Annotated in this window: 47 protein-coding genes, 5 tRNA genes and 1 pseudogene (1 of these 53 running past the window's edge); 29 read left to right on the top strand and 24 right to left on the bottom strand. The window is 44.1% G+C overall.

The features are described 5' to 3' along the window. The 3 genes in view from HLM86_RS17980 to HLM86_RS17970 are tightly spaced (at most 18 nt apart) and all read right to left on the bottom strand, a layout consistent with a single transcriptional unit that may run on beyond the window. Positions 1 to 1,276 carry the 5' end (the start) of a multidrug efflux RND transporter permease subunit gene (locus HLM86_RS17980; RefSeq protein WP_076590248.1) on the bottom strand. The gene continues 1,847 nt to the left of window position 1, outside the view, so 1,276 of the gene's 3,123 nt are visible here — the first part of the coding sequence; it begins with the start codon at positions 1,274 to 1,276; its stop codon lies off the left edge, out of view. 11 nt (positions 1,277 to 1,287) lie between these two features. Beyond that, entirely contained in the window at positions 1,288 to 2,394 is a 1,107-nt protein-coding gene (locus HLM86_RS17975; protein WP_076590249.1) for an efflux RND transporter periplasmic adaptor subunit, read from the bottom strand. A gap of 18 nt (positions 2,395 to 2,412) precedes the next feature. Beyond that, positions 2,413 to 2,994, bottom strand: coding sequence for a TetR/AcrR family transcriptional regulator (locus HLM86_RS17970; protein WP_076590295.1), 582 nt, complete (start codon positions 2,992 to 2,994; stop codon positions 2,413 to 2,415). A 200-nt stretch (positions 2,995 to 3,194) separates the two neighbouring features. On the opposite strand from HLM86_RS17970, the gene rep reads away from it, so the two are divergent. After that, positions 3,195 to 5,216, top strand: coding sequence for a DNA helicase Rep (rep, locus tag HLM86_RS17965; protein WP_170883478.1), 2,022 nt, complete (start codon positions 3,195 to 3,197; stop codon positions 5,214 to 5,216). A gap of 60 nt (positions 5,217 to 5,276) precedes the next feature. Here rep and HLM86_RS17960 read toward each other — a convergent pair whose 3' ends face one another. Next, the gene (locus tag HLM86_RS17960; RefSeq protein ID WP_076590251.1) at positions 5,277 to 5,690 is read right to left on the bottom strand and encodes a c-type cytochrome; all 414 of its coding nucleotides are present in this window, start codon (positions 5,688 to 5,690) and stop codon (positions 5,277 to 5,279) included. A gap of 288 nt (positions 5,691 to 5,978) precedes the next feature. Here HLM86_RS17960 and HLM86_RS17955 point away from each other — a divergent pair. The 10 genes from HLM86_RS17955 (at position 5,979) to HLM86_RS17910 (ending at position 13,536) form a co-directional block, all read left to right on the top strand. After that, positions 5,979 to 6,055, top strand: a tRNA-Arg gene (locus tag HLM86_RS17955). Between the two features lie 45 nt (positions 6,056 to 6,100). Beyond that, a tRNA-His gene (locus tag HLM86_RS17950) sits at positions 6,101 to 6,176 on the top strand. A 22-nt stretch (positions 6,177 to 6,198) separates the two neighbouring features. Then, a tRNA-Pro gene (locus HLM86_RS17945) sits at positions 6,199 to 6,275 on the top strand. Positions 6,276 to 6,322: 47 nt separating this feature from the next. After that, a tRNA-His gene (locus HLM86_RS17940) sits at positions 6,323 to 6,398 on the top strand. A 22-nt stretch (positions 6,399 to 6,420) separates the two neighbouring features. Beyond that, a tRNA-Pro gene (locus HLM86_RS17935) sits at positions 6,421 to 6,497 on the top strand. Positions 6,498 to 7,036: 539 nt separating this feature from the next. Further along, positions 7,037 to 8,752, top strand: coding sequence for a dipeptide ABC transporter ATP-binding protein (locus HLM86_RS17930; RefSeq protein WP_170883479.1), 1,716 nt, complete (start codon positions 7,037 to 7,039; stop codon positions 8,750 to 8,752). 86 nt (positions 8,753 to 8,838) lie between these two features. Continuing rightward, on the top strand, positions 8,839 to 10,392 hold the full coding sequence (locus HLM86_RS17925; protein WP_076590253.1) for an ABC transporter substrate-binding protein: 1,554 nt from the start codon (positions 8,839 to 8,841) through the stop codon (positions 10,390 to 10,392). A gap of 158 nt (positions 10,393 to 10,550) precedes the next feature. Beyond that, positions 10,551 to 11,528, top strand: coding sequence for an ABC transporter permease (locus HLM86_RS17920; protein WP_076590254.1), 978 nt, complete (start codon positions 10,551 to 10,553; stop codon positions 11,526 to 11,528). Positions 11,529 to 11,530: 2 nt separating this feature from the next. Next, complete coding sequence (locus HLM86_RS17915) at positions 11,531 to 12,469, top strand: ABC transporter permease (RefSeq protein WP_076590255.1); 939 nt, start codon at positions 11,531 to 11,533, stop codon at positions 12,467 to 12,469. Between the two features lie 158 nt (positions 12,470 to 12,627). Continuing rightward, positions 12,628 to 13,536, top strand: a complete 909-nt coding sequence (locus HLM86_RS17910) for an SPOR domain-containing protein (RefSeq protein ID WP_254868840.1) — start codon at positions 12,628 to 12,630, stop codon at positions 13,534 to 13,536. A 7-nt stretch (positions 13,537 to 13,543) separates the two neighbouring features. Here the strand turns inward: HLM86_RS17910 and HLM86_RS17905 are convergent, their stop codons facing one another. Further along, complete coding sequence (locus HLM86_RS17905) at positions 13,544 to 14,314, bottom strand: chromosome partitioning protein ParA (protein WP_076590257.1); 771 nt, start codon at positions 14,312 to 14,314, stop codon at positions 13,544 to 13,546. Positions 14,315 to 14,420: 106 nt separating this feature from the next. Here HLM86_RS17905 and HLM86_RS17900 point away from each other — a divergent pair, with 106 nt between their 5' ends. The 4 genes from HLM86_RS17900 (at position 14,421) to HLM86_RS17885 (ending at position 17,757) form a co-directional block, all read left to right on the top strand. After that, positions 14,421 to 15,317 carry a response regulator gene (locus tag HLM86_RS17900; protein WP_170883480.1) on the top strand — a complete coding sequence of 299 codons (897 nt, stop codon included), beginning with the start codon at positions 14,421 to 14,423 and terminating at the stop codon, positions 15,315 to 15,317. Positions 15,318 to 15,460: 143 nt separating this feature from the next. After that, positions 15,461 to 16,198 carry a hypothetical protein gene (locus HLM86_RS17895; protein WP_170883481.1) on the top strand — a complete coding sequence of 246 codons (738 nt, stop codon included), beginning with the start codon at positions 15,461 to 15,463 and terminating at the stop codon, positions 16,196 to 16,198. After that, entirely contained in the window at positions 16,168 to 16,551 is a 384-nt protein-coding gene (locus tag HLM86_RS17890; protein WP_076590260.1) for a VOC family protein, read from the top strand. Before HLM86_RS17895 ends, HLM86_RS17890 begins: the two co-directional genes overlap by 31 nt. Positions 16,552 to 16,557: 6 nt before the next feature. After that, a complete protein-coding gene (locus HLM86_RS17885; RefSeq protein WP_170883482.1) occupies positions 16,558 to 17,757 on the top strand; it encodes an MFS transporter in 1,200 nt (399 codons plus the stop codon). 412 nt (positions 17,758 to 18,169) lie between these two features. On the opposite strand, the gene HLM86_RS17880 is transcribed toward HLM86_RS17885, so the two are convergent. Together HLM86_RS17880 and HLM86_RS17875 are read right to left on the bottom strand one after the other, a co-directional pair. Continuing rightward, positions 18,170 to 19,687 carry an anti-phage dCTP deaminase gene (locus tag HLM86_RS17880; RefSeq protein ID WP_170883483.1) on the bottom strand — a complete coding sequence of 506 codons (1,518 nt, stop codon included), beginning with the start codon at positions 19,685 to 19,687 and terminating at the stop codon, positions 18,170 to 18,172. A gap of 123 nt (positions 19,688 to 19,810) precedes the next feature. Continuing rightward, on the bottom strand, positions 19,811 to 20,116 hold the full coding sequence (locus HLM86_RS17875) for a helix-turn-helix domain-containing protein (RefSeq protein WP_170883484.1): 306 nt from the start codon (positions 20,114 to 20,116) through the stop codon (positions 19,811 to 19,813). Positions 20,117 to 20,218: 102 nt separating this feature from the next. Here HLM86_RS17875 and HLM86_RS17870 point away from each other — a divergent pair, with 102 nt between their 5' ends. From HLM86_RS17870 to HLM86_RS17855, 4 genes and pseudogenes are all read left to right on the top strand, one after another. Further along, positions 20,219 to 20,743 carry a VspR family transcription factor gene (locus HLM86_RS17870; protein ID WP_170883485.1) on the top strand — a complete coding sequence of 175 codons (525 nt, stop codon included), beginning with the start codon at positions 20,219 to 20,221 and terminating at the stop codon, positions 20,741 to 20,743. Then, positions 20,737 to 21,904: pseudogene (locus tag HLM86_RS17865) on the top strand (DEAD/DEAH box helicase); the annotation flags it as partial. The gene HLM86_RS17870 and the pseudogene HLM86_RS17865, both read left to right, overlap by 7 nt. A 361-nt stretch (positions 21,905 to 22,265) precedes the next feature. Beyond that, positions 22,266 to 23,339 carry an AAA family ATPase gene (locus HLM86_RS17860; protein ID WP_170883486.1) on the top strand — a complete coding sequence of 358 codons (1,074 nt, stop codon included), beginning with the start codon at positions 22,266 to 22,268 and terminating at the stop codon, positions 23,337 to 23,339. A 5-nt stretch (positions 23,340 to 23,344) separates the two neighbouring features. Further along, the gene (locus HLM86_RS17855) at positions 23,345 to 25,534 is read left to right on the top strand and encodes a S8 family peptidase (RefSeq protein ID WP_170883487.1); all 2,190 of its coding nucleotides are present in this window, start codon (positions 23,345 to 23,347) and stop codon (positions 25,532 to 25,534) included. A 30-nt stretch (positions 25,535 to 25,564) separates the two neighbouring features. On the opposite strand, the gene HLM86_RS17850 is transcribed toward HLM86_RS17855, so the two are convergent. The 6 genes from HLM86_RS17850 to HLM86_RS17825 form a co-directional block, all read right to left on the bottom strand. Then, the gene (locus tag HLM86_RS17850) at positions 25,565 to 26,002 is read right to left on the bottom strand and encodes a hypothetical protein (RefSeq protein ID WP_170883488.1); all 438 of its coding nucleotides are present in this window, start codon (positions 26,000 to 26,002) and stop codon (positions 25,565 to 25,567) included. Beyond that, on the bottom strand, positions 25,974 to 28,088 hold the full coding sequence (locus HLM86_RS17845) for an integrase (RefSeq protein WP_170883489.1): 2,115 nt from the start codon (positions 28,086 to 28,088) through the stop codon (positions 25,974 to 25,976). The genes HLM86_RS17850 and HLM86_RS17845 overlap by 29 nt, the downstream gene beginning before the upstream one ends. Before the next feature lie 11 nt (positions 28,089 to 28,099). After that, complete coding sequence (locus HLM86_RS17840) at positions 28,100 to 29,788, bottom strand: hypothetical protein (protein WP_170883490.1); 1,689 nt, start codon at positions 29,786 to 29,788, stop codon at positions 28,100 to 28,102. Beyond that, positions 29,785 to 30,987 (bottom strand): tyrosine-type recombinase/integrase, encoded by a 1,203-nt coding sequence (locus HLM86_RS17835; protein ID WP_170883491.1) that lies wholly within the window; start codon positions 30,985 to 30,987, stop codon positions 29,785 to 29,787. The genes HLM86_RS17840 and HLM86_RS17835 overlap by 4 nt, the downstream gene beginning before the upstream one ends. A gap of 88 nt (positions 30,988 to 31,075) precedes the next feature. Continuing rightward, positions 31,076 to 32,428: a glutathione-disulfide reductase gene (gorA, locus tag HLM86_RS17830; protein WP_170883492.1), complete on the bottom strand. Its 1,353-nt coding sequence runs from the start codon at positions 32,426 to 32,428 to the stop codon at positions 31,076 to 31,078. Between the two features lie 151 nt (positions 32,429 to 32,579). Further along, the gene (locus HLM86_RS17825; RefSeq protein ID WP_170883493.1) at positions 32,580 to 33,419 is read right to left on the bottom strand and encodes a 23S rRNA (adenine(2030)-N(6))-methyltransferase RlmJ; all 840 of its coding nucleotides are present in this window, start codon (positions 33,417 to 33,419) and stop codon (positions 32,580 to 32,582) included. Positions 33,420 to 33,581: 162 nt separating this feature from the next. Here HLM86_RS17825 and prlC point away from each other — a divergent pair, with 162 nt between their 5' ends. Beyond that, positions 33,582 to 35,624 carry an oligopeptidase A gene (prlC, locus tag HLM86_RS17820; RefSeq protein ID WP_076590274.1) on the top strand — a complete coding sequence of 681 codons (2,043 nt, stop codon included), beginning with the start codon at positions 33,582 to 33,584 and terminating at the stop codon, positions 35,622 to 35,624. A gap of 50 nt (positions 35,625 to 35,674) precedes the next feature. On the opposite strand, the gene HLM86_RS17815 is transcribed toward prlC, so the two are convergent. The 4 genes from HLM86_RS17815 to HLM86_RS17800 all read right to left on the bottom strand — a co-directional run bounded on the left by HLM86_RS17815 (position 35,675) and on the right by HLM86_RS17800 (position 38,082). Beyond that, positions 35,675 to 36,130, bottom strand: a complete 456-nt coding sequence (locus HLM86_RS17815; protein WP_170883494.1) for a DoxX family protein — start codon at positions 36,128 to 36,130, stop codon at positions 35,675 to 35,677. Between the two features lie 10 nt (positions 36,131 to 36,140). Next, positions 36,141 to 36,905, bottom strand: a complete 765-nt coding sequence (locus HLM86_RS17810) for an HvfC/BufC N-terminal domain-containing protein (protein WP_170883495.1) — start codon at positions 36,903 to 36,905, stop codon at positions 36,141 to 36,143. After that, on the bottom strand, positions 36,902 to 37,753 hold the full coding sequence (bufB, locus tag HLM86_RS17805; RefSeq protein WP_076590277.1) for an MNIO family bufferin maturase: 852 nt from the start codon (positions 37,751 to 37,753) through the stop codon (positions 36,902 to 36,904). The genes HLM86_RS17810 and bufB overlap by 4 nt, the downstream gene beginning before the upstream one ends. Positions 37,754 to 37,821: 68 nt before the next feature. Continuing rightward, positions 37,822 to 38,082, bottom strand: coding sequence for a BufA1 family periplasmic bufferin-type metallophore (locus tag HLM86_RS17800; protein WP_076590278.1), 261 nt, complete (start codon positions 38,080 to 38,082; stop codon positions 37,822 to 37,824). 272 nt (positions 38,083 to 38,354) lie between these two features. Here HLM86_RS17800 and uvrD point away from each other — a divergent pair, with 272 nt between their 5' ends. Further along, the gene (uvrD, locus tag HLM86_RS17795) at positions 38,355 to 40,526 is read left to right on the top strand and encodes a DNA helicase II (RefSeq protein ID WP_076590279.1); all 2,172 of its coding nucleotides are present in this window, start codon (positions 38,355 to 38,357) and stop codon (positions 40,524 to 40,526) included. A gap of 292 nt (positions 40,527 to 40,818) precedes the next feature. Here the strand turns inward: uvrD and HLM86_RS20375 are convergent, their stop codons facing one another. The 5 genes from HLM86_RS20375 to rarD form a co-directional block, all read right to left on the bottom strand. Then, on the bottom strand, positions 40,819 to 40,953 hold the full coding sequence (locus HLM86_RS20375) for a hypothetical protein (protein WP_290310713.1): 135 nt from the start codon (positions 40,951 to 40,953) through the stop codon (positions 40,819 to 40,821). 195 nt (positions 40,954 to 41,148) lie between these two features. Then, positions 41,149 to 42,897, bottom strand: a complete 1,749-nt coding sequence (ggt, locus tag HLM86_RS17790) for a gamma-glutamyltransferase (RefSeq protein ID WP_170883496.1) — start codon at positions 42,895 to 42,897, stop codon at positions 41,149 to 41,151. 91 nt (positions 42,898 to 42,988) lie between these two features. Then, on the bottom strand, positions 42,989 to 43,654 hold the full coding sequence (locus HLM86_RS17785; protein WP_170883497.1) for a LysE family translocator: 666 nt from the start codon (positions 43,652 to 43,654) through the stop codon (positions 42,989 to 42,991). Between the two features lie 73 nt (positions 43,655 to 43,727). Continuing rightward, positions 43,728 to 44,522 carry an AraC family transcriptional regulator gene (locus HLM86_RS17780; protein WP_170883498.1) on the bottom strand — a complete coding sequence of 265 codons (795 nt, stop codon included), beginning with the start codon at positions 44,520 to 44,522 and terminating at the stop codon, positions 43,728 to 43,730. Between the two features lie 71 nt (positions 44,523 to 44,593). Further along, on the bottom strand, positions 44,594 to 45,511 hold the full coding sequence (gene rarD / locus HLM86_RS17775) for an EamA family transporter RarD (RefSeq protein ID WP_076590283.1): 918 nt from the start codon (positions 45,509 to 45,511) through the stop codon (positions 44,594 to 44,596). A 149-nt stretch (positions 45,512 to 45,660) separates the two neighbouring features. Between rarD and recQ the strand changes: the two genes are divergently transcribed. From recQ to HLM86_RS17760, 3 genes are all read left to right on the top strand, one after another. Further along, positions 45,661 to 47,496, top strand: coding sequence for an ATP-dependent DNA helicase RecQ (gene recQ, locus HLM86_RS17770; protein ID WP_076590284.1), 1,836 nt, complete (start codon positions 45,661 to 45,663; stop codon positions 47,494 to 47,496). Beyond that, positions 47,489 to 47,821 carry a DUF3630 family protein gene (locus HLM86_RS17765; RefSeq protein ID WP_076590285.1) on the top strand — a complete coding sequence of 111 codons (333 nt, stop codon included), beginning with the start codon at positions 47,489 to 47,491 and terminating at the stop codon, positions 47,819 to 47,821. Before recQ ends, HLM86_RS17765 begins: the two co-directional genes overlap by 8 nt. A 233-nt stretch (positions 47,822 to 48,054) precedes the next feature. Then, the gene (locus HLM86_RS17760; RefSeq protein WP_076590286.1) at positions 48,055 to 48,723 is read left to right on the top strand and encodes a 7-cyano-7-deazaguanine/7-aminomethyl-7-deazaguanine transporter; all 669 of its coding nucleotides are present in this window, start codon (positions 48,055 to 48,057) and stop codon (positions 48,721 to 48,723) included. 65 nt (positions 48,724 to 48,788) lie between these two features. Here HLM86_RS17760 and gppA read toward each other — a convergent pair whose 3' ends face one another. Next, on the bottom strand, positions 48,789 to 50,279 hold the full coding sequence (gppA, locus tag HLM86_RS17755; protein WP_076590287.1) for a guanosine-5'-triphosphate,3'-diphosphate diphosphatase: 1,491 nt from the start codon (positions 50,277 to 50,279) through the stop codon (positions 48,789 to 48,791). A gap of 7 nt (positions 50,280 to 50,286) precedes the next feature. Then, positions 50,287 to 51,591: an ATP-dependent RNA helicase RhlB gene (rhlB, locus tag HLM86_RS17750; protein WP_076590288.1), complete on the bottom strand. Its 1,305-nt coding sequence runs from the start codon at positions 51,589 to 51,591 to the stop codon at positions 50,287 to 50,289. Between the two features lie 112 nt (positions 51,592 to 51,703). Between rhlB and trxA the strand changes: the two genes are divergently transcribed. The 5 genes from trxA to fre all read left to right on the top strand — a co-directional run bounded on the left by trxA (position 51,704) and on the right by fre (position 57,512). Beyond that, a complete protein-coding gene (trxA, locus tag HLM86_RS17745) occupies positions 51,704 to 52,030 on the top strand; it encodes a thioredoxin TrxA (RefSeq protein ID WP_076590289.1) in 327 nt (108 codons plus the stop codon). Between the two features lie 203 nt (positions 52,031 to 52,233). Further along, positions 52,234 to 53,493 carry a transcription termination factor Rho gene (rho, locus tag HLM86_RS17740; protein WP_076590290.1) on the top strand — a complete coding sequence of 420 codons (1,260 nt, stop codon included), beginning with the start codon at positions 52,234 to 52,236 and terminating at the stop codon, positions 53,491 to 53,493. 103 nt (positions 53,494 to 53,596) lie between these two features. Beyond that, complete coding sequence (locus tag HLM86_RS17735; RefSeq protein WP_076590291.1) at positions 53,597 to 54,592, top strand: hypothetical protein; 996 nt, start codon at positions 53,597 to 53,599, stop codon at positions 54,590 to 54,592. An 82-nt stretch (positions 54,593 to 54,674) separates the two neighbouring features. Next, the gene (ubiD, locus tag HLM86_RS17730; RefSeq protein ID WP_076590292.1) at positions 54,675 to 56,531 is read left to right on the top strand and encodes a 4-hydroxy-3-polyprenylbenzoate decarboxylase; all 1,857 of its coding nucleotides are present in this window, start codon (positions 54,675 to 54,677) and stop codon (positions 56,529 to 56,531) included. A 267-nt stretch (positions 56,532 to 56,798) separates the two neighbouring features. Next, a complete protein-coding gene (gene fre / locus HLM86_RS17725; RefSeq protein ID WP_170883499.1) occupies positions 56,799 to 57,512 on the top strand; it encodes an NAD(P)H-flavin reductase in 714 nt (237 codons plus the stop codon). Positions 57,513 to 57,671: the final 159 nt, after the last annotated feature.

Here is a 57,671-nt window from a genome sequence, read left to right as displayed (position 1 = left end):
CTATTATCGCAGCGCGAAATGGCGATTCCCCAAGTTTAATATGTCTGTCGACGTTTTCGAGTACGACGATGGCGTCATCGACCACAAGACCAATGGCCAGTACCATGGCGAGCAGGGTCATCAAGTTCCACGAGAAGCCCATCGCCTGCATGACCATAGCGACGCCAATCAGAGACAGAGGAATGGTGACAATTGGGATCAATACTGCTCTGAAAGACCCTAAGAATAGCGTGATCACAATCAGGACGATCAATGCGGCTTCAGCGATCGTCTTTATTACTTCGCTGATGGATTCATTAATCGCAATGGTCGAGTCATACATCACATTCATGTTGATATTACTCGGTAAGTTACGTTCTAGCTGAGGAAGTAACTCGAGCACATCGGCTGCGATATTGATTGGGTTTGCACTTGGCGCGGCATTGATGGCAACGACAACCGCTTCCTTACCATTAGCACTGGCGCGGTAGATATCATGGCTTTTTTCTAATGTGACTTTAGCGATGTCACTTAAGCGAACTAAGTTACCTTCGTCTGAACTCACGACCAGATTTTTCAACTCATCAACATTGGAAACCTGAGTATCGGCGCTGCCGTTGTACAAAACGAATTCACCAACGGCTTGACCTGCTGCCGATTGATAGTTATTTGCACTAAGGACATTCATGACATCGGTTGCTGTTTTGCCCAAGGCGGCCATTTTGGCTGGATCTAGCCAGATCCGCAGGGCGTATTTCACACCACCGTACAAATCAACCTTGGATACCCCGTTGACGGTGAAGAGCTGTGGATTAATCACACGCTCAAGGTAGTCTGTGATCTGACTAGAAGACAGCTCCTCACTGGTAAAACCAATGTAAAGAACCGCGGTTGTCGAGCCCGTTGACATGGTTACCGTTGGGTCTTCCGCTTCTTTGGGAAGCTGGGAGCGGACCGAGTTGGTCTTGGCTAATATGTCAGATAAGGCCGCATTTGGGTCGGTATTCAATTTCATATTGACGGTAATGGTCGATTGACCCAGAACCGACTGGGAGGTCATAAAATCAATATTGTCTGCCTGTGCAACCGCTTGTTCTAAAGGCTGGGTAATAAAGCCCTGAATAAGATCGGCACTGGCGCCGTAGTAACTGGTGGTCACCGTGACTACGGTATTGGTCATTTCGGGGTATTCGCGAACTTGCATTTTGAAGACGGCTTGCAATCCAAGCAAAGCAATCAAAAAACTGATCGATACCGCCAAAACTGGACGTTTGATAAAAACATCAGTAAAGCGCATGAGGCCTCCAATTACAGCATGGGTGTTTCAGCTGGTGGTGTAATCGCATCACTTTCTACAACTCGCACTTTTGCGTCATTGCTTAGGCGAACCTGACCAGATGTGACGACAATATCTCCGGGCTTAACGCCTGAAAGGATGTGTGCGATATCAAGAGTACGCTCACCGACGTTGACCACATGCTGCTTAACACGTTTCTGGCCGTTTTCTTCCGTAACGATATACACATTGTCACCGTAAAGGGTAAAGGTGATAGCGGTTTGCGGTAAAGTGACTTGATTTTCTAGCTTGGGAAGGATGATGTTTGCACGTGCGAACATGCCGCTGCGAAGCTTACCATCACTGTTTGGAATATCAGCCTGAACTTGAATCAAACCACTTTGTAGATTAACCGCAGGTTCAATGGCAGTAATTGAACCCTTGAAGGAATGTTCAGGGTAGGCGTCAACGAAGATATCGATTTCCTGCTTGAGGTGGATCCGAGAGATATCGGTTTGCGGCACCGTAAAACGCAGGCGCATGACGCTGGTGTCTTCGAGACGGACAATGTCGGTGCCAGATTGGAGGTATTGTCCAAGATAGACATTTCGGATACCAACAACACCAGCAAACGGTGCTTTGATTTCACGACGATCTATGGTGGCGTTCAAGCTTTCGATGTCAGCTCTTAGGGAAAAGTAGTTTGCTTCGGCATCGTCAAAGGCTTCTTTGGAGACCGAGCCCTTTTTATACAGGCCTTGATAGCGCTTGTATTTGGCTTGAGCTGCCGGCAATTTTGCTTGAGCGCTCTTTAAATCCGCTTTCTCTACTTCAGAGTCGAGCATGACTAAGGGCTGACCTTCTTTGACTTGAGTGCCCGAGTCGAAGGCGATTTCATCAATCACACCTGCTGTTTCATTGGCGATGGTGACACCTTGATTCGGTTCGATAAAACCAATGGCTTCTATCACTGGTACCCAATCCACCGGTTGTACTTCGGTCACTGTGACTGGGAATTCAGGTTCTGGTCGATTCGCCAAGTATTCGGCTATCTTATTTTGTTTGATTAGATTGAAACCTATTACACTACCAAAAAGCAGTACTGCGATAAGCAACATAAAGAAAGTCCACTTTTTCATTCTAATTAGAACTCCAAATTAGTGTTGAATTATTGCATCCCAACTGGCTTCGATCGCGGCTTCAATCGCGGCGTCATCCAGTTGATAAAATCCCAACGCATGTTTTCGGGCCAGCGCCACGCTAGCTTCAAAACTCAGCCCTGAAAGAATTTCGTTGTCGAGAGGTTTAAAGATCCCTTGTTCTTTTCCTTGATTAAACAACTGGTTTACTTGGGCAAACATTTGTCGCTCAAGTTCCCGAGCTTTTAAATGGTTTGCACAGGGAAGAGATTCGTATTGAACGCGATTGCTCAGAGTAGCGACATTAGAACTCGCCAAGTTCCAAATATTTAGCCACATGGTGCGATAACGTACTTTCAAGGGCATATCATCATGAACACCAGATTGGACCGCGCTTGCAATCCGTTTGGCGACGTTCAAACGCACTTCCTCAAGAAGATGTTCTTTGTCGAGGAAGTAACGATAGATTGTACCGGCAGCGACGCCTGCCTCTTTTGCCAGCTTTTGCATCGAAAGGCCTTGAAAACCTGACTCTGCAATCAGTTTCTCGGCAGCCACAAGTATTTGCTCCTGCTTTGCTAGTGCAGTATCGCTAACCATAATGGCACAACTTGGTGAATGAACGTTCATTCATTATACCCCATTAACTGCACGCTAGTGCAATAAAACATATCATTAATCATATTATTTTATTTCTTCAGAGAATATTTTAGCTTGTTTAAGGCGATTCGATTAAACATAGCAATCGGTCGTTTGCCCCATTATTATAGTCGCCAAAGATTTTTACTTCAGGGGCACCTATGAAGCTGAACCCAAGACAAGAAGAAGCAGTGAAGTATGTATCGGGACCCTGTTTGGTGCTGGCGGGTGCTGGCTCGGGCAAAACTCGGGTGATCACCAATAAAATGGCGTATCTGGTTCAGCAATGCGGTTACAACGCCCGAAACATTGCAGCCGTGACTTTTACCAATAAAGCGGCGCGTGAAATGAAAGAGCGAGTGGGCCAGACTCTAGGTAGAAAAGAAGCGAAAGGCTTAATGGTGTCGACGTTTCACACCTTAGGCCTGAATGTCATCAAGCGCGAGTATAAAGCCCTTGGTCTCAAAGCAGGCTTCTCATTATTCGATGATCAGGATCAATTGGCGCTGCTGAAAGAGCTGACCGAGCAACAGCTTGATGGAGACAAAGATTTGCTCCGCCAGCTGCTGAGTGCGATTTCCAACTGGAAAAACGATATGTTGACTCCTGAGCAGGCAAAGGAGCGTGCTCAAGGAGAGTTGCAGCAGTTGTTTGCGGTGTGCTTTGAACAGTACCAAAAACAAATGAAAGCCTATAACGCATTAGATTTTGATGACTTGATTGCATTGCCCGTGCTGTTACTGCGGACCAATGAAGAAGTCCGTCAGCGTTGGCAGAGCCGAATTCGTTATCTTTTGGTTGACGAGTACCAGGATACCAATACCAGTCAATATGAGTTGGTGAAGCTAATTGTTGGTGAACGTGGTCGATTGACGGTTGTGGGAGATGATGACCAGTCGATTTATTCGTGGCGCGGCGCTAAGCCACAAAATTTGGTCCTGCTTGGTCAAGATTACCCCAACTTACGTCTGATTAAACTCGAACAAAACTATCGCTCTACCAGTAGAATTTTGCGAGCGGCTAACATATTGATTGCCAACAACCCACATATGTATGATAAATCGCTGTTCTCCGAGATCCCAGAAGGAGAAATGCTCAAAGTGTTACTGGCTAAAGATGAGGAACATGAGGCTGAACGTGTCACCGGCGAAGTGATCGCCCATAAGTTTCTAAATCGTACAGACTATCGTGACTATGCGATCTTGTATCGTGGTAACCACCAATCGCGCCTGATTGAAAAATCGTTGATGAATAACCGTGTTCCATACAAATTATCAGGAGGCACATCATTTTTTGCTCGTGCTGAAATCAAAGACATCATGGCGTACCTCCGTGTCTTGGTCAATCCAGATGATGACAATGGCTTTTTGCGTATTGTTAACACACCGCGGCGTGAAATCGGGCCTGTCACGCTGGAAAAATTAGGTAGCTACGCCAACATTCGGGGCAAAAGCTTATTTGAAGCCAGCTTCGAAATGGGGCTTGAGCAGTCTCTCAGTGGTCGTGGCTTAGAAAATTTGCGTCGTTTCACCTCATGGTTAGTAAACATTGGTGATCAGGCTGAACGCGGTAATTCGGTTGAAGCCGTGCGCTCTTTGGTGCGTGATATCCACTATGAAGATTGGTTGTATGAGACGTCTTCGAGCCCGAAAGCAGCCGAGATGAGAATGAAGAACGTGTCAGATCTTTATTCTTGGATAGTGTCGGATCTGGAAGGTGACAACTACGATCAGGAAGAAAAAAGCCTCAAAGAAGTGGTTCAGAGGCTGACGCTTCGAGACATGATGGAACGTGATGAAGAAGATGAGGACTCCGACGCTGTTCAGCTGATGACTCTCCATGCCTCTAAAGGTCTTGAATTCCCTTATGTCTATTTGATAGGGGCTGAAGAGGGCATCTTGCCTCATCAAACCAGCATTGATGAAGAGAATGTTGAGGAAGAGCGCCGTTTAATGTATGTGGGAATCACAAGAGCCCAACGAGAGCTGACCTTCACCCTTTGTAAAGAACGTAGGCAATATGGTGAGTTAATCAAACCGACTCAGAGCCGTTTTTTGGAAGAGCTGCCTTTTGGTGATGTCGATTGGGAGGTCAAGAAAAAGCCTCAGACTCAGCAAGAGAGAATGGAAAAAGGGCAGGCGCACATCGCTAACATTCGTGCGATGTTTAACAAAAATGATTGAGTTACATAGCGAGCTTTCCAAGAGCTTGTAAGTACAAGCTCTTGGTGAGTCAAAGAGAAGTTATAGTCCTGCAATCATATGTTCGATCGCAGCGACGATCTCGTCGTCAGAACAATCCATACATGTTCCCTTTGCTGGCATAGCATTGAAACCTTTAATCGCATGGTCTGCAAGTACGTCTTTACCTTGTGCAATTCTTGGCGCCCAATCTCCGGCATCGCCGGTTTTTGGAGCACCGCTCACACCAGATGAGTGACACGCGATACAAAAAGTGCCATAGACTTTTGCCCCATCTCGTGGGCCGCTTGGCTCTGCTTTTACTGGTTCTGAACCCGCAAGATAAACGCCGCCGACAGGTTTAATACGTTCTGCAATGGCATCGTATTCGTCTTGGCTGATATTAGCAGCCAAAGAGGCGCCAGAGAAAGTACTCACAGCGATCAAAGCGATTAAGATTTTTCGAGACATATCCATTAAACTCACTTTACATTCCTGAAGGCAAGTTCATGCTTACCTTATTATTAGAGTGTGGTTTGAAAAACAGCGTTTTGCTGTTAAATCAATGTAAATATTAAGTGATTATATCCTGATAACCGAATGTGATAAACCACAAGTTGTTTGCTTATGCTGGGTTATCTAATCGGAAATAGGGGTCAATCACACTTTAATTGCCCAAAAAGGCGTCAAACGATTAAAAAAGTTTAAAAAGTACTAGACGGCATTGTGTGATATCCGTATTATTCCACTCCGCCGATAGGGCATGCGCCCGTAGCTCAGCTGGATAGAGCGTTGGCCTCCGGAGCCAAAGGTCGAAGGTTCGAATCCTTTCGGGCGCGCCATTCCGGACGCTTATTTAATAAGTGGCAAATTGGCATGAAATAATGGTGGCTATAGCTCAGTTGGTAGAGCCCTGGATTGTGATTCCGGTGGTCGCGAGTTCGAATCTCGTTAGCCACCCCATTATTTTAGAAAGACAAAAGCTCGGTGAATAGCGCAGCTTGGTAGCGCATCTGGTTTGGGACCAGAGGGTCGGGGGTTCGAATCCCTCTTCACCGACCATAAACTCGTTTATGGCTGATATTCAGCGGTAAACTAAAAAATTGATGGTGGCTATAGCTCAGTTGGTAGAGCCCTGGATTGTGATTCCGGTGGTCGCGAGTTCGAATCTCGTTAGCCACCCCATTCTATTGAAAGAATAAAAGTTCGGTGAATAGCGCAGCTTGGTAGCGCATCTGGTTTGGGACCAGAGGGTCGGGGGTTCGAATCCCTCTTCACCGACCATTATTTTGAGCCTCGACAGTGATGTCGAGGCTTTTTTGTTGTTCTGAGAGTGAGCTTGGTTGGCAGAATTTCGCTGACCGGAGTTCCCGTCCAATTGACCCTTCTTATTTCGACCACTATTTTAAGCCTCGGCAGTCATGTCGGGGCTTTTTTGTTTTTTCTGATAGTGGGGTTGAGTCGGTAGTGAGCTAAACCGATGTTTTTATTTTGTTAATGACTACATGGTGATTTTTTGTGAATTTTAATTCTTCTACGTGGGAGGGGGCTAGATCCAAAAAAATCGCGACGTTAGTCTAGAAAAGGAGTCGGTCATTTGGTTATCCGTAGGTATGAACAAAATATGATATAACATGTTTGCATATTTATTTTGATAAGATGCTTGATATTTGTTCGAAATCGAATTTTTATCCTATGTTTGTTGCTTTTCTGTGAATTTTTTGCCAAATTGACTAGCTTGTAAATTGCCAGATGCTGATCTGGCTAGAATGGATTCACTTTCAGACAGGGCAGAAAGCTGCCAAAGCAGTAGAGGTCTGGTAATGTCACTCTTAGAAGTTAAAAACCTTCGAATTGAATACCCATCAAGGCATGGTGTTCATGCCGCAGTTAAATCACTTTCGTTTAACATCGAGCGAGGAGAGATCGTCGGCGTTGTTGGCGAATCAGGTGCTGGTAAATCCACCGTGGGTAATGCAGTCATTGACTTGTTAAGTCCCCCTGGACGTATCCCAAGCGGTGAGGTTTATTTAGATGGGGAGTTAATCTCTGGGCTGACGCCTGAACAAATGCGTCGTGTTAGAGGCTCAAAAATTGGATTTATTTTCCAAGATCCAATGACGTCCCTCAACCCACTTTTTACGGTTGAGCAACAGCTCAAAGAGACCATACATGCGAATATGAAGGTCTCTGATGAGGAAGCGTATCAGCGTTCCCTCTCTTTAATGCAGCAGGTTGGTATTCCTCAACCGAAAAATCGATTGAAGCAGTATCCCCATCAATTTTCCGGTGGTATGCGTCAACGGGTTGTGATTGCAATCGCTCTGGCTGGCGAACCGGATCTCATTATTGCCGATGAACCTACTACGGCTTTAGATGTTTCGATTCAGGACCAGATCCTAGGTCTTATTCGCGATCTGTGTATTAAAAATAACGTCGGTTGTATGTTGGTGACTCATGATATGGGTGTGGTATCGAATGTGACCGATCGAGTGGCGGTTATGTATCGTGGGGATCTGGTTGAATTTGGTCCCACCGCTCAGGTTTTAGGTGATCCTGCTCATTCGTATACGCGCAGTCTTATTTCTGCTGTGCCGCGATCGGACGTGAAATTGAAACGTTTCCCGCTGGTCAGTTATATTGAAGAAGCACAAGAAATGGCGCCGCTGGACGTGAAAAATCACTGGTTAGGTCAGAGCCAAGATCACCGAAGTTATAGTGGTGCCTTGTTGACGGTAGACAATATTGATTTGCGTTTTGTGACCAAGGATTCTCTCTTTGAGAGCCGACGCCAATATGTGCAAGCCTCAAATAATGTTAGTTTTGAAGTGCATGAGGGTGAAACTTTTGGCCTTGTTGGAGAGTCAGGCTCGGGTAAATCGACGATCGCGCGTGTGATTGCAGGCCTGTATCAGCCAGATGCCGGTAAAGTAACCTTTGAAGACATTGATCTGACGTCGTTGAAGTCGGAGAAAGAGCGTCGCCCACTGCGACGACAGATGCAAATGGTGTTTCAGAACCCTTATACCTCAATGAACCCGAGGATGAAGATATTTGACATCATCGCCGAACCAATACGTTTTCATAAGCTGACACGAAATGAAACAGAAACAAGACAGATCGTACATGATCTGCTGGATCACGTTGGCTTGGGTACCATGGCTGGAGTCAAATACCCTCACGAGTTTTCTGGAGGCCAGAGGCAGCGTATCTCCATCGCACGAGCGCTTGCGACCCGCCCACGCCTTTTAATTTGTGATGAACCAACGTCGGCACTGGATGTGTCTGTGCAGGCTCAGATTCTTAATTTGCTCAAAGACTTGCAGGACGAACTGAACTTAACCATGTTATTTATCAGTCATGACTTACCTGTAATTCGTCAAATGTGTGATCGCGTTGGGGTAATGAAAATGGGAACCTTGTTAGAGGTTGCTCCGACGGAAACCTTATTTAATACCCCTCAACATGAATACAGCAAACAGTTAATGTCCTTGATGCCTGAATTTACAGGTTTAAGGGAAGACATAAAAATGGCGTAAGCCGCAGATATACTCAGTTCTCGCTGGGTAGAAAAATAGACAAAAATACAACAACTAGGGATGAATCCCGCATAAGGAGTTATGCAATGAAAACCATGAAAAGCAAACTAGTCGTGGCTTTAATGGCCGCAGGGCTAAGTTTGAGTGCAGCGGCGGCCGATATCACCGTCGCTTATGATGCCGACCCAGTATCGCTCGACCCGCACGAGCAGCTTTCAGGTGGCACGCTGCAAATGTCTCACATGGTCTTTGACCCATTGATTCGGTTTACGCAAACGATGGAATTTGAACCTCGTTTGGCAGAATCTTGGAAGCGCATTGACAACGAAACCATGCGTTTTAACTTGCGTAAAGGCGTGAAATTCCATTCTGGCAATGAACTCACTGCTGATGATGTTGTATGGACGTTTGATCGCCTCAAGAAATCCGCTGATTTCAAAGGCATCTTTGCGCCACTTGTCGCGCTAAACAAAGTGGATGATTACACCATTGAGATTAAAACCGATGGTACTTATCCCTTGATTGAAAACGTGGCCACTTACATATTCCCTATGGACAGTAAGTTTTATTCTGGCAAGACAAAGGATGGCAAGGATAAAGCAGAGCTCGTGAAGCATGGCAATTCCTATGCATCTACCCATGTGTCGGGGACCGGTCCTTTCACCATCACAGCTCGTGAGCAAGGCGTTAAGGTTGATTTTGAGCGTTTTGATGATTACTGGGACAAAAAGTCTGCCGGTAACGTTGATAAGCTAACATTGGTTCCGATTAAAGAAGACGCCACCCGTGTTGCAGCGCTTCTTTCTGGCGATGTTGATATGATTGCGCCTGTTGCTCCCAATGATTATAAGCGGATCAAAAGTGCGAAGAGTGTTGATCTCTATACCATGCCAGGTACACGTGTTATCACGTTCCAAATGAACCAAAATAGTAACCCAGCGCTTAAGGACGTTCGTGTTCGACAAGCGATTGCCTATGCGATCAACAATGAAGGGATCGTCAAGAAAATCATGAAAGGGGCGGCAACGCCAGCGTCTCAACAAAGCCCAGTCGGTTACGCGGGATACAACGATACGCTTAAACCTCGTTATGATTTAAATAAAGCCAAGGCACTGATGAAAGAAGCGGGCTATGAAAAGGGCTTTTCGTTGTCAATGATGGCACCAAACAACCGCTACGTGAATGACGACAAGGTTGCACAAGCTTCCGCGGCGATGTTGTCTAAAATCGGTATAAAGGTTGACTTGAAGACTATGCCAAAAGCGCAGTATTGGCCAGAATTCGATAAGTGTTCGGCAGACATGTTGATGATTGGTTGGCACCCAGATACCGAGGATTCGGCGAACTTCACCGAGTTCCTGACTATGACTCGCAATGCTGAAACCGGTAAAGGTCAGTACAACTGTGGCCATTATGGTAACGCAGAAGTGGACAAATTGGTTGATGCCGCGAATGTTGAGACGGACCTGCCTAAACGTAATGCGATGTTAAAGCAAGTAGAAGCGACACTTTACGATGAAGCCGCCTTTGTTCCTTTGCATTGGCAAGACCCATCATGGGCAGCCAAGAGTAATGTGGAAATTGGTCCGATTGTTAATGGTATGAACTTCCCTTATTTCGGTGACCTTGTCGTCAAATAGCGGTAAGTAAATTAAACCACGCTTTTGTGAAGGACATGGTTTAATTGAGGTGCTTAACTTTGATTCAGTCGGGTTAAGCACTTTTTGTAAGACTGAGATTGCAGCAGAATAATTCTGTTTTGCAGACCGAAATTTATGGAAAGTAAAAGGGGCAAGGAATGTTTTCGTTTCTGGTCAAGCGCCTGTTTCAGGCACTGATAGTGATGTTTGTGATCAGTTTAGTGGCATTTGCCATTCAGGATAATCTGGGCGACCCTCTGCGCGAGTTAGTCGGCCAGTCGGTTTCTGAATCGGAACGCCAAGCTTTGCGTGACGAATTAGGTCTTAATGATCCCTTCATTACAAAATATGCGCGTTTTGTGGGCTCTGCCCTGCAAGGCGATCTTGGTACATCTTATTTTTTCAAGCGTCCTGCAGTGGAAGTCATTTTAGACAAATTAGTCGCAACGTTGGAACTGGTTTTTGGCGCAACGATTATTATTATTTTCTGCTCGATCCCGCTTGGTGTTTACTCAGCTATTCATCCTAAAAGCTTTTTAACCAAAGCGGTGATGGCCGCAAGTAGTATCGGTATTTCGATACCCGTATTCTTAACCGCCATTATGCTGATGTATCTTTTTTCGATTGAACTGGGATGGCTTCCTTCTTACGGAAGGGGAGAAACAGCTAATCTACTTGGTTGGGAGTCGGGTTACTTCACTTTAGATGGGCTAGCGCACCTGATATTGCCGTGTATTTCATTGGCGTCGATTATGTTGCCGTTGTTCATTCGCTTGGTACGCTCTGAAATGCTGGAAGTTTTGAGCTCTGAATACATTAAATTTGGCAAAGCTAAGGGCTTGGCGCTGAATAAAATTTATTATCAACATGCTCTAAAGAACACCATGCTGCCAGTCTTAACTGTAGGTGGGGTTCAGATAGGAACGATGGTTGCCTACACCATTCTGACAGAGACGGTTTTTCAGTGGCCGGGAACAGGCTTCTTGTTTCTTGAAGCGATCAACCGCGTGGATACACCACTGATAACCGCTTACGTTATCTTTGTTGGTCTTATTTTCGTCGTAACCAATACCATTGTTGATTTGCTTTACGGCATTATTAACCCGACGGTTAACCTGACAAGTAAAGGAGCATAATTATGAACCAGTCAGTCGCTGTTCCTTCTCGTTGGGAGCGATTCAAACAATCCGATTTTCTGTATTACTTCAAACGCGATAAGGTGGCGATGGCGAGCTTTACCGTGTTTATGATTTTTTTGGTGCTCGCCATTGCGGCGCCCTTATTGGCGCCTACCGATCCTTACGATCTGGCTTCAATTGATATTATGGACTCAGAGCTTCCCCCTTCTTGGATGGAAGATGGTGAAGAACGTTTTGTGCTTGGGACGGACGAGCAGGGACGCGATATTCTCTCTACGATTCTTTATGGCTCTCGCTTATCACTGACGATAGGGTTTCTTGCCGTTGGACTTCAGCTCGTTTTGGGCATTGTTATTGGTCTTTCCGCTGGGTATTTTGGTGGGCGTATCGATAGTTTCTTAATGCGTTTTGCTGATGTGCAGTTATCCTTCTCAACCATGATGGTCGCTATCATTGTCTCTGCGATTTTTAAGGCCAGCTTCGGCAGTGATTTCTACAGTCAGTATGCTGTTGTGATGCTGGTTGTGATCATTGGTGTGGCTGAGTGGCCACAGTATGCCCGTACGATTAGAGCTTCGGTTTTAGCTGAGAAGAAGAAAGAATATGTCGAGGCGGCAAGAGTGATGGGCTTTAAAGCGCCACGCATTATGTTCCGTCATATCTTGCCCAACTGCCTATCACCCATTTTGGTTATCTCAACGGTACAGGTGGCCAATGCCATTATGTCGGAGGCGGCACTTTCTTTCCTTGGTCTGGGTCTTCCCGTGGACCAACCCTCGCTGGGTGCCCTTATTAGTATTGGGTTCAACTATATCTTTTCTGGCGCTTGGTGGATCACGGCTTTCCCAGGTGTTGTGTTAGTGACATTAGTTTTGGTGATTAACCTACTGGGAGACTGGTTACGAGATGTATTTAACCCTAAAATCTACAAAGGGTGACCTAAAGCTAAGATTTGTTTATTAAATCTTCTCAAAAAAAGAGCCAAAACCTTTTGCGGCTCTTTTTTTGCATCTATATTTTACTCAACAATAAGTCGTCAATAATACCCACTCTTTCGATAGGGACAGTGGTATCGAATGTAAGGTTGTATCGGGATATGGAAAACAGAATGGTCGTCAAAGCAAAGCGATCTTTAGTCAAGCTTTTGAGCCTAACCGTACTGATGTGGCCGGCATTGTCTTTTTCAGTCAATGCGGAAGCATTTTTGTGTGATGCGACTCAGACGTCAAATGATAGCCTGCCCTTGCTTGATTCGGACTGTCCGATTGGTCAGGGCATGTGGGGGAAACATCGTCCGAATAGTCAGGCTGCGTATTTCTGGATTCAGTGTGGTGTATACGCGAAACCTTTGTCTTTAATGAAAGCGAAGTCAATCTACCCTCACATTAGCTCAGATGTTTGGGCAAAGAAGGAGGGACGAAATTATCGTTGTTTGATAGGGCCTTACAAAGATTATACACAAGCCAAACTGGATTTGACCAATGTGAAAACCATGCCGGAGTATAGAGAGGCCTTTATACGTCAGGTCATTAAAGCGTCAATAGAGGTAAAGGATCAACGTGGGATAACAGCGCGTCAGTCCGCTAAACCGGTGTCGCAAGCTCCTTCAGTTTTGCCCGCGTTAATCGTGCCTGCTCCAGATAAGGTGAGCCAACCGTTGCCGAGCACTGAGCGTGAGATAGACATTCGTCAATATGCCAAGATTAGGGGTGTGGAATACAAGGTACCCTATATTAAGTCCGAAGAAGATCAGTTCTATATGGAACATGATAAGCCTTGGAACCGTATGGATTATAAGATGGCGGATAACACTTGCTCCCGAATGGGTATGCGTTTGGCGATAGAAGCTGAATGGCAGGCCTTACTTGATGCCGATGTCATGGGTAAAGAAAAGTGGCCAAGTCACTTACCTTATTGGGGTGAAGGGCGTAAGGGATTATTTTATAGTGGAAAAGTCACTAATCTGAAAGGTACATCCTTGCTTAACATTGTGTGTGTTAAGTAACAAAACACTAGCTTGAACTGTCTCCTGATTTCTCGTTCTCTTCAACGAGAGCGAGGAATTTTTTCTCAATAAAGTCCTTTTCTTTGGTTGTATGATGCAGTTGTTGCTGAATGGTTTCAAGTTGCGCTGCAAGATCACCGCTACTACCTTGTTCAGCCAGCTTTTTCTTGTAGGTTTCTATGATTCCAAGTAATTGCTTGCGTTCTTGCTGATACTCCTGCTCAATTTTATTAAATCCACCCGCTTCGCTGATTTCCACATATTCTTGTTCTAACTGGGAAAACTGTTGCTCCAATTGTTCTTTTTCTTGTTGTAGGCTTTCCACCGTATCTGATTGTTTCACAAGCTTGTTTTTTGCCTGTTTAAGCCCTTTAACACTGCGGTTGAGGTCACCTTTAAGTTTCTTGATTAACTTATGTGAGTTATTGAGTTTTTGGTTTAAATCATCAATGGATCGCTGATCTTCTTCACTCAATCCTCCATGACTCGCGGATTTGAGTTGTGACACTTGAGCCTCGAGTGCTTGCTGTATGATGATGAGATCATTCAGTGTATCGGTATTTTCAGCGGTATAGTTCAGGGCATTGTCAACGGACTCTTGGCAAAGAGAGTAAGTCTGTTGGTCCATATCGTTGCTGCCTGACATCTGTCGAGCAAAGTGACGGAATTCTCGCAACATCAGCAATAATATGATGAACCACACCAAAAGAATAAAAAGACCAAGATCGATGGCTAACGCCACCAAGTTTTCTGTCGTCAGCAGAAGGGCTAAATCCATGAACTCATTCCATGTTTATGTAGTGATATTAGGATGTAAGTTTAGTTGTCGTAGAAAATTGTGCCTATAATTTAGGCAGGCTATTAATGAGAGCAGAAAGCAATTTGTGAAAATTCTGATTGTTGATGACAGTAAAGCTACCCTGGAAATCGTAAGACGAGCGTTAGAGAACTTCGGTTATCGTCGGTTGTCTATAAAAAAGACGGACAGTGCGGAGCAAGCATTGGAGAAAGTTCAGCAGTGGCAGCCAGAAATCGTGCTGACGGACTGGCACATGCCAGGTATGACAGGGCTCACTCTGATACAGGAGATAAAGAAGCTGGGCCTCGGAGTGAAAATTGGAATGATCACCACGGTCGATGATCAGATTCAGGTAAAACAGGCGAAAGAGTCGGGAGCGAGTTTTGTATTGTCGAAACCATTTGATGATAAAGAATTGCACCGGAAACTGCTACCGCTTGTGCAGGGGGCAGAAGAGAGTCAACTGGCTTTGGATGAGATCACTGATGTTCAAAAGGAATTGGCGCTGCCTAAGCTGAGTCAACTCGAAAAGTTACTCAAAAGAGAAATCAGTGACAGACTCGTGTTGAATAACATTCGTCAGCAGACGTTTGATGATAGCAAGATCCCTTGTCTGCTAGCGGTCTATGAAGATGGTGAAACACAAAGATCTCGAGCAGTAGCGTTGCTTGATATTTATGCTATCTGTGTTTTTTCCAGCAGTAACTCGGCGATTTCTACTCAACAGCTTCAACAAGCCATTCACAGTAAACTTGTTAGCAAGGACATTCTCGATGCCTGTCAGAAAGTGTTAGAGAAATCGGCGTTAGCGTTTCTCGATGGCAATTCCCGCAAGAGCCTGCGCTTGAAAAATGTAAGCTTTATCCCTTCTCCATTTGATAAGTTGGAGGCTTTGTATGCAAAAGAAGCCGATAAAAGGGTGGATTTTTCTTGTCGACTGAGCGATATGGCTCAAGGAAAAGTGACACTGATTGGCTTTTGAACGCACAATGTGAGTTTTATCCCCACTTATTTCATCAAAGATTTATTGATAGACATGTGAAAAATCATTTCCTTGGCTGTGTGAAAAACTAGATGCATAGGGTATTATATGCACAATGATACTTCTGCTGATAATGATAAGTTATGGATGTACATAATATTGATATGGAAGCAATTTGCCATGTCTTTAAACGCTATGTTGAATATATGGGCGTTGACCAAACGGTTTCATTTTCGCGGGTAGATACACACAGTCACCAAGTGAAAGCAGCCTCGACCCACTATTCTTGGCACCTCACTTATTGGGGTGATGAGCTTTATACCAATCTGCATTCTCGTCTCAAACCTGGCATCAATTTATGGAGCAGTCAGGCCGCCCACAATTTTAGACCAACCGAGGCAGTCAGTCATAACCGGGTCGATATTGTGACCAGCCAAGGGTCGCAGTACGACATCTTGTCCATTGCTCTCCCTATCTCATCCGTTCCTTGCGATGTAGTCAGTCAGGCCATCGCACTTAGGCCCAAGGTTAAGCACCTTGCTTTGGAATGCTGGAGTGACAAAGCAATAGAAATACCGTTTGGGCCATTATGCTCATCGAACAGAAGTCCTAAAGTACATGGCCATGACAAAGAATACGCGTTTGGTAATTTGCGCCTGACTCGTGATGAATTGACCAGTGTTCGGTATTTTTTAGAGATGAAAACCCTAAAAGAAGTGGCAGTGATACGTGGCTGTCAAGAAATGGAAGAAGCCCGGCGAAGGCACACGATCAAATGCAAACTGGGGTGTGAATGCGAGCCGGATTCGGTTTTTTTTCGAAGACTGGTTGAACATGGGGTGACAGTAGCATGTCTGGACAGCTTCATCACGTATCCCTAACGGTGAGCGACTTAACCGCGAGTGAGCGTTTTTATGCTCTCTTTGGGTTTGAGAAAACGCAATGCTATCAAGACCAACAGGTCACCATTCAAATGTTTGAGAGTCAGGGCTCTCGAATCGAACTTTTTCATTTTAATGAGGAAGGTATTCCCTCCAAGTCAGAGTCGCTGATTCAGCTTAAGCATCTCGGTATTACCCACTTTGCGCTGAGTGTCAGAGACCTTGAAACCTTTCACAAGAAGTTATCGGAAGTGACTAAGACCACGACTATCTACCAAGCTAGGCTGGGGAGTTTCCGCTATTTCTTTTGTTCAGATCCCGATGGAAATCAAGTAGAAGTTTTAGAGGAGTAAAACAACATGTCACTTACGTGGAAACAGCGCAGCAGTGCTGTTCTTGGCAATGCGATGGAATTTTATGATATTGCCGTGTTTGCATCGATATCGATGTATATTTCCCAGTTATTCAAAAGTCAGGGCATTGAGCACTCTGACTTTGTCGTATGGGGTGTATTTGCTCTGCGCTTTCTTGTCCGCCCTTTTGGTGGTGTGATCATTGGCCGATATGCTGACAAATTTGGACGAAAACGTGCTTTAGTGTTTTGTAACTTGCTTACTGGGGTCGCCACGGTGGCGATGGCATTGATTCCTGTTGAAACTGTCGGTCAATATGTCGTTTTGGTCTTTTTGCTTTTCCAAATGATTCAAGCATTCAGTTTTGGTGGCGAGTATCCGACGTTAATTAACTATTTACTTTATGATGCCAAGGATTCGGTTAAATCTAGGGTTAGCAGCCTCATTGTTGCTAGCTCGATCATAGGTGTGATTGTGTCACTCATCATTGTTGCGGGGTTGGAGCACTATTTAACCGCAGAGGAAATGAGCGAGTGGGGTTGGAGAATTCCTTTGTTAGTGGGTGTCGCCAACATTACAATTAGTCTTTATCTGCGACTGTCTTTGCCTGAGTTACCCAAGGCTCAAGATGTTTCGGGCAAAGCGAACTTTCAAATCATCGTTAAAGTATTTTGTATTTCGATTCTCGGTGCAGTGGTCTTTTATGTGCAGAATCTGGCGAGTAGTATTTTAGGTAAAGCGATGAACATTGAGCATCTTTCCTTGATCAATAGCTCTATGCTGGTGGTGCTTTTGTTGGTCACGTCCTTTGTTGTTGATAAGCGTTCATCTCCCCAACAAGCGTTTAAAGTTGGTGCCGTCTTGATGCTGATTGCGGCGATACCACTATTTACATTGCTCGGTTCAGAAGTCTTTATTTGGCAAGCGTTAGCGGTGTTGGGTGTGAGCGCGTTAGGTGCCATTATTTTAGGTAATCTCGCCGCACTATTGTGGCAGCAAGCTGTCAACCAGACGTCGAGTATGGGGGTCGGTTATAACATTGCATTGTCGATTTTTGGAGGGCTAACACCTCTTATTGTGAGTGAAGCGATATTGCTCAGTCCAGCTTATGTTGGGGTCTATGTTGCGTTGTCGACTCTGCCAAGTCTTGCTGTGCTTTATTATTTTAATTCTGAAGTCGGCTATAAGGCGGTGGCACAGCCTTAAACGACAATGAAGAAAGCAGGCCGAGATGGCCTGCTTATTCACTGAACGGCGAAGCGTCATTGTTATTCACGGAGCGGTTATTTACCGCATGGTACTCATATACTCTTTACATATAAGTCTGAAATATATCTGGAAACCTATTCAGTATGTGCCTTGATGAGGTTTTCCAGAAACTTTTAAGAAATTGATAAAAATTGGATATAAAAAAAGTCTGGAAAGCGAATTTTCCAGACTTTCAACTCGCTAAAGTAAAGATTAGTACGCTACAGCTAATTCCTTGGCTGTGCTCTTGTTTTGTTGTGGTGCGGATGAGTTTGAGTGTTTTACTTTAGTGCCAGATTGTTCCTGTTTCCAAGTTGGCCAAGATTCCACTCGACTCTTTGATTTGTTCAGGTGTGCAACTAATGTACTGTTAGGACTCATTATACTTACTCCGGTAATCACTAACCGCAGAGGCGGCGGCTGTTTCTCTTTCAATGTAAGAAGTTGATAGCATCTGCATGCGCAAGATAGCATCACTTTCTTTCCAGTTAACTGCATCTCCGTTGGGGTCTTTTCTTTTTATAGGGTAGCCTGCCCCTAGGTTTGTAGAAAATAGATCGTAAAATGATCTTGGACCAACACCAACAAAGGGTTCGAATCTTACACTTTCTTCTCCGTTTAATTCTAGTGTTATTGAGTCAGAATGAAAGTCTAAGGCTCTACTTTTTGGATATGGCTCAACATAGACAACTCTTTTAATTCCTGAAGCTACTATGTGTTTTGCGCAGTTATGGCAAGGGAAAGTCGTACAGTAGAGTTCAGCATTTTTTGTGCTTATATCACTTCTTGCACAAGCTAAGATTGCTTCCATTTCAGCGTGAACCACACGGCCATATTCTGTAATATCTTTTATTCTTGAGGAGTTAAGTAACTTTCTTAGAGACTCTTTCTGTTTATCATCAGGTAACGTTTCGAGTATTTCATTTATGATCATCTTCTTTTCTCGAGCGTTAGAATCATATCCTCTTTTCCAGTCTCGTCCGTCTTCTTTATCGACTATCCTTTCATCTTTGGAGTCATAGTCTGGCCAATACAAACCACCTCCGGCTTGCGGGATATCATTAGCTCCAGTAGCAATTATGTTCTTGTTTTTAGTCATAACAGCCCCTACTTGGCGGGAAAGGTCTGCTGATCTTAAAGAAGAAGAGAACGCCATGAACATAGCAAACTCGTCAAATGTAGGGGTTACAAAGGGTTTACCAAACATAAGGTCAAGTGTTCTCCAAATGTCATACTGTGCCTTATGTCTATTAGAGCCATAATCAATGAAGAAGTCTGATAGATGATAGGTGTCCCTTGTATGCTGGCCATGCTTGTCTGATTCATCAGCATCTCTCTCAATTAGAAGATTTGCTTCGTCTTCGGACATATTTTTGTTTGCCATCAAGAAGTCACGTCGACGATTTTCACTTGAGTGAATACCTATCAAGTAAAACCCCCTAGAATAGATTGTACGGAGTTTCTGTACTTCTTCAGGGTGCTTTAGGGAGCTAATAATGAGTGCTTTTCGCTTTAATGGCTCTGGGTCATCACTTGTAGAGCGTTGTTCCCTGATACAACTAATTTGTGACGCTGCCGCAAGAGCAAGAATTGAGTTATCACCACTCTTTTGGCGAATAGTATTACCAGCAGACATCAATGCGTTAGCTTTGTCATAGTAACTCAAATCATTTGGAACATCCTCAAACAAGCTGATGATATCTTGTGATATACGGATTTCTTCAAAAGAGTAATTAAACGTCTCAAGACGATCTGTAATTATCTGTTTTATTGCAGTTAACTCAGTACCTACTGCACCTACCAACCCAATCACTATTTCAGAGTCTGAATAACTTCCATTTAAATGTTCTTCGTGAAGAACGCTTTCCTCAGTTCCTTTAACGGCCATAGTTCGGATATACTAATATTGAAGTTGTTGAATATGTTATCAGCTGCAATGGTATGTTGCTTGTTTTGTGTCCAAATGTGAGATGTGAGGGTTGTTACTGGAAAAAGGAGGGAGCTTTTTAAACTAAAGTTTTATCTTTAATAATTCTAATAGATTCTTCTTTTCTTGATCTGGAAGCTTGCTTATCAAAACCGCTAACTCTGCAGAAATCTCATCTTCACATAAGAAATAATTCAAAGGTACCCCAAGCGCATCAGCCATTTTCTTTAATGTGCTGATGTCCGGTGTATGCCGACCTTTTTCATAGTGGTTCATTCGACCACTCGCAGAGCTTTCATCCATACCAATCATTACTCCTAGATTCTTTTGAGTAATACCGGCGCGTTTACGGGCTTGCTTGAGTCGGGTTGGGATTGGGTTGTATTCCACAGAGCGTTCATTCTAAAAACCTTTGATAACTTAGATTGTCTAAGTTTTACTGATTTCTGTATACTTAGCAATCCTAAGTTTATTGAGCATTATGAGCAGTACATGAAACGTTCTACAAAAATCAGTGCAGAAATGCACAAGCTATTGATTAAAAAAAGAATGGATGGTTTTTCAGTTATTGAATTAAGAGACGCGTTTGTGTCTATAGATGATTCGTATGTTGACTTGGATGATGCTCGTCGAAGAATTTACCGACAAATCTTACGCTTTATGAAGAACAATTGGCTCAGGAGTGAAGGAAGTGGCCAACAAAAAAGGTACTTTCAGACCGATCTTTTTAAAACCCTTTTGATTACACCGAAGCAGGAATCTGTTGACGTTGATATAGCTTTAACTCCTGATTATTCGGTATTAAGTCATGAGCGTAATCAGTACAAAGGTGAGTTAGAGATTGTGCTTGGAGAGATTGAAGAGTACCAATCTCTCAATCGTCGCTTCCCTGAATTAGAGCCCAAGTTAATCCCGCTTCTTGATAAAGCAAAAGAGCATTCTGCGCATCTACTTGGAAAGGTAAACGGATTAACAAACGTTCTTCAAACCCTCTCTGAAGGCAAACAAACGTGTTAAGAAAGTGGCAGCAAGAGTGTTCAGAAAGAGCATTGAAAAAATTTAAAGCGAATTGCGTCCACTTCTTTTGCCAAGCTACGCCAGGGGCAGGGAAAACAGTGCTTGCAGCAACGGTAGCTTCGAGATTGTTGCAAGATGATATGGTCGATCTTGTTCTGTGTTTTTGACCGTCTTTAACCGTTTCAGATGGTATAAAAAGAACCTTTTCACACACTCTTAATTGTACTTTTAACGGTGGGTTAGGTTCTATTGGGCAATCCTTAACATACCAATCCATTCAATTTCTTAAAGATGAATTTTGGCAAACCCTCCGTAACCATCGAGTGTTTGTTGTTTTTGATGAGATACACCATTGCTCGGGTTCAGAGATCGAAAATGCAAATGTTTGGGGGCAGCAGGTACTCACAAAGATTCAAGGGCTAGCAACCTACACATTGGCTATGTCAGGAACTCCGTGGCGCTCAGATGCCTTACCTATCGTGATGAGTGAATACAGTACTCCTGATGGGCAACTTCTCGTTGATTATCAATATACCTTGAAGCAAGCCATTGCTGACAAGGTTTGCAGAACTCCGAACTTGGTTCTCGTTGATAACGAACACCTCTCAGTAACCAGTGATGAAAAAGTAGAATCTTTTTCATCCATACTTGAAATGATTAAGCAGACTAAAACGTCTTATCAAAGTGTAATACACAACCAAGAAGCGATGGAGTACCTACTTGGACTCGGTTGTAAAAAGCTCGCAGAAATCCGCACTCAATCCCCAAGTGCAGGAGGTTTAGTTGTTGCTTCATCCGTTCAGCATGCGCAAACAATTAAAAAGATACTCTCTCAAAAGTACGCTCAAACAGTCTCAATAGTCACTTATCGCCACGAAGAACCTTTAGCAGAAATAGAACGTTATCGTCAAAGTGATGCTCAATGGATTGTCAGCGTTGGAATGATTAGCGAAGGTACTGATATCCCTCGTCTTCAAGTTTGTTGCCATATGAGCTCTGTCAAAACTGAGCTGTATTTTAGACAGGTTCTTGGGCGTATTCTTAGAGTTAATGGGCTAGCAAACCAACAAGCGTGGCTATTTACTTTTGCAGAGCAAAGCCTGATAGAGTTTTCGGAGCGGATTGAACAAGACATTCCTGAATCGTGTTTATTTGCAAAAGTTCCGCCAATGGAAGAATGCTTTTTTCTTGGTAGACATGATGCACAATGTAAAGAAAGTCCGTTGAATAAGGTTGTTGGTTCAGAGTCTTCAATTGCTTGGATTAGTTCACCTAGTTATAAAGCTAATGGCCTCCTTGAAAGGCCCCCTTCGGTGAGTGACATTCAGTTGGGGCGTTTTAGGAAACGTGTTATCTCTGCCTTTTCTCTTGTTTTGTCCTAGAACCATCACGAAACTTACCATTGATTGTGTTTATTTTGGTCACTATGTCTTTTTTGTGTGGTAAGTATTGGTTATTTCGTGGTAAGTTTTTTTGTTATGGTTTACCATTGTAAAAATAAAATCTAAAAGCGTAGGCCAAAATGGAAGATAAGCTCATATTAAACTTGGTAGATGTCGCCCTTAAGGGGGATAAGTCAACAGCGCAAATGATTGTTAGGAAACTGGCTTCAAAAATTAGGTTGGAAAACACCTCTCTCTACGAGCAAATGGCTCAAAGATTAGCTTCTGATGCTTTACGAAGCAGCAATGTCAGACGTATGCCTCCACCTGTAGATTCAGATAGTAGGCAGAGTCTGATTAAGGTGGAGGTGCCTACATTACTATCAAAATCTCCAATATATTCTGATAGTGTATCTGATGTATTTGATCAGGTACTGCTGGAAAGGAAGTATGTGGATGCTCTGTTGTCTGAAGGTCTACAGCCAACTAAATCTTTAATATTCCAGGGGCCTCCAGGTGTAGGTAAAACTATGTCTGCTAGATGGCTAGCGAACCAACTCGATCTCCCATTACTTATCTTAGACTTAGCCACCGTTATGAGTAGCTTCTTAGGAAAAACAGGTAGTAATGTTAGGGCTGTGTTAGAGCATGCAATGTCTTTCCCGTGTGTATTGCTACTTGATGAGTTTGATGCCATCGCTAAACGTCGAGATGATGATCGTGAGTTAGGCGAGCTAAAAAGACTTGTAACAGTGTTACTTCAAACTATTGATGAATGGCCTTCGACATCTTTACTTGTCGCAGCTACCAATCACGGCGAACTTCTAGATCCTGCAATATGGAGGAGGTTTGATATGGAAATATTATTTACAATGCCTTCCAAGGATATGATTGGTGACTATTTATCAGAGTACTGGTCTGATATTGCAGATAAAAAGCAGGAATATGTAGATAAGTTTGAAGGAATGTCCTTTAGCAACATAGACAGAGAGCTAACCCAAGAAAAAAGGGCAAGTGTCATTTCTGCTTTGGCTTTAAGAAATTTGGCTGGCGAAGAAAATGTCGGTTATTACGAAGAGTTGAGCATGGAAGAGAAGAAGGCAATGTCTGTAAAGCTTCATAATCAAGGACTCTCTCAAAGGGCTATAGCAAGCAAGCTAAGCATAAGTAGGCCAACAGTTAAGAAGTCTATTGAAGACTCAAAAGAAGGGTAAACTTAATGAAGAACTTTATTATTGGCTATGGTGAATCTCTTACTAACTCAGTAGAGGTAAGATCTGGAGGAGGTGAGAAGAAGCACCCTTACTCGTTCTCTGAAGCAAGGGATCGGTTAGTTAAAAACCTGTCCAGTGTAATTGAAGATATAGATTTAAAACCAGATGTACAGTGTGCAAATGGTGAAGTTGTAATAAAGTTCCTTCAGCACCCCTCTTATTTAGCTAAATCTTATTATCCTACAAAGTTATTTAATCGTTATGATATCAAAGATGTAGGTTCAAAGTCGTTGCGTATAAAACCTCAGAAATGGGCAGTCAAAAAACATCCAGAAGAGGGGCTGACATCGTGTATTTTTGTGTCAGGAACTAAGTCTAAATTTGAAGCTATGTTAAATAGCATTCAACATGACAATTTGCCCGAATCTACACAGGGTATTATTAGATCTATCGAAAATGTAAGTTCGATAACACCTGATGAAAAGATTAAATATATAGATGATCAGAGTGACGAGTTAAAATTAGAAGTAGTGTTACATGCATCGGAGCATGATCAAGTAGTTAGAAGCTCATTTGATAATTATTCGGTCTCTCTTGGTGGCGTTGTTGATTGGAAGAGAGCCAAAACTGTTGGAGGGTTGACTTTCCTACCTGTGACAATTGAGAACGGCACAGAACATGAGTTGGCGCAATTTTCTCATCTAAGGGTACTTAGAAGTATGCCTCAGCTTAGATTTAACCATCCTGATGTTATGCGTGAGTCTCTCAAAGAGGCTTTTGAGTTACCCCAACTGAAAGTGTTAAGTAATGATTTCAAAGTTTGTATTTTCGATGGTGGTATAGGGTCTGAACATATCCTCCACGATTGGATAACTGAATATATTCCTTCTGATGTCACGCATGGGCACCCTAGTTTGCTATCCCATGGTAGTGAAGTATGTTCTGCATATCTATTTGGTCCATACTCTGATAGCAACCTACCAATGGGAGAACCATACACTAAAGTTGATATTGTTAGGGTGTTATCAGCAACGGATACCGATCCAGATTTGTTTGATGTGCTATCGAGAATTGAGGCTGTTTTACAGAAGAAAGAGTATAAGTACGTAAATCTAAGTTTAGGGCCGAGGTTGGCAATAGATGATGATGATGTTCATGTATGGACTTCAGTTATCGATAGGCTCTTACAAGATGGCCATTGCTTTGCCACTGTCGCAATCGGTAATGACGGTGAACTAGATGGGGAGTTTGCAAGAATACAGCCGCCAAGTGACATGGTTAATTGCTTTGCAGTCGGTGCTTCTGATTCTACGGGAGAAACATGGGAAAAAGCTTCGTATAGTTGTATTGGGCCAGGTAGAAGTCCTGGAGTCGTAAAACCAGATGGGGTGATTTTTGGTGGTTCAAACAAAGAGCTTTTTAAGGTTTATTCACCACTGACTCATTCTATTGTGGGCACTCTTGGCACAAGCTATGCAGCGCCTTATGCATTGAGAGTAGCGGCTGGAATTGACTCTATAACGGACTTTGATTTGAATGCATCAACAGTAAAGGCTCTAATGGTGCATCATGCTAATCGTGACGAAAAAGAGCAAAATGATGTAGGGTGGGGGTTGCTACCAAGCTCACCGGAGTCTGTTGTCGAATGCATGGATGATGAAGCGATAATTGTATATCAGGGTGAGCTAAACAAATCAGAGCATTTGAGAGTGCCTATCCCAATTCCTGACGGAATCGATTGTACATGGGTTCACCTAAAAGCGACTTTTTGCTTTAATGCAATTACAGATCCTGAACATCCTTTACACTATACGAGAAGTGGTTTAGACATTGTGTTTAGGGGAAATGAAAGTAAGAAAAAGAGTGAAGAAGCTGATCATGCTGATTCCAAAACATTCTTTTCAGTGGGTAACTTATATGAAACGGAAGAGGAATTAAGGGAAGATGCGCACAAGTGGGAAACATGCATATCTAGGTCTCAAAGATTTAAAAAAGACACCCTCCTCAATCCTGTGTTTGATGTTAAGTATCATGCTAGAGAGCAGGGCGGAGATAGTCAAACGGATCTCGAGCCACTTAACTATTCCCTTATTATATCTATAAGGGCACAGGGTGATACCAATACTTACAACTTGGTACTTCAGCAAAACCAGACTTTGCAAGCCGTGAAGGTAGCGAATCGAGTACGAGTATAGTTAGTCACTTTTGCGGTCAAACCTGAATTGTTATTTATATTTTTCAGGCGAGGGATACTCTGATACTTCACAATCAATCTCAGCTATTCGATATTGATACTGCTGAATCATCAAAGCCAGTTGGTTATGCTGACTGGCCATTTCACTTAACTTCTCTTTATAATCTTCAGCTTGCTTGTAGTACTTTTCTTTCAATCGTTTTTCATTTGCTAAGCGCTCCCTAAGGTTTGCGATTTTTTCTTCATAGAGGTTCTGTTTTCTAGCTTTTGGTGAGTTCTGAATCACCGCCTCTTTTATCGTCGAGACGATGTCTTTGTAGTAATAAGCTGAGCCATCACCTAGGCCTGCCTCTTCCTCAACAGCTTTGACAGATATTTTCCTAGTTGGGTCTATACGTTCGGTTTTCCCACTTAGAATACGCTTAAGAGCATCTTCAAGTTCAACCCTCGTAATTTGGGATTTGCTCATACTTATCACTACCTATGTCAAATTTTTCAAATGGTATTTTAAATCGGTGCAATACTTTTTCAGCTGCCCTGATTTGAGTAATGAAATGAGAATACATTGAACTTGTTAATGTACCGATCGCATCCATATCTTTAACTTGCTGAGAAACCCACGAGTGCCGCTTTTGCCAGCTTTCAACTTGCTCTTGACCAATTAGCTGATTTTCACAATTCATGCAGTTTGCAGGTGAGCTAATCTTATGCATCTGGCATTCGTATCCAGCCATACAGTACGAGTGTAGGGTACCAACTAAAGTTAAGCGACCAGCCTTTACATGTTCATTGATGGCATCCCAAGATCTGTATTTTTTGTGTAATGAAAGTCGGTTTTTATTGATGGTACCTGCCATGTGTCCCATGAGATTGTTTGATTCTTTCTCTTCGTACCATTGATGAATTTTTTGAGTCGTAGACTCTTGAATGACGTCATTTAAAAAAGATTGAAGTTCGGTATCTATTTGTAAAGCCTTTATTTTGCTAGCTAGGCCACCTTCTCCATACCATTCTGTTGTAGGTAGGTCGAGATGTTTGAACTGTTGTTTAATTGCTATGTCATGGCACAAGTTGTGTCTTTTGGAAAAAACTGCAAATGTTCTGCGAAGTTGATGGGTGGTTAATGGCCATACTTTACCCACCTGTAGCTTTTCTGCCGCTTTTTTCGGTTCTCGGTTTGGGTTTATCAACTTAAATTCATCAAGATCGCTTTCCTTTATTATTGCCCCTGCTTTATTACAAATACTTCGGAAATGCTTACGCATATTATTATCTTGACTAATAACGGGCTTTTTTGATTTATGGCCTTGCCCCAACCAAAGACAGGTTGAGTTGTATACGCTCATTGGGTCATCATCTTCGATTAATTGTATTCTCATATATCTAGATATGGCCTCTGCTAACTCTATGGCTTTCTTTGCTAATTTAGTGGTTACCCATTCAGCGGGTTTACCTGCACCTTGAACAAATTTGTGATGTTCTGATCTTAGGACATAGTATTTTCGCCCATACATCTCCTTTTCCTTAAAGCTATTGGAGTGCAAACAATATAGCTCTGAACGTCGCATTCCGGTAAGAGCTCCACATGTGATATAACATATTGTTTGTAGCTCAATTATTGCACCTTGAAATTTCCTAGTATCACTCGGAAGCTTTTCACCTAAAAATGAGTCTTCATAGTGGGCATCGAATATCGAACGATAAGATGATGGCATGTGTTTGTTTACTTCAATACGGTAATCAGGTGAGTCCTTGTTTATCCAACCCCAAGTGCCACTTTTAATTTTTTTATTTACTCTATTTTGCCCTTCTACATAGTTTTGTCGTAAGTCGTGTAATAACTCGTGAATAGCCTCCTTATGTGGATGAAATTCTTCAACTATCTCGAAACAGTATTTGTAAATGTTCTCCATTAGTCTCGTAGGTATAGCATAGAATTGATTAGCACCATCTTCCTTATTTTTTCCTGTAGTACCATATGAAAACTTGGTGGACGTTTCATTTTTTGGAACGCTAAAATTAATTGGAAGGTACTTTGCTGCTCGCGCTATACTGGTTAAAGTATTGTAAATAGCAGCAACCTGAGCATGTTGGTAGTTTTGGTTTTTGATATGATTACGAAACTCGTTAAAAACCAGAGCGTGAGAGAGATGAGATACAGAAGAGTACCCATTATTCTCAATAAACTTATATATTTGAGCTAGTTTAGAGAACCTAGCCATAATAGTTGTTGGCTTTATAGCTGCCCCTTTTCTATTGTGGCCAGCGATATATAACCAAGAAAAGCATATAAGTTTCATTTCTCTAGCTAGTAAATCATCTTCAAAATTTGAAAAAATGATTCTTTTTTTATGCACAATTCTACTATCTAAATATGCTGAAAAATCCCACTCCTCGTCACCAAAGTAGCTACAAGGAGAACCGTCAGAGTTTTTGGTCATTACTACATCATTTAACTCACGATAATTATTATCGATATAAAGTTGAATAACTCTTTTGTATTCAGATAAATTTTCTTGCAGTATATTTCGTGGTAATTCAAAAAGAGGTGTCATGCTTTGCTTTCCTAAAAATCAATATTGATGCCATCTGGCCATAATGGATGACGACCTTCATTTTTCAGTTTTTTCTCCGCGAGCCTTTTTACTTTTGGATGAATATTGAAAACAACGCTATTAATCGATGCGAGAAGGTGGGAGTAATTATTGGAAAAGTGCTGTTCATTTAAGTGATAGACTTTTGAGTCCTTGATTGACTCTCGATAGCTCAACAAGCACCAAATATCCTCAATGCTTTCTATGATGACTTGGTTTTCGCAGTTGAAGCAGTTATGGATGTCTGAGCATGCCAGATGATCAACAACAAAGTCCTTTGGATTAAAGTGATTTCTTCTCCTATATTTTTCAACATGTGCAGAAAACGCATTCTTACAACCAGTACCAAGTACTGTTTTTTGACCATTCGAATCAGAGTATTTGTTTAAAAACTCTTCATATGGGAGAACCTCAATGCCAAGTTCTCTTTTCGTGTGTTCTTTTGCTTGGTTAATATCAGAGCACTTTGCCATTCCTTCTATCGTGTATGTAGCTGCCAGTAGTTGCTTTTCATTTTCTACAGTATTCCCTGACGAGTAGTGTTTATTGAGTGTGCGTGGAGTATTTCCCAATAAAAGAGAAGTTTCGACTGCGTTGCCAGTTTTTGCTAAATATCGATAGCTACCACTAGCTCGGAACCTTGATGCTGTTGGTCTCAGTGGTTTATTATCATCGGTCATTAGAGAAAATGTTTGTTGTAGCCATTTGGAGAATGTTTGAATATGACCTTGTTGTAATGGCGCTGCTTTTCCTGTTTTTACTTGATACAACAGATGAGAGTTGGTTGATATAGATGTGCTAAGTTTAAGAAGTTGCTCAAAAAAACGTAGAGCTATCTTTGGGACATGGTAGGTGCCATTGTCACCAATTGAAACTGATACAAACTTATTTGCTCTAGGTTTCAATATACTTTGCTCAAACCACGCTCCGCCTTCATATATTTTTTCTTTTGGCTTAGTCATGTTTAGGAGTACCGTTGTATTTCCCCATGTGTAATACGCCAGCAAGAAATAAGCTGAGCTAAAACATTTTGTTACGGGTGATGCAATATCATGGGAAAATCCTTGGTATATAAAGGTGCCAACGCGTTTATTGGTCGTAGCTTGAAGGAACTTCTGTGGTTCATCTAAGATTTGTTTTGATAGCTGATTAAAAAAACGATAGATAACTTTTATAAGGATATTTAACTCTTGATCAGAATAACTTTCAGTTGGATTTACTTCAGAGCGAAACAGGGCATAAGACGAGAACCATGTTGAACTAGGGTTCCCCAATTTTTCTAAACATTTCTTAACACATGAAATCTGCTTTCTGGCAGAGTTCACATTCATTTTTTCAATTCTAACTCTTTCAATTAAATGCCTTTCTAAAGATTCAACTGCTTCGGCGCTTTCAGGTATAAGGTTCTTTGAATCACAATGACGAACAAAGAGAGCGAAGTCTCGAAGGTAGCTTTGCTTGGTAAGATCCGAATACTCATTAGTATCATTAAAGAATCGGTACCATCGCAATACATCATTGTCACGATTTGCTGGCTTTGCCGATTCAAAGCTCCTTTTGAAGGCGACACCGTGATAAAAAAAGCGAGTGAAATCATATGTGAAATATTGGTCAATACCTGTACGCATTCTTATTGTCAGGATAGGGGGTGAATAGCTCATTCAAGTGACCCCTCTAGAATCTGATCAAGGAGAACTATCGCTGATTGGTTCGCTTTCTCTTTTCGAAGGTACTTAAGGTATTTCCATGTGGTTTTGTCATCCTTGTGACCCATCCAAGCCATTACTAGCGCTAGTGCATCACCAACAACTAGATGCTCTAAAAGAGCATCTAGTCGGTACGTTCCATAAGTTGCTCTCAGGTCATGTGTTCTATGATCGAATGATGTCAGGAACCTGTCTTTAATCTCTTCTCGTAGGCGGCGAAAGTACTGTTGAATATTATTACTACATAGAGGCATTCCACGATTATTGAGTAAAAGGGTAGAGTACTCTTGGTTGGTTTTTTTAGCTCGATTGAATCGACGTTCTGAGACGCTGTAGTAGTACATTCTTTGCATCAGTGAAAATGGAACTTCGACCTTTCTGGTTTTATTGAATTTTGTGTGCACCCCATTGGAGGGGCCGATTTCTACTTCGAATCTCTTTGAGTTTGGGTCTGGCTTTTCTACGGAAGTAACAGAGAACGTACATGCTTCTTCGACTCTTAACCCTGATTGAAGCTGTAATAGTTGATGAATTATGAACTCTTCAGAATAGCTTGCTAAGCAGGTTGCGAATTGAGCAAGTTCTTCTTTTGATAAAGGATTAAGTCTTTGGTTTTCGTTCCTGGCTGGTTTTCTTATTCTTAGGTCTGTGGAGCGAACAACAAACTTTGGGTTGTTGTGGCTCATCATTCCTGTGTTTGCGATATGAACTAACTGGTAGTTAAACGGCTTATTATCTTCCGTAAAAGTTATAAAATGTTCGTGAGTCGCCCATTCATAAAATTTAATAACTTGCAGCATATAGAGTGATGCTGTTGAGTATGCGATCTCTCCCTTTTTAGCTGCCTTGAGTAAGTTATCGTTTCTAAACCTGTAAGTAGGCTTGAGGTAATCTGTAGGAGGAAAAGCATTCCAAGCACATCCGGTATCTTCAAGAAATTGCCAGTACCTTTTCATTGCTCTAACGCAACAAGAAATGTCAGATGCGCTTCTGATGTTTTGAAGATAGTTTAGCCAGAGATTTACGGGAAGAATGTACTCATTTTCGTTCGAATAGAAAGTTGGAAAGCCTTTCAGTAAGAAAGACTTTGAAATTTTTGATGTAGGAAATATGCGAGGAACATTAAAATCTTTTGAGTGGATAACCGTAACCATACTAGCCTCACAGAATGTTGAACTCTATTGAGGCTAGTAGTCTTTCCAGACTTTACAAATCTAAAGGGTAGATTTTCCAGACTACGATCTACATGGTAACAAATTCTTCTGAACCGGTTGGATGGATGGCAACCACGGAATCGAAGTCGGCTTTAGTCGCTCCCATTTTCATGGCAACAGCGAAGCCTTGAATCATTTCATCAACGGTAAAGCCAATGCCGTGCAGACCGACCACTGTTTCTTCTTCCCCAGCACAGATCAGCTTTAATTTACAAGGCTGACGATGTTTGGTGACCGCCGTGTACATTGCGGTGAAACCGGATGTGTAGACCTTGATGTTATCTTTACCGTACTTTTGTTCCGCTTCTTGAGTAGTCAGGCCGATCGTGCCAATAGGAGGGTGACTGAATACGACGGTAGGGACGAGATCGTAATCCATCTTCGCCTTTGGTTTATTGTTAAACAGACGCTCTGAAAGCTGGCGGCCTGCTTTGACGGCGACGGGTGTGAGTTCAATGCCGCCTTCCATGATATCGCCCACACAATAAATGCCTTTGACATTGGTTGCTTGGTACTCATCTACCTTAATGTAACCCTGTGGATTGGTGCTGACACCCGTTGACGCAAGGTTAATCGCATCGGTTGCCGGGTGGCGGCCAATTGCCCAGATTAACTGATCGACGTTGTGTGTTTTGCCATTTTCTAAATGGAGTGTCAGGCTGCCATCGGCTTCTTTTGCCACTTCTTTTGGTACGGATTGAGTGTGCAGTGTCGGCCCTTCCGCTTGCATCACTTCGACCAGTGTTTCGATGATCATTGGGTCAAAGCTGCGCAATGGTGATTCTTTTCGGCAGAACAGGTGTGTCTCGGTGCCTAAAGCATTGAGGACCCCCGCAATTTCAACCGCAATGTAACCCGCTCCTATAACAGCGACGCGTTTCGGTTGTTGTTTTAGTTCAAAGAAACCATTGGAGTCAATACCATACTCGGCGCCTGGAATGTTCGGTATCGTAGGGCGCCCTCCGACCGCGATCAGAATATGGTCGGCCGTGTAGTGTTCTCCATTGACTTCGATGGTCTTTTCGTTGACGAACTTAGCAAACCCCTTGATCACGTTGATTTTGTTGTTACCAAGCACGCGATCATAAGATTGATGAATTCGTCCGATGTATGCCTGACGGCTTTCAACCAGTTTGCTCCAATCAAAACCTTTTACGTCCACATCGAAGCCATAGTCTTCCGCATAGAGGTGCATTGCTTCTGCGATTTGAGCGCCATGCCACATGACTTTCTTTGGCACACAACCAACATTAACGCACGTACCACCTAGGTCTTGCGCTTCGATAAGTGCGACTTTAGCGCCGTGCATTGCCGCGCGGTTTGCAGAGGCGATACCCCCTGATCCGCCGCCGATACAGATGTAATCAAAATGAGTTGCCATGACTTTCTCCATGTTTTGAGGTGCAAGGACTTACTCTGGCTATCGAGCCGGGTCACAAACATCCTGAAAATGATAATTGGTTGGTGTAGATATGGAGGATAGATGGCGGTAACTCAATCTATCCCGTGTAATATTTCTTTTTAGTGGTCGTTTATTCTGGAACGACCCATTCAATTTTAAAGTGTCCGCTGGCCGGAGCAATCGACTGTTTAAGTAAAGGCAGAATATCTTGCATTTGACTCTCGAGTTTCCAGGGGGGATTGATAACAATCATGCCCGAAGCTGTCATGCCCCGCTCGTTAGTATCGGGGGAGACCCCCAGTTCGATTTGCAATATTCTACGAATCCCTAAGCCTTCTAACCCTTTAAGCATATCCTCAATGTCACAACGGTTGACGACGGGATACCAAATCGCATAGATCCCCGTTGCCCAGCGCTTATGTGCTTGATGGATAGCTTGAACGACATCACGATATTCTCTTGCGAGTTCATAAGGGGGGTCAATCAGGACTAGGCCACGGCGCTCTTTTGGGGGCAAACTGGCTTTTAAACGCTTGAAACCGTCCTCCTTGTAGAGACTGACTTGACGGTCGCGATGAAATTCTTGCTCGAGTAACGGAAAGTCACTAGGGTGTAATTCGGTCAAAACCATACGGTCTTGCGGGCGGAGGTGAGCACGAGCAACACGCGGTGAGCCTGGGTAGTAGCGCAGGCAATCAGTGCTATTCAGCGCTTTGATGGCATTCAAATAGCTGGTGATGTCAGATGGTAACTCACTCGCCCCCCATAGGCGGGCAATGCCTTGTTTATATTCGCTGGTTTTTTCTGCCCATTCATGGGTTAAGTCATAGCGACCGACACCGGAGTGGGTATCATGATACACAAAAGGCTTATCTTTTTCCTTTAAGGCATTAAGGATAAGGCTTTGAACAATATGCTTGACGACGTCAGCGTGATTCCCTGCATGGAAACTGTGGCGGTAACTTAACAAAATGATACTCTCTAAAGGGGACGAACATCGGATTCTTTAATAGCTGATAGTATACGCCACTATTGAAAATTGCTGAACCTACCTATATTTACTAATTAAGACAAACTAGAAATATGTAAGACGAACCCATTAGTTCGCGTTTGCCAACAAAAGGAATGCTACATGTCTAATCCTCTTCTCAGCTTTACGGATTTACCCCTGTTTTCTCAAATTAAGCCAGAACATGTAAAACCAGCAATAGAACAAGCGATCACCGATTGTCGGGCAAGAATAGAACAGGTGCTAAAAGACAATGATCAGCCTAGCTGGGAGGCGATTGTTGCGCCAATTGAGGAAGCGGATGATCGACTTAGCCGTATTTGGTCACCAGTAAGTCATATGAATTCAGTCGTCAATAGTGATGAACTGCGTGATGCTTATGAGAGCTGCTTACCGTTGTTATCAGAATACGGTACATGGGTAGGCCAACATAAAGGCTTATTTGAGGCATATAAAGCACTTAAAGCGAGTGAAGAATTTGAAACATTAACTCAGCCTCAAAGAAAAACCATCACAGATGCGTTACGAGATTTTGAATTGTCGGGCATTGGTTTACCGGCTGACCAGCAACATCGCTATGGTGAAATCAGCAAACGAATGTCTGAGCTGGGGTCGAAATTTTCTAATAATGTTCTCGACGCGACCATGGGTTGGCATAAGCAGGTTATCAACGAACAAGAGCTCGCTGGAATGCCAGACTCAGCGTTGGCAGCCGCGAAAGCTGCGGCTCAAGAAAAATCGCTCGAAGGCTATCTTTTGACGTTGGATATTCCTTCCTACTTACCCGTTATGACTTACTGTGATAATCAGTCACTGCGTAAGGAGCTTTATGAAGCTTACGTGACACGAGCGTCAGATCGTGGCCCGAAAGCCGGTCAGTGGGATAACAGCGATATCATTAATGAAAAGCTTAAGCTTCGTCATGAAATTGCCCGCATGTTGGGCTTTAACACTTACAGTGAGAAATCACTGGCGACGAAGATGGCAGAAAACCCATCACAGGTTTTGGGGTTCCTCAATGATTTGGCCAATAAAGCCAAGCCTCAAGGGGAACGTGAAGTGCAAGCCTTGCGTGAGTTTGCTCAAAGCGAGTTCGGTGTGACTGAGCTAAACCTATGGGATATTGCTTATTACAGCGAGAAGCAGAAGCAGCACCTTTTCCAAATTTCAGATGAAGAACTGCGTCCATACTTCCCCGAGGCCAAAGCGATCAGTGGCCTTTTTGAGGTGCTGAAACGAGTCTTTGGCATGCAAGTAGAAGAGCGTAAAGGCGTCGATACTTGGCATGATTCTGTCCGATTTTTCGATATTTTCGATGCAAATCGAAGGTTGCGCGGCAGTTTCTATCTGGATCTTTACGCACGTGAGCATAAACGTGGAGGAGCGTGGATGGATGAATGCCGGGTACGCCGTGTCAATGCTCAGGGTGAACTGCAAACTCCGGTCGCTTACCTGACGTGCAATTTTAACAAGCCAGTTGGGGATAATCCTGCCTTATTTACTCATAATGAAGTCGTGACCTTGTTTCATGAGTTTGGGCACGGCATCCATCATATGTTAACTCAGGTTGATACTGGGGCGGTTTCTGGCATCAATGGTGTCCCTTGGGATGCGGTCGAGTTGCCAAGCCAATTTCTAGAAAACTGGTGCTGGCAAGAGCAGGCTCTATCGTTTATATCGGGTCACTTCGAAACTGGTGAACCACTACCTAAAGAAATGCTTGATAAAATGTTGGCGGCTAAAAATTTCCAATCGGCGATGTTTATTCTTCGACAACTGGAATTTGGTCTGTTTGATTTTACTCTACATACTGAGTTTGACCCCGAGGTTGGGCCTAGAGTGCTTGAAACGCTATCTGAGGTGAAATCAAAGGTAGCCGTATTACCGAGTCTAGAGTGGAACCGCTTTTCGCATAGTTTTAGCCATATTTTTGCGGGTGGCTACAGCGCTGGCTATTACAGCTACTTGTGGGCTGAAGTTTTGTCCTCGGATGCCTTTTCTCGTTTCGAACATGAAGGTATTTTTAACTCAGACACAGGCCAGAGCTTTCTCAATAATATTCTTGAAATGGGGGGCAGTGAGGAACCGATGACATTGTTCAAGCGTTTCAGAGGCCGTGAACCTGAGATTGATGCATTGCTGCGTCATTCCGGAATCAGTGCATAGTCAGTATCATTTTGTGTTGAGCGCCCTCAGAGTATGAGGGCGCTTTTTTATCAGCGTAACAATATCTTTTTGATTGGTTTGTCGATTGACGCAGAGCCAGGCCCCCAGACGATAATAATCAAAATCATTAATCCCCAAAGCTGATGATCATAAAAGCCTTTCTCCCAGAGTAATGGGTAAGAAACCACGGCAATGATGTTGAAAACAAAAAGAATGGCTGCCATAGGACGAGTGAAGAGGCCTAATACCACAAATACGGGCAATATTAACTCGGCGGCAGTACCTATGTAAGCGGCGAGCTCCCAAGGTAAAATGGGGACTTGATACTCAAACTCAAACAGATAGAGAGTACTGTCCCATGACGCGATTTTAGTCAGGCCAGAATTAAAGAAAACCCAGGCCACCCAAAGTCGACAGAAGAGCAGCAGTAAAGGAACGGCCACAGATTGCATTTTGATCACGAATGAATCGTATTGTGCGATACGGTTTTTTATCAAATCTGACATCATAAAATCCTTATTCTTGTCTGGTGAAAGAAAACCCGGCGGCGAGCTGGTTTTCAAGTAATACACCAAGGTAAGGTAGGTAGGCTTGCGGTATATCACCTAACCTTTGCCCATAACTGATGTGTTGGATTAAAGTATATTCATGCTCCGTCAATGAGCGCGTCCAACATGGGCCATGACTTTGGCTGACAATGACACCTTGCTCGGGTTGATTCATATCCAGATGTTCTACATCATTATTCTCAATCGCTTGGCGAAGAGAATAGACGGCAAACTCAGATTGAAAGGTTAGAGTTCCAGGAAGAAGATGAAATTGAATGTCGGCTTGAGCGGACTCTTCCACTTGAGCTAAATCGTCCATTGGCTTAAGGAGTGGTGCGTTAGTCTGGCCATTTCTAAGTTGTTGTGACTGATCAATACACCATTCAAACTGAGCGACATCTCGCAAGTATGGCGTAGCGGCGACAGCTGGAAATTGGTTCAATGTGTCACAAAACTGCGCGCCGTACTCGGTCACATCACCAGACAAAAGAGGGTGATTAAGGACATGGTACCTCGACAATTGCTGAAAGCATGCTTCACCGACGAGCGCATAAATCATTGGGTAGGTGGCCCGTAACACATCGGTTAGGCTAAGAATGAAATTGTTGCGGTAAATCTGAATTCTCTCATCGGCAGTAAACCGATCGCTACAGATACAGCAGGCTTCACCTGTGCTCTGATAGAGAAGCGCGCTAACAAAGTTTTTCTGCAATTCGGCCAACGTCAGAGTCATAATATGCCACTCTTATGACGGTGAAAATGAGACAGTCGCTGACAAGCTTTATCACGCTCAGCTAAAAGGACTTCTGGCTCTGGAAGGTCTAAATCCCATTCAATAAGTGTTGGACGAGGTCCATAGGTGTCTAACCACAGTTCGTACAATTGCCAAACTTCATCCGAAACAGGCTGGCTGTGGGTATCAATCCAGACTTCGCCTTTATCGAGCTGTTTTACTGTGAAACCGGCCAAATGAATTTCATCGACAGCGTCTGCGGGAATCGAATGAATGTAAGACTGACGATTAAAACCGTGGTTGAAGGCAGACACGTGGACGTTATTGAGGTCGAGCAGTAATCGGCAGTCGGTGCGCTTGTGAACCTCGCTCAGGAATTCCCATTCGCTGAGCGTGGAGTGGGCGAATTTCACGTAGCTTGAAGGGTTTTCAATCAGGATTGGCCGTTGTATGGCATCCTGAACCTCCAGAACATTTCGACAAAAGACTTGAAGTGCTTCTTCAGTATAAGGTAATGGTAATAAATCGTTAAAATAGTGCCCGCCATTTTCACTCCAGCTAAGGTGGTCGGAGACCAAAAAGGGGTTAATGTCATCCAACAAAGCTTTAAGTTGCTTGAGATGATGTTGATTCACGCGAGCAACACTGCCGAGCGATAAACCGATACCGTGGCAACTGATCTCATAGTCCTGAATGAGGGAGTAGAGGCTTTGCTTGGCAGGGGAATAGGGTTGAAAGTAATTTTCGCTATGTATTTCCAACCAAGAAAGGGCGGTTTTTTGAGTTGTGAAGTATTCAATGTGAGGAGGTCGGAGTCCAACCCCTACCTGATCATTGTCCTTAGTCACAGACGCTTCCTATGCGGATGGGTAAAAAGAAAGGCGACCTTCTGATTCAGGTCGCCCTCTATAAATCATTAAGAGGACTGAGTGTTTCCACCAGACAGCTTACCGCACAGACCTTTTGGCACGACAACAAATGCATCGCTTTGGTTGTCTTCTTTTGCAGTACCTGCACAAGAACTGGTTTTGGTCGCGCAGTCATTTTTACCCGCTTTGGAGACGCCATAGCACTTTTCTTTTTCTGCAGCGGCTGCCGGAGCAGCGGTTAAAGCGGTGCCACCCAATGCTAATAAACCAGTAATAGCGGCGGTAACCGCAAGATTAGACTTTTTCATAATAATTTCCTTAGACGTTATTCCTTTGATTTGAGTGGGCAAGTGAATCGTGAACTAATTCATCAACTTGCTTAACTAATAGGATAGAAAAAGCCCAAACAAACTTTCATAAAAATGATAAAAAAACATGCAATCATTTTCTTTTCATATTTAAATTGTTGTTTTATCACATAAATATAAACATTATTTTTTGTGCTTTTTGTTCTGAACTACGTGGGGTGTTTAGGTTATAATCACTTTTCATGTATAGATAACCAGTAGCTGAGCACCCAATGGACCCTTCTTTACTTCTTGACGGTTTGAATGACAAACAGCGTGAGGCTGTTGCTGCCCCATTAGAAAACTTACTTGTCCTCGCGGGCGCAGGCAGTGGTAAAACGCGCGTGTTGGTCCATCGTATTGCCTGGTTAATGTCAGTCGAGCAGGCCTCGCCGTTTTCGATTATGTCCGTGACTTTTACCAATAAAGCGGCGGCTGAGATGCGTGGCCGTATAGAAGAGCTTATGATGGGAAGCGCTTCGGGAATGTGGAATGGCACGTTTCATGGCATCTGTCATCGCATTCTACGTGCTCACTATCTTGATGCCCGACTACCAGAAGATTTCCAGATTATTGATTCTGATGACCAACAGCGATTGTTGCGTCGGCTTATAAAAGCTCAGAATCTGGATGAGAAACAATGGCCGGCTCGACAGGCAGCTTGGTGGATCAATGGCAAGAAAGACGAAGGTCTGCGCCCCAATCATATTGATGCTTACCGTGATCCTATCACTCAGACTTACCTTCAGTTATACGCGGCCTACCAAGAAGCGTGTGATCGAGCAGGGCTGGTCGACTTTGCCGAAATTTTGCTTCGAGTTCATGAACTTCTGCGCGATAAAAAGTCTATTCGTGACCATTATCAGGCTCGTTTTAAGCATATTTTGGTTGACGAATTTCAAGACACCAACAATATCCAGTACGCGTGGTTGAGAATGATGGCGGGACCAGAATCTCATGTCATGATTGTCGGCGATGATGATCAGTCCATCTATGGGTGGCGCGGGGCAAAAATAGAAAATATTGAAAAGTTTACTCACGAATTTCCCAAAGTGAAGACTGTCCGTCTAGAACAAAACTATCGTTCTACCAAGACAATTCTAGAAGCATCGAATACTTTGATTGCCAATAATACTGAACGTATGGGCAAAGAGCTTTGGACAGAGGGAAGTGAAGGCGAGCCTATTTCTGTCTATTCAGCATACAACGAGCTTGATGAGGCGCGCTTTGCTGTTAGTAAGATCAAAGCATGGCAGGAAAAAGGCTCGGCACTAAATGACGCAGCGATGCTTTATCGAAACAATGCTCAATCTCGTGTTCTTGAGGAAGCATTGATTCAGGCAGGGTTACCGTATCGCATTTATGGTGGAATGCGGTTTTTTGAACGTCAGGAGATAAGAGATGCGTTGAGTTACCTTCGCCTAATGGCAAATCGGAACGATGATGCCGCGTTTGAGCGAGTGGTGAATACACCGACGCGTGGTTTAGGTGACAAAACGCTTGAGACGATTCGATTCGCTGCACGTGATCGCGGTTGCACGATGTGGGATGCCAGCCTGATCTTGCTTGAGGAAAAAGTGTTGGCGAATCGAGCCGCGGGCGCGCTCAGTCGTTTCGTTGAATTAATCACGGCTCTGGAAGATGATACTCGTGAGTTGTCACTTCATGAGCAAGCTGATCATGTCATTAAATACTCAGGCTTGTTCGCTATGTACGAACAAGAAAAGGGTGAAAAATCTAAAGCTCGTGTTGAAAACCTTGAAGAATTGGTGACGGCGACTCGGCAGTTTGAGAAGCCTGAAGAGGCTGACGAAATGACGATGCTGACGGCTTTTCTTACTCACGCTGCACTGGAAGCGGGCGAAGGGCAAGCTGATGAGTTCGACGACGCGGTCCAACTGATGACGTTGCACAGTGCGAAAGGTTTAGAGTTTCCTTTGGTTTTCATGGTCGGTGTCGAAGAGGGCATGTTCCCAAGCCAGATGTCAGCCGAAGAAGCAGGACGTCTCGAAGAAGAGCGCCGCTTATGTTATGTCGGTATGACCCGCGCAATGGAGAAACTTTACATTACTTATGCTGAAATGCGTCGTCTTTATGGTCAGGATAAGTATCACAAGCCGTCGCGTTTTATCAGAGAGTTGCCGGAAAGTTGTCTGGATGAAGTGCGAATGAAAGCACAAGTAAGCCGTCCAGCCAGCGCTGGACGTTTTAGTCAGACGGTCGTCAAAGACACCTTCAATGAAACAGGTTTTAGTTTGGGTTCAAGAGTTGTGCATCCCAAATTTGGTGAAGGGACAATCATTAACTTTGAAGGCAGTGGTCCGCAAAGTCGTGTTCAGGTTGCTTTTAATGGCGAGGGTATTAAGTGGTTAGTGACCGCTTATGCGAAACTGGAGCAATTGTAATTACAAAGAAAAACCCCGAGAGCTTGCGCTTCTCGGGGTTGTGGTCCTACTCGCAGCAATCCAGCTACTAAAGGTGCTCCATGCATCTAATCCTTGATAGTATATGCTGATGTCCTTCAGCTTAGTCCATTCATCGCCATCCTTTAGCGGTGTCCTTTGACCCTATCCTGGTCCACTAACTGTCCTAGTTAGCTCACTTTGCTCAATCCTAAGCCGTGTCCTTTCATCATCCTGATGACAAGTCCTTCCCTCTTCCAGAGGTGTCCATTTCCCATCCTTAGTAGCAACCATCCTAGTTACTATTGAGTCCGTTCAATGTCCAGTTTGCTATCCTTGCCGATTGTTCATCCTGAGCAACCGTTCCTTCTTCCTGAAGATAACCAAATCCGTGGTCAGTTCCTGTTCCGTGCCGACTTCCCTCCGACACAAACCATCTTACGGTTTTGTCCCTTTTCAGCAAGCCGGTGAAAGTACATTAGCAAAACCTTTTTTATTGGGAGAATTTACTTGTTGTTATATAACAGTTACTTAGTCATTTTATGATGAGGTTTTCTCACTAAGAAAGCTGTATTTGCTCACCAGTTTGTAAGAGATATCTCACAAACTGGTGAGCTGATCGACGTTATTGGCCGACCGCCGTTCCTTCGCGTCGAGGATCCGCGGCACCTTCCAATGTATTATTTTTGAATAAAATAGCGTGTAACCCTGAGTTTAGGTCGCGAACATTTACGTCAAAGCCCATTTCTTCCAGCTCCGCTTTTAGTGATTCGGCCTGACTGCCTTGCTCAATATCCAGCGTACCGAAACGATTCAGTATATGCGCCTGATTTATTGCTTGCTGGATATCCATTCCCCATTGTGTGTGAGCGATAATGGCTTGAGCAACATAGCCTATGATACGACTTCCGCCTGGAGAGCCAATGGCCATATAGGGTTTGCCATTTTGCATAATGATGGTGGGTGCCATTGATGAGCGTGGGCGTTTACCTGGCTCAAGACGATTGGCGATAGGCCGTCCGTCTTGGTGGGTTCTAAATGAAAAGTCAGTTAATTCATTGTTTAACAAAAAGCCATTCGTCATCAGGCGTGACCCAAACGCGTTTTCAATCGTCGTGGTAATGGAAACCACGTTGCCATCTTTATCTGCGACGTTGAAATGACTGGTGGATGGCAGCTCAATGGATTCATCCTTGCTCTGTACTCGGGCATAGTCCCAAGGTGGGTTGCCTGCTGGTGCAGAGTCAAGCGCTTTTCCTGGTGTGATTAATTTTGCTCGTTGTTTTAGGTAGTCAGAATCGAGTAATCCTTTAGTTGGCATGGGCACAAAGTCTTCATCTGCCATGTACATACCTCTGTCGGCAAACGCTAGACGAGAGGCATCCGCAATCACTTGCCAGGATTTGGCGCTGTTGGGGCCCCAGTTCTTGAGATCAAATTGCTCAGTAATGGACAGAATTTGTCCTACTGTTAAAGCACCCGAGCCTGGTGGGCCCATGCCACAGATATTGTAGCTCTGGTAAGCGGAGCAAACAGGCTCACGTTGTATAATTTGGTAATTGCTTAAATCCCGATGTGCGAGGACTCCCGGGTTGCCAGCAGCGTTTTGTACGGTTGCGACGATATCTGCGGCAATTTTTCCTTGATAAAAAGCATTTGCTCCCCCTTTGGATATTGCTTCCAGTGTGGCGGCGTACTGAGGGTTTTTGAGCAAAGCACCTTGGACTTTGGGTGTACCGTCAGGGTTAAAGAAGTAGGCTTTTGTGCTTGGAAAGCGTGATAGGCGATCCGCATCTTGCGCAATAAGCGTGGCTAAACGGGCACTGATTTCAAAGCCTTGCTGTGCGACTTCAATAACCGGCTGAATTAGGGTCGACCATTTCAGTTTTCCATGAGCTTGGTGTGTTTCCCACATCAACTTGACGGTTCCGGGCGTGCCAACAGAACGGCCACCGACCACAGCATCGTAAAACTGTAGGGGTTCTCCACTCTTGTCCTGAAATAAACGCGGCGTTGCTGCTAGTGGCGCAGTTTCTCGGCCATCATAGGTGGTCAGTGATTGTTGCTTTGCATCCCAGTACACCAGAAAAGCGCCACCCCCAATACCAGACGATTGCGGCTCAACCAAGCCCAACATAAGTTGAGTGGTGATCATGGCATCGATGGCATTGCCACCCTGTCTTAGAATTGCAGCCCCCGCCTGTGTGGCGATTGGGTTTGCAGCGGTAACCATCCAATCGTTCGCTTTAACCAGCTGTTTTTTTTCTAAGCCACTGCTTTGTTCTGGAGCGACGGAATCGGCCGCTTGATCGGCAAGGCTCCCCATTGACGTCAACATTAAACACGTCGTGATAAATTTACGTTTCCACTGCATTTTATTCTCCTTTTTTATGCGCAGACAGGGTGACAGTGGAAGCAAAAAGAGTCTAAAGGTTTGTTGTATAAATGTTGCGTAGAATCAAAAATTACACAAATAACAGTAATGTCGTTAATGATTGCCCAACAATACTCAGACCAATAAGCGTGAACAAAACTCCGCATAGCCCATCAATGTAAATAGACAGACTGTGGATTTTCTTTTGCATACTGGGTGTGGAAAGCACCCAGGCAAGAAAAGAGAACCATAAGAATGACAGACTCCAGAGAATCAAGACCGCGAATCCTTTTCCCGTTATAGACATACTCGCAGGAACCAGACTGGACATCAGGCTAAGAAAAAAGACGAGCGCTTTCGGATTGAGAATATTGGTCGCCAATCCTCGCGAAAAAGCTTGACGCTTATTGCTGAGGACAAAGGGGGGCAGTGAAGAATCGACGGAAGAATTCGACGTTCTAATGACTTTCCACACGGTTTTGAGGCCACTTAGGCCTAGATACAATAAGTAACTACCGCCAGCGAATTGAAGGGCGGCAAATAAGCTAGGTTGCTGCTGAACCAGATAGCTGACACCTGTCAAACTGAGAATCGAATGCAATAGAATGCCAAATGACAGGCCCAGAGCGATATAAAGACCGGTTTCTCGACCAAAGCGGGTCGAGTTTTGGACCACAAGGGCAAAATCTGGGCCGGGACTCATGAGAGCAACAAAATGAACCACAGCAAGCGTGGCTAGGATGGTGAGTTCGTTCATAATAATTGGTGGCAATGAAATAATGGTGGGATTATGCCTAACAGCGACCTGCGGTGATTGTAAAAAAATGACATTAATTAATTTGGGAAGGAGTGATGCCAAAAGTGGTTTTAAACGCCTTGATAAAATGGGCTTGATCATAGAAGCCGATTTGATAGGCGACATCGATACTATGGCCTCCTGCTCTGAGTAGCTTCATCGCTTGTTCGAGTCTTAGGCGAGTCAACCAAGCGTAAGGGGTGATCCCTATTTTTGCCTTAAAATGACGTTGAAATTGAGTCGGGCTGAGTTGGCAAAGTTGTGAGAGATCTTGCAGACGGATAGGTTGGTCGAGATGATCAAGTAAATAGTCTTTGAGGGTGGCGATGGACTGGTTACCCAAAGGAGTAACGTGGGTTTGTTTTACACTGCCATAGTGACGAAAGAGTCTCTCAAACCCTTCATATGGCATACAATCTTGCGCTAATTGACTTACTTTGCTGTTGGCGAGCAGGCCGTGCAGCTTAGCAAGGGAAGTGAACAGTTTGTCATCAGAAATGACCAGCTGTTTAAAGTGAATCTGGGTCTGAGGGCGTTGTAACTGTGCGAGTTCGCTAAACCAACATGGCTCAAGTGTAAACACACGAACTTGATAGCCAGATTGACATAGGGATTGCCCATCGTGAAGCTCATCAGGTGGCATGATCACGAGCTGGCCCGCCCCAACATGGTAGTGAGTACCTTGGTACTGAAACTTTTGTTCTCCTTCCGTAATCAGGCCAATATGAAAATCTAGGTGGTAGTGGCGCGTAAAAGAGAACGACTGATAATTGGCTTCAATCAGGCTGAGTTGTGTATGTTGTGTGGTGTGATAGTGAACCTGTTCCATGAAGCGCTAAGTTTTGGTCAAATATTGACCTATTTTAGCGCTTGCTCAATTGATTGTCTTGTAAAAAATGATCACCGACTTGTTGGCGGCGGACGACGCAGGTGTTTACTGGCTCTAAACCCATCAACACTAAAAATGAGCAAAGCTCCCCAAATGCAAGCAAAGGTCACGGCTTTGTCAATCGTAAAAGCTTCATCGTAAACAAGGACAGCGAGCAGGAACATTAAACTTGGACCTATGTACTGGAAAAAGCCTAAGGTCGAGAGCTTGAGACGAGTAGCAGCACTGGTAAAGCAAAGTAGGGGCAGCGTTGTAACCACCCCAGCAGCAATCAGCAAGACATTTAACTGGAGATCATTCAATGCCAAATTTGATGTTGAGCTATCGGCGAACCACAACAAATAAATGGCCGCTACGGGCAGTAAGAGTAATGTCTCAATAAACAGGCCCGTTTGAGCATCTAAACTGATTTTTTTGCGCAATAAACCATACAAACCGAAACTTAATGCGAGCGCGATCGCGACGATGGGCACTGAACCAAAAATGACCAGTTGCACCATAACCCCACAGGCAGCGAGCGTGACGGCAAACCACTGCATTTTACGCAAACGCTCACCAAGAAATACCATTCCAATCACAACATTAATCAAGGGGTTAATATAGTAACCGAGACTGGCATCAAGCATGTGGTTTGTGTTGACTGCCCAAATGAAAATTAACCAGTTCGCCGCAATAATCACTGAGGTTACCACCAAAAATAGCATCTTCTTTTTAGAACTGATGACTTCACGGACCTTATTCCAACGACTGCCAAGTTGAAGCAACGCGGCCAAAAAGACAAAAGACCATATTACTCTGTGGCTAAGAATCTCCATGGGGGAGACGTCGCTGACAAGTTTAAAATAAATGGGAGCAATGCCCCACATAGTATAAGCACCAATGGCCAGTAAGATACCTTGCTTTGCTCTGTGTTGTTCTTCGGGTGTCATTGGGTTTCTCAATGGTTAGTCTAATAAACTGAACGAACATTATACGAATGAGGTAACTAATCACCTAATAAATTACGGTTTTATTCGCATCCAATCACAACTACAATGGCGTTTTGCATTTCCCTGTTTCTTTTCCAATTGAGATATTCATGACTGCGACCCTGCTTGCTGAACAATCTGATCCATCGCTCACCCCACAACGTGTTTTGCAAGACGTGTTTGGCTATCAGACTTTTCGAGATGGTCAGAAAGACGTCATTGATGGTGCAGTTAAAGGCGCAGATAGTTTAGTGATCATGCCAACAGGAGGGGGCAAATCCCTTTGCTACCAAATTCCAGCGTTGGTGCGTAGTGGGTTAACTGTGGTTGTTTCTCCCTTGATCGCTTTGATGAAAGACCAAGTTGATCAGTTAAAGGCGAACGGTGTGGCGGCAGAGTGCATCAACTCAACCATGACAAGGGATGAGCTTGTTTCGGTTTACAACCGCATGAATACCGGTGCGTTGAAGATGGTTTATGTGTCTCCAGAACGCGTATTAATGCGAGATTTTATGGACAGACTTAACCAGCTATCGGTGTCGATGATAGCGGTTGATGAAGCACATTGTATTTCTCAATGGGGGCATGATTTCAGGCCAGAGTACGCGTCTCTTGGCCAACTTAAGAAGTGGTTTCCTCATGTTCCAGTGATGGCGCTGACCGCGACCGCTGACGATGCCACTCGCAACGATATCATACAACGCCTTCAGCTGGACGCGCCACAGACCTATCTGAGTAGCTTTGACCGACCCAATATCCGTTATACTTTGGTTGAGAAGCATAAACCTGTCTCACAAGTGATTCGGTTTCTCGCAACGCATAAAGGAAACTGCGGCATCATTTATTGTGGTAGTCGTAAAAAAGTTGAGATGTTGACTGAGAAGTTATGTAACAACCACATACGGGCTGCCAGTTATCATGCTGGGCTTGACGCCGATGAGCGAGGGTATGTTCAAGAGGCTTTTCAAAGAGACGATATACAAATTGTTGTTGCCACCGTTGCGTTTGGGATGGGAATCAACAAACCCAATGTTCGTTTCGTTGTCCACTTTGATATCCCGCGTAATATAGAGTCTTACTATCAGGAAACAGGCAGAGCCGGTCGAGATGGCTTGCCAGCAGAAGCCATGATGTTATTTGACCCATCAGATATCAATTGGCTAAGGCGAATGTTAGATGAGAAAGATGACGGACCGCAGAAAAAGGTGGAATCGCACAAACTGAATGCAATGAGTGCGTTTGCTGAAGCTCAAACATGCCGACGTCAGGTTTTACTCAATTATTTTGGTGAATATCGCGAAAAGCCGTGTGGCAATTGTGATATTTGCTTGGACCCACCCAAACACTTTGATGGTTCAGAGCAGGCGAGAAAAGCATTATCTTGTGTTTATCGAGTCAATCAAAGTTTTGGTATGGGCTACGTGGTCGAAGTGCTACGTGGGATGCAAAATATCCGAATACGTGAAAATGGTCACGATAAACTGACTACTTATGGGATTGGACGAGAGAATAGCCACGACTACTGGGTGAGTATTTTTCGTCAGCTCATTCATAAAGGTTTGTTGTTTCAGAATATTACCCGTAATTCGACATTGCAGTTGACCGAAGAAGCCCGCCCTGTTTTACGTGGTGAGACTGCGCTTGAATTGGCCGTACCTAGGTTAGACACCGCGGTGCGATCGGCAAAATCGGATAAATTGATCAGCAAAAATTACGACAAGAAGTTGTTTGCAAAATTGCGTAAATTGCGGAAAGCGATTGCCGATGAAGATGGCCTCCCTCCCTATGTCGTGTTTAGTGATGCGACCTTGATCGACATGGCCGAAATCTTACCCACGTCGTATGGTGAAATGCTGGCAGTCAACGGGGTTGGGCAGCGTAAGTTAGAAAAATATGCTGACTCATTTTTAGATCTTATACAGGAGCATGTAACCCATCATGGTTGACCCGCAAATATTTTCAGACCAGAAGACGGATTTTGGGCTTATACAATATGAAGCTGAGCAAAGCCGTATGATTGTGCGCACCCCGAGTTTTGATTTTGATACCTTCCCTATACTAGGGGAGACATTGTTAGGTCTGCTTTCAGCCAATGCCATCGAAAAGCAGTCGGATGCTGATCTTCACTCATGGTTGATTGATTTCGAGGGTTGTCAGTTATTTCTCCGAGCTGAGCATTACAGCGAATGTGTTTGGTTTGAAGCTGTGGCTAGCGGAGACGCTAGAGAGGAACTCGACTTTCTTGCTTCTTTGTTTCTACGTGGTTTTTAAACGCAATCTCTGAGGCCTGCAATTGTTGATGGCGGATTGGTTGAAGTGAAAGTTGGTTAATGTATAATCGCCGACCGAGAGATTTATCAACGTTAAGGTGCTGATATGACCAAACGAAGATTATCTTAAATATCAAGGTTCTTTTATTTAATTGTTGGTTAGGCTGGCTCCAGTGACGAGGAGGTGGTCGATTTGGGTTCCCTCACCCCCAAACCAAACTAAAAAGGTACAGCATGAGTCATTTTACCCCAGCGCAGCAGCGCAAAGCCCTTTTTCTACTTGTCCTATTCCATTTGATTATCATTGCATCAAGTAATTACTTAGTGCAGCTACCGTTCACTCTCTTTGGGTTTCATACCACTTGGGGGGCGTTTACGTTTCCGTTTATTTTCTTAGCAACGGATTTAACCGTAAGAATCTTTGGGGCTCAATTAGCTCGTCGCATCATTTTTTGGGTGATGTTACCAGCCTTGGCGGTGTCTTACGGTCTGTCTGTCCTATTTTTCGAGGGGCAGTACCAAGGCTTCTCCCAAATGGGGGAATTTAATGTCTTTGTCGCACGTATCGCTATTGCGAGTTTTATGGCTTACTTGCTAGGACAAATTTTAGATGTTCATGTCTTTAACCGTTTGCGCCAGATGAAAAAGTGGTGGGTTGCGCCCACGTGCTCGACACTCTTTGGCAATGCGTTGGATACCATTGCATTTTTTGCTATCGCTTTCTACCAAAGTTCAGATCCTTTTATGGCTGAGCATTGGACAGAAATTGCGTTGGTCGACTACGGGTTTAAATTGATCATTAGCTTAGGTTTATTTGTCCCTATGTACGGGGTACTACTCAACTTTTTGATTAAGAAAATGACGGCGGTAAACCCTCAATTTAAAGCGGTTGGCGCTCACTGAGAAAGGAAAAGAAACAAGCTCAGCAGAGTCAATCTACTGGGCTTGTTGTGTGTTCGAAATAGGATTTAGCGTGTGATAATGCTCAGTGGCCAGCCAATGTCACTTTGCTGATGAGCCTCTATTTCCAATTCCGTTGCCGTTAAAGGATTGGTATCTAGCCACTGCTTCTCTAATATCAGTGATAACTTATCCCCCTCCGACTGAATCAAAATTTTCGGCTCTAACTGCGGATTTCGACGGTGAGTGAGTAAGACCGATAGTCGCAGTAAGCGAAGTAACCTTCTTGCACTGGTCCCTGATAAGGCATGTTGTTCTGGGATAGAGGTGAGTTGATCGCGATAGCGGCGAGCAATCTCACCGAGGAAATGTTTCTGTGCTCGTGTATAGCCCGGTAAATCTAGGTGTTGCAGCAGATAAGCACTGTGCTCTCCACCCTTCTTGAAATCGATGGACAACCCAATCTCATGGAGTTGTGCTACTGTGCTTAACAGGACAGCGCCATGCTCTTCAACAATCCAGTCTTTTTCGCATTGGTCGAGCATTTTGCTGGCCAAGCTTGCGACTTGTTCTCCATACAAGGTATCAATTTGATAGCGGATCTGAACGTTGGTGATGGTTCGAGAGCGGACATCGCTTTGTTTGAGTTCGTCGACCATGTCATAAACAAGGCCTTCACGAAGTGCCCCGCCCGCTAATGTCATGGAATCAATTTCAAGTAACTCAAAGACAGCGATAAGGATAGAAAGGCCGCTTGGGAACACTAACGCTCGCTCAAGTGTCAGACCACTAATATCCAGCTCCTCAAGGTACTCGGCCAACATCGCTTGCTTTTGTAATCGCTTGAGTTTGGTGAGCGTGATGATCTCATCCATACCTTGAGCCAGCATGATTTCTTGTAGTGCTTGCACCGTGCCAGATGCTCCGACGCACATATCCCAGCCTATTTGCGAGTATTGTTGCAAAATGGGCTGAAGTGTTTGCTTCGCGGACTGAATTGCACGATCAAAATTTTCGATGGTCAATTGACGGTCTTGAAAGTGTTTTTCAAGCCAGGTCACGCAGCCCATCTGTAAGCTTGTCAAAGCTTTGGCTTCAAAGCCTTCGCCAATAATGACTTCAGTGCTCGCACCGCCTATATCAACGACTAAGCGGCGACCATTGCCTCCCGAGGTATGAGCCACCCCTTTGTAAATAGTGGCGGCTTCTTCTTCCCCATCAATGACGTTAATGTCATGCCCAAGAATTTTGTTCGCCTTGTTGAGAAACTCAGCGGCGTTGGTGGCTGTTCTGAGCGTAGCGGTCCCAACAATGCGAATATTGCCTTGTGGAATATCCTGAAGCCGTTCTGCAAATAAACGTAAGCAGTCCCATCCACGTTGCATTGCTTCTAGGCTTAGCGTGTTACTTTTGTCTAATCCTGCCGCAAGGCGAACTTTGCGTTTTATTTTCGCCATTGTTTGAACACTGCCACTAATGTGGCGCACAACGAGCATATGAAAACTGTTCGACCCAAGGTCAATAGCTGCGTAAAGGGGTGATGAAACTGCTTGGTTCATAGGCGACTTAAGAATCCTTTTTATGGCGTGGCCGTGAGCGGTGGGTTGAACGACGGTTGCCGTTTCGAGGGCCGCCGGTGTTGGTGCGACGTTGCTGCTGAGGTCGATTTGAACGCATGCGTATTGGCGCAGGAAGATCCTCGATCAGGGCCTGAGGGTCGTAATCAGACACAGGAATTCTGTGCTCAATATATTCCTCAATAGGAGGCAGATTAATCGCGTAATCTTCACAGGCAAAACTGAGTGAGTGGCCACTTTCTCCAGCGCGGCCTGTACGGCCGATGCGGTGAACATAATCCTCGCAATCGTCGGGTAGGTCGAAGTTAAAGACGTGGGTGACTTGCGGGATATGCAGTCCACGGGCAGCAACGTCGGTTGCGACCAGCAAATCTACTTCACCGCGAGTGAATTGTTCAAGAATACGTTCGCGCTTCTTCTGAGGGATATCGCCCGTCAGTAAGCCAACACGATGGCCGTCTGCGGCTAAATGTCCCCAGACGGATTCACATTTATGCTTGGTATTGGCGAAAATGATGGCGCGGTCAGGCCATTCTTCTTCGATGAGCGTTTGCAGAAGTGACATTTTGTGTTCGTTTGAAGGATAGAATAACTCTTCCTGGATGCGGTGTCCGGTTTTACGCTCTGGATCGGCGACGACACGCTCAGGGTTATGCATATGTTCAAATGCTAATTCCTGAACTCGGTAGGAGAGGGTCGCTGAAAACAACATATTCAAACGTTCTTTCGGTTCCGGCATATTGCGAAACAAGAAACGAATATCCTTAATAAAGCCGAGATCAAACATACGATCTGCTTCATCGAGAACCACAACCTGAATTTGTTTTAGGTTAAACACTTTCTGTTTGTAGAAATCAATAATGCGACCTGTGGTGCCGATCAGTATATCCACCCCTTGTTCAAGCTTACCAAGTTGCTTCTCGTAGCTCTCGCCACCGTAGGCTAAACAAGCTTTGATTCCGGTGCTTGCGATAAGAGGTTCCGCATCATTGTAAATCTGAATTGCCAGTTCTCGCGTCGGAGCCATGATAATCGCTCGTGGTTGAGTCGGCTTGCGGCCTTCATTTTCTCCTGTTGTTAGTAAGTGGTTAAAAGTAGCAGTCAGGAAGGCTAATGTCTTACCTGTACCCGTTTGGGCTTGGCCTGCGATGTCTTGGCCGGTGAGCAGGACCGGCAACGCCAAGGCTTGGATAGGGGTACAAATTTTGAACCCTTTAGTTTCCAAACCTTCAGTAACTTGGGGGTGTAAACCCAAATTGGCGAACTTTTGCTCTGTGATGTGCGTCTTTTTCATAGGTATAGAATATCAGCTTAAGCTTGCAATACGAAAGTAAATACATTCCAATAGGGCATCTAAATACTGGTTACCATCCAACCAGTCCCAAAAAAGCACATTGGAGTGGAAGATGAGTGATAAGATTTTGCAGCTGACTGATGACGGTTTTGAGAACGACGTAATCAACGCTGCAGGCCCGGTTCTTGTAGATTTTTGGGCAGAATGGTGCGGTCCTTGTAAGATGATTGCCCCTATTCTCGACGAGATTTCAGAAGAGTACCAAGGCAAACTCACTATCGGGAAGCTGAATATCGATCAAAATGCGGATACACCGCCTAAATTTGGTATTCGTGGCATCCCTACATTGCTTCTGTTTAAAGAAGGTAATGTTGCAGCGACCAAAGTTGGTGCGATTTCTAAGACTCAATTGAAAGAGTTTTTGGACGCTAACCTATAATTAAATGGCTTGGTATGACCGTGCATTTTGTTCAAATGCACGGTTTTGTTTTTGAACGCCAACAAAATCTAGACTAGGCTAGTATTTAGTGCTAGTTTATCGCACGTTAATTAAACAAGTTTCTCTTCTTGGTCGATCCTGTGACCAAAATTCATCTTAACTAAAAAACAGATCCTATTTTGACTAAAAAAGTATCCACCACCATGAATCTAACAGAACTGAAGAACAGACCTGTGTCTGATCTTGTCAAACTTGGCGAAAGCTTGGGCCTTGAAAACCTAGCGCGTTTAAGAAAACAAGACATTATCTTCGCCATCCTTAAAGCACACGCGAAAAGTGGTGAAGATATTTTTGGCGACGGGGTTCTGGAAATACTTCAAGACGGCTTTGGCTTTCTTCGCAGTGCTGACAGCTCTTACTTGGCAGGTCCTGACGATATCTATGTATCACCGAGTCAGATCCGCCGCTTCAACTTGCGGACGGGTGACTCCATTGCGGGTAAGATTCGTCCTCCGAAAGACGGCGAACGCTACTTTGCCTTGTTGAAAGTCAATACGGTTAATGATGACAAGCCTGACAATGCTCGCAACAAGATTCTTTTTGAGAACTTGACTCCATTACACGCCAATGAGCGTATGGTGATGGAGCGTGGCAACGGCTCGACGGAAGATATTACTGCACGCGTACTGGACTTGGCTTCACCCATTGGTAAAGGTCAACGTGGTTTGATTGTCGCTCCGCCAAAAGCGGGTAAAACCATGTTGTTGCAGAATATTGCCCAAAGTATCGCTTACAAACATCCTGAATGTGAACTCATGGTGCTTCTTATCGATGAGCGTCCTGAAGAAGTGACAGAGATGCAGCGTCTTGTTAAAGGCGAAGTGATTGCATCGACGTTTGATGAGCCCGCTTCACGTCACGTGCAAGTTGCCGAAATGGTGATTGAAAAAGCCAAACGTCTTGTTGAACATAAGAAGGACGTTGTCATTCTGCTGGACTCTATTACGCGTTTGGCTCGTGCATACAACACGGTTGTGCCATCATCAGGTAAAGTTCTGACGGGTGGTGTTGATGCTAATGCCCTTCACCGTCCTAAGCGATTCTTTGGCGCGGCACGGAACGTTGAAGAGGGAGGCAGTCTGACCATTATCGCAACAGCGCTAGTGGATACAGGTTCGAAGATGGATGAAGTGATCTACGAAGAGTTTAAAGGGACAGGTAATATGGAGTTGCACCTGAACCGAAAGATTGCTGAAAAACGTGTTTTTCCAGCGATTGATTTTAATCGCAGTGGGACCCGTCGTGAAGAGCTACTGACTAAAGCAGACGAACTACAGAAAATGTGGATTCTGAGAAAGATCGTTCACCCAATGGGTGACATTGATGCAATGGAGTTTCTCATCGACAAGCTGGCTATGACCAAGACCAACGATGAATTCTTTGATGCGATGCGGCGTCAATAACAAAATGTGACTTCTAACGCCATCGATATTGTCGATGGCGTTTTTGTTTGCATTCTTATCTGATAGGCTTCACAATCAGGTGAAATGTTAAAAGGAAGTTAACATGCAACAAGGAATGTTGTCGTCAGTTATCCTGTGCTCTTCACTGTTATTTGGTACGACATCGGTCGTTGCTTTAGAAATGCAGCCAGAAAAAGTCGAATTGTTGCTTCAGGATGAGCAAGTTCAGAAAAAAGTTTCTGCCCTCCTCCAAAACTTATATGAAAATAAGCTCGATTCACTCAAGTTTTCCCTTGAACGGATAGCGTTACCTCAGCAAGAGGCGGCTCGTTACTTGCTCCTCAAAACCATCGAAGAACAAAATCTCATTCTTACTCCTAGAGTCGCCATCTTTGTGGAACGACAAAAATCCATGATTCCCACCTATGAGGTGTTCGATAGAGGTGAGGGTTATGAGTTTTCTGTCCCTGCTTTCAATTATCCAGCGATTGCCAGTCGTCTTCTAAAACGATGGAAACAAGACCAGTCGACGCTTGACTTTGTTCTGAAGGCCGAACGCGGTGAGTTACAATTGAAAACCTGGTTGTCAGGCAGCCGTTATCAAGTACAAGCGAGAGAAGCACTCTTGATTAAAGAATTGGACAGTTTGTCGTATGAAGCGGTGGCCGGGCTAACTGCGCAATTGACAGATGAGGCCGTGACGAGTTGGCTGCCGTCATCTGTGGTGATGGTGAAGCTGGCGCAAATCAGTGAAAATGCCGATCTTTATAAGATACTTTGGCGGATGCGTGCAGATTTTAACAGTCAAGGTGAGTTGAGCCGATTGGCGCAAACGGGGAATTCGTTTGCCGTACAGCAAATTATTCAAGCGTCTTTTAATCCTAGCTTAAAGCAACACGCTATTAAGGCGTTGGCACAGATTAAACCCCTGCCTGAGGAAGCAAAGGTTTTCTTAATTGAAAAAATGGCCGTCAAAGACGAAGCCTTGATGGTTGCGCGGGAATTGGCCAATCAGGGCTATCGACTATGGTTGCAAGAATTAGCGAATGACAACCAGACGGTTCGCCGTAGCGCGATTTTGAACGCCTTAGCACAATAGGTATAACCCCAATAAAAACAAGGCTCTTCTAGGCCTAGTTTTTGTTATACTGCCCGCAATATAATCAGTCAGCAGAAGAGCTATGAGTTTTCAGGATTTACGCGATTTTATCGCTCATTTGGAGTGCAAAGGGAAGCTGACAAGGATTGCTCACCCTGTAGACCCGCGCTATGAAATCACCGAAATCAGTGACCGCACCCTAAGAGCGGGTGGACCCGCGTTGTTGTTTGAGAATCCGATCGGTTATGACATGCCCGTTTTGGCTAACCTATTTGGCACCGCTGAACGGGTAGCGTTGGGGATGGGGCGACAAGACGTTAAAGAATTACGTGAGGTCGGTAAGTTGTTAGCTTATCTGAAGGAGCCCGAACCCCCAAAAGGGTTTAAGGATGCGCTAGAAAAGCTGCCAGTATTTAAGCAAGTGCTCAATATGCCTGTGAAGCGGCGACGTAAGGCACCGTGTCAAGACATTGTCTGGCAAGGTGACGAGGTAGATCTGGATAAAGTGCCGGTGATGAGTTGTTGGCAAGGCGATGTTGCTCCGCTTCTTACTTGGGGCCTCACGGTTACCAAAGGTCCGAGTAAAAAACGTCAGAATATCGGCATCTATCGACAACAGAAAATCGCGAAGAACAAAATTATTATGCGTTGGCTCGCTCATAGAGGCGGAGCGCTGGACTTACGTGACTGGATGGAAACGAATCCGGGGACTCCATTCCCTGTTTCTGTCGCTTTTGGGGCTGACCCAGCAACGATTCTTGGCGCTGTCACACCCGTACCCGATACATTGTCAGAGTATGCATTTGCTGGTCTACTGCGTGGCAAGAAAACGGAAGTTGTTAAGTCCATCAGTAATGATCTTGATGTTCCTGCCAGTGCTGAGATTGTTATGGAAGGGTACATAGATCCGAATGAATTCGCTGACGAAGGCCCATATGGTGATCATACGGGGTATTACAACGAAAAAGAAAAGCATCATGTCTTTACTATTACGCATATTTCGATGCGAAAAGATCCTATTTATCACAGTACCTACACGGGGAGACCGCCAGACGAACCTGCGGTTCTTGGGGTTGCCCTTAATGAAGTGTTTGTGCCAATTCTGCAAAAGCAGTTTCCTGAAATAGAAGACTTCTATTTACCTCCAGAGGGATGCTCGTACCGCATGGCGGTCGTGACGATGAAGAAACAATATCCCGGTCATGCCAAACGAGTCATGATGGGAGTATGGTCTTTCTTACGTCAGTTCATGTACACCAAGTTTGTCGTTGTGTGTGATGACAAAGTCAATGCACGCGATTGGGATCAGGTGGTGGGAGCGATGACTGAACATATGGATCCGGTAAGGGATACATTATTTATAGAAAATACCCCGATTGATTCGTTGGACTTTGCATCCCCAGTTGTTGGCCTTGGCTCGAAGATGGGCCTAGATGCGACCATAAAGTGGGAAGCGGAATTAGTAGGTTCAACGTCCGATGGACGGAGTTTTTCACGGTTAACTTCATCTGTTTTGTCCCATTTTATTCAACAGTTTCCTGAGATTGTTGATGTATATGTACCTGAAATGGCGCACAACAATGGATTTGTAATTATTTCAATGAAAAAGGAACGCGCGGGGCAGTCGCTAGAATTAGTGAACAAAATAGAGGCTTTTCTGTTAACGCATGGTGACCCTAAGTTTGTCGTACTTTGTGACCAAGACGTTAATGTGAAAGATTGGCATGATATTATATGGGCGATAACGACTCGCATGGATCCTGCACGTGACACAAAGCAGATTGATACGACGCTGAGCCATTCATCCCGTTTGGTCCTCGATGCCACGAACAAATTTGAGGGAGAAGAGGTAAACCGGGAATGGGGCTTGCCGATTAAGAAAGATCCTCAAGTCGTCGCGAAAATAGATACGTTGTGGGATAAGTTGGGTATTCAATGACCTCCTTTATTCTTTTTTACCGCAATACATTGAACTTTAAATACAAATACCGTTGGAAGCGGCATGTGATAACCATTCCGTTTCCTCTCACTGTCAGATGAGTGCATGCGCTGCTTGCCGTATGACATAAACTAGAAGAGGCAGTCTTGTATCACCTATAACCTATGCTCACACAGAAAGAGCAAAATACAGGTAGATATTGGCGTGCCAAGCTTAAGCATAAAGTCGTTTAGTACTTACTTTTGAGGAGTAGGTAAGAGGAACATCATGAGCATCCAATGTAAAGTAAAATCAATTAAGCCATTAGCCTGTAATACACATCAGATTCTTCTGCACCCAAACTCGCCTGTCAATTTTAAAGCAGGTCAGTATCTTATGGTCGTCATGGGTGAAAAGGATAAGCGTCCTTTCTCTATTGCCAGCAGCCCTTGTCGCCACCAAGGTGAATTAGAGCTTCATATTGGAGCAGCAGAGAGAAATGCTTATGCGCTCGAAGTCGTTGAAGCTTTACAAAGTGCGCTAGACAATAATGGTGAAGTGACCATAGAGGCGCCTCATGGCGACGCCTGTCTTCGTGAGAGTAGCGACCGCCCAATAATTCTTATTGCTGGAGGAACCGGCTTTAGCTACGTTCGGTCAATACTCGACCATTGTATTGCACAGAATTATGCTAAAGAGATCTTCCTTTATTGGGGAGGGCGTGACGACTCGCAGCTATATGCCAAAGATGAGTTGAACAACATCGCCTCGCAGCATAGAAACGTACATTTTGTGCCCGTTTTGGAAGCGCCGCCGTCTGAGTGGAATGGAAAGATAGGGAATGTACTCCAGGCCGTGAATGATGATTTTGACTCTTTGGCGGCGTATGACATTTATATTGCGGGAAGATTTGAAATGGCAGGGGCGGCAAGAGAACAATTCACACAGAATAAGCAAGCACAAAGTGACCGTATGTTCTCTGATGCTTATGCATTTATCTAAATGCGAATTAGTGGTTCAAATAAAGAGGGCTTTTTGCCCTAATGCCGATCAGTTAAGGCATTAATCGGCAGATCAATTGAACGATCCTCCCAATATGTAAAAATCCGATAGACCCTGTTTATCGGATTTTTTTATGCACGTTTCTCAAGCTCTCGACAT

Origin of the sequence: Vibrio ostreicida (genome assembly GCF_013074385.2) — a bacterium.
Classification (GTDB): Bacteria; Pseudomonadota; Gammaproteobacteria; order Enterobacterales; family Vibrionaceae; genus Vibrio; species Vibrio ostreicida.
This window is presented reverse-complemented; position numbering and strand designations above follow the sequence as displayed.

Excerpts from the sequence above, each read along its gene's own strand:
- HLM86_RS17910 (WP_254868840.1), top strand. The coding sequence starts at position 12,628 with ATGGAAAACAGAATGGTCGTCAAAGCAAAGCGATCTTTAGTCAAGCTT.
- HLM86_RS17870 (WP_170883485.1), top strand. The coding sequence starts at position 20,219 with ATGAAACGTTCTACAAAAATCAGTGCAGAAATGCACAAGCTATTGATT.
- HLM86_RS17850 (WP_170883488.1), bottom strand. The coding sequence starts at position 26,002 with ATGAGCAAATCCCAAATTACGAGGGTTGAACTTGAAGATGCTCTTAAG.
- HLM86_RS17780 (WP_170883498.1), bottom strand. The coding sequence starts at position 44,522 with ATGGAACAGGTTCACTATCACACCACACAACATACACAACTCAGCCTG.
- HLM86_RS17885 (WP_170883482.1), top strand. The coding sequence starts at position 16,558 with ATGTCACTTACGTGGAAACAGCGCAGCAGTGCTGTTCTTGGCAATGCG.
- ubiD (WP_076590292.1), top strand. The coding sequence starts at position 54,675 with ATGAGTTTTCAGGATTTACGCGATTTTATCGCTCATTTGGAGTGCAAA.
- rep (WP_170883478.1), top strand. The coding sequence starts at position 3,195 with ATGAAGCTGAACCCAAGACAAGAAGAAGCAGTGAAGTATGTATCGGGA.
- HLM86_RS17785 (WP_170883497.1), bottom strand. The coding sequence starts at position 43,654 with ATGAACGAACTCACCATCCTAGCCACGCTTGCTGTGGTTCATTTTGTT.
- HLM86_RS17800 (WP_076590278.1), bottom strand. The coding sequence starts at position 38,082 with ATGAAAAAGTCTAATCTTGCGGTTACCGCCGCTATTACTGGTTTATTA.
- ggt (WP_170883496.1), bottom strand. The coding sequence starts at position 42,897 with ATGCAGTGGAAACGTAAATTTATCACGACGTGTTTAATGTTGACGTCA.
- uvrD (WP_076590279.1), top strand. The coding sequence starts at position 38,355 with ATGGACCCTTCTTTACTTCTTGACGGTTTGAATGACAAACAGCGTGAG.
- HLM86_RS17835 (WP_170883491.1), bottom strand. The coding sequence starts at position 30,987 with ATGGTTACGGTTATCCACTCAAAAGATTTTAATGTTCCTCGCATATTT.
- HLM86_RS17760 (WP_076590286.1), top strand. The coding sequence starts at position 48,055 with ATGAGTCATTTTACCCCAGCGCAGCAGCGCAAAGCCCTTTTTCTACTT.
- rarD (WP_076590283.1), bottom strand. The coding sequence starts at position 45,511 with ATGACACCCGAAGAACAACACAGAGCAAAGCAAGGTATCTTACTGGCC.
- HLM86_RS17970 (WP_076590295.1), bottom strand. The coding sequence starts at position 2,994 with ATGGTTAGCGATACTGCACTAGCAAAGCAGGAGCAAATACTTGTGGCT.
- HLM86_RS17840 (WP_170883490.1), bottom strand. The coding sequence starts at position 29,788 with ATGAGCTATTCACCCCCTATCCTGACAATAAGAATGCGTACAGGTATT.
- rhlB (WP_076590288.1), bottom strand. The coding sequence starts at position 51,591 with ATGAAAAAGACGCACATCACAGAGCAAAAGTTCGCCAATTTGGGTTTA.
- HLM86_RS17845 (WP_170883489.1), bottom strand. The coding sequence starts at position 28,088 with ATGACACCTCTTTTTGAATTACCACGAAATATACTGCAAGAAAATTTA.
- HLM86_RS17890 (WP_076590260.1), top strand. The coding sequence starts at position 16,168 with ATGTCTGGACAGCTTCATCACGTATCCCTAACGGTGAGCGACTTAACC.
- HLM86_RS17915 (WP_076590255.1), top strand. The coding sequence starts at position 11,531 with ATGAACCAGTCAGTCGCTGTTCCTTCTCGTTGGGAGCGATTCAAACAA.
- HLM86_RS17975 (WP_076590249.1), bottom strand. The coding sequence starts at position 2,394 with ATGAAAAAGTGGACTTTCTTTATGTTGCTTATCGCAGTACTGCTTTTT.
- trxA (WP_076590289.1), top strand. The coding sequence starts at position 51,704 with ATGAGTGATAAGATTTTGCAGCTGACTGATGACGGTTTTGAGAACGAC.
- HLM86_RS17925 (WP_076590253.1), top strand. The coding sequence starts at position 8,839 with ATGAAAACCATGAAAAGCAAACTAGTCGTGGCTTTAATGGCCGCAGGG.
- gorA (WP_170883492.1), bottom strand. The coding sequence starts at position 32,428 with ATGGCAACTCATTTTGATTACATCTGTATCGGCGGCGGATCAGGGGGT.
- HLM86_RS17880 (WP_170883483.1), bottom strand. The coding sequence starts at position 19,687 with ATGGCCGTTAAAGGAACTGAGGAAAGCGTTCTTCACGAAGAACATTTA.
- HLM86_RS17960 (WP_076590251.1), bottom strand. The coding sequence starts at position 5,690 with ATGGATATGTCTCGAAAAATCTTAATCGCTTTGATCGCTGTGAGTACT.
- prlC (WP_076590274.1), top strand. The coding sequence starts at position 33,582 with ATGTCTAATCCTCTTCTCAGCTTTACGGATTTACCCCTGTTTTCTCAA.
- HLM86_RS17735 (WP_076590291.1), top strand. The coding sequence starts at position 53,597 with ATGCAACAAGGAATGTTGTCGTCAGTTATCCTGTGCTCTTCACTGTTA.
- HLM86_RS17860 (WP_170883486.1), top strand. The coding sequence starts at position 22,266 with ATGGAAGATAAGCTCATATTAAACTTGGTAGATGTCGCCCTTAAGGGG.
- HLM86_RS17815 (WP_170883494.1), bottom strand. The coding sequence starts at position 36,130 with ATGTCAGATTTGATAAAAAACCGTATCGCACAATACGATTCATTCGTG.
- HLM86_RS17895 (WP_170883481.1), top strand. The coding sequence starts at position 15,461 with ATGGATGTACATAATATTGATATGGAAGCAATTTGCCATGTCTTTAAA.
- recQ (WP_076590284.1), top strand. The coding sequence starts at position 45,661 with ATGACTGCGACCCTGCTTGCTGAACAATCTGATCCATCGCTCACCCCA.
- gppA (WP_076590287.1), bottom strand. The coding sequence starts at position 50,279 with ATGAACCAAGCAGTTTCATCACCCCTTTACGCAGCTATTGACCTTGGG.
- HLM86_RS17920 (WP_076590254.1), top strand. The coding sequence starts at position 10,551 with ATGTTTTCGTTTCTGGTCAAGCGCCTGTTTCAGGCACTGATAGTGATG.
- HLM86_RS17855 (WP_170883487.1), top strand. The coding sequence starts at position 23,345 with ATGAAGAACTTTATTATTGGCTATGGTGAATCTCTTACTAACTCAGTA.
- HLM86_RS17810 (WP_170883495.1), bottom strand. The coding sequence starts at position 36,905 with ATGACTCTGACGTTGGCCGAATTGCAGAAAAACTTTGTTAGCGCGCTT.
- HLM86_RS17930 (WP_170883479.1), top strand. The coding sequence starts at position 7,037 with ATGTCACTCTTAGAAGTTAAAAACCTTCGAATTGAATACCCATCAAGG.
- HLM86_RS17765 (WP_076590285.1), top strand. The coding sequence starts at position 47,489 with ATGGTTGACCCGCAAATATTTTCAGACCAGAAGACGGATTTTGGGCTT.
- rho (WP_076590290.1), top strand. The coding sequence starts at position 52,234 with ATGAATCTAACAGAACTGAAGAACAGACCTGTGTCTGATCTTGTCAAA.
- HLM86_RS17905 (WP_076590257.1), bottom strand. The coding sequence starts at position 14,314 with ATGGATTTAGCCCTTCTGCTGACGACAGAAAACTTGGTGGCGTTAGCC.
- fre (WP_170883499.1), top strand. The coding sequence starts at position 56,799 with ATGAGCATCCAATGTAAAGTAAAATCAATTAAGCCATTAGCCTGTAAT.